This is a genomic window from Nocardiopsis mangrovi (assembly GCF_042653925.1).
Classification (GTDB): Bacteria; Actinomycetota; Actinomycetes; order Streptosporangiales; family Streptosporangiaceae; genus Nocardiopsis_B; species Nocardiopsis_B mangrovi.
Window position 1 is genome coordinate 1 of record NZ_JBHSFQ010000020.1, and the last position, 56,295, is coordinate 56,295.

Consider the following 56,295-nt stretch of genomic DNA (forward strand, 5'->3'; position numbering starts at 1 on the left):
CCGAAAGAGTGTCCACGGGGCCAAAACAAACTTTGGCTTAAAGAAAAACAAACACGCGCTGTTGAGTTCTCAAAAAACAACCGCTCATCCCGTACAAGCCCGAACCACCCACAAGGAGCGAATTCCCGAGGCTCTTCCGCAGAGGCGGAGCTTCCGTCCTGCTGTTGTGTCTCCACTTTATCAGGCTTTCCGGCCGCCCGCCAAACCGGCGATCAACCGCGAATTCCCGAAAAACACCCGGACAACGACCATTCCGATCATTCCGAGAAGCGAATTCAGCAACGGCATGAGTATGCCACACCGAGAACACCACTCGAAGACCAGAACGACCAACCGGATGCGGCCCCGCCCACCAGACGGTGTGCGGATCGGCCGAGAGAAGACCACCGCCCGGCCCGCAGGCCCACAAGCCCGCGCCAGGCGACTCGACCGACTATAGCGGCTGTCCCGCCGGTCGCCAACCTGAACGCGGAAGAAATTTCCGGCGACGCTCAGAGCCGGGGCCTGCCCGCGGAATCAGTGCAGGCCCACGGGCTACGTCCGCTACACCGCCGTACGGCGGCCGCCCGTCGTCTAGCCCTCATCGTCGAGAACGCGGCCGCTGCCCGTCCCCGGGGCGGCGTACAGCCACTCCACCTCCAGGTCGACCACCGCGATGCTCGCCGGCGGGAAGGAGATCAGTCCCGGATCGTCCATGAACGCCGACGCCAGGTCGGCCATGGTCGGGTTGTGGCCCACGAGCAGAAGGGTTCCCACCTCTGGGTCGACCGCATTGATGAGCCCGAAGACGGTGTCGAGATCGGCCGAGTAGGCCGACCCCTCGTACTCGACGGTCGGCCGCGTCGGCAGCTCGCCCAGCACCGCGTCCAGCGTCTCGCGGGTCCGTACGGCCGTGGAGCAGATGACGTGGTCGGGAACCAGTCCCCCCAGCGCCAGCCGCCCGCCCGCGTCGACCGCCTGCACGCGTCCGCCCTGTGTCAGGGTCCGGTCATGGTCCGGACCGGTGAACCCGTGTTCCGCACGTGCGTGCCGCAGGATGACGAGTCGCCGGCTCATGGCGACAGCACCGTTGCGACGACGGCCATGAGGGCCAGGGAGCCGAACATGACCCCCATGATGATGGCGAGCCCTTTCATTCCGGACACGGGACCGCGCTCCTCACTCGCTGTTCGTTGGCGTGGACGCTGCTCAGGTCAGCCTATGGTCTGCTCGGCGCACCCCGCCCCCGCCCCACCCCACCCGGTTCCACGGTCGTACGCCCCTCCCACCTGCCTCTTCCGTCCCGGCCACTCACCCTCCGACGCCACTCCTCCCCCGCGGACCGCAGCACTTCACGGGGGTCGCGTCCCGGCTATGGCCGCATGACACGGCGTGGCCGCCGGGTCCTGGGGGATCCGGCGGCCACGCGCGAGGCGACTGGGTGTGCCCGGGGGCACATCACGGGGTCAGTTCGTACCGCCCTCGCCCGCGTGCGCCTGCTCCTTGCGGCCGGCCGGCTCGGAGTCGTCGATGCCGGGCACGTCCGCGTTGTCGTCCGCCCCGGGCGTGCCGCCGGAGACCTGACCGGGTGCCGCGGCCGCCGTACCGGTCCCGGCGTCCGCACCGCCCGCTACCGGCGCCCCGGAGGCCGGACCGTCGGAGGAGCGGCGCTTGGACCAGACGATCGCTCCGGCGATGACGGCCACCGCCACCACCGTGATCCCCACGCGCAGGGCGATGTTGTCCGCATAGATCACCACGCTCGGCGCGATGATCAGCGCGACCAGGTTCATGACCTTGAGCAGCGGGTTGATGGCCGGCCCCGCGGTGTCCTTGAACGGGTCGCCGACCGTGTCGCCGATGACGGTGGCCTCGTGCGCCTCTGAGCCCTTGCCGCCGTGGTGGCCGTCCTCGACGAGCTTCTTCGCGTTGTCCCAGGCGCCGCCGGAGTTCGCGAGGAACACCGCCATGAGCGTCCCGGCGGCGATCGCCCCGCCGAGGAAGGCGCCCAAGGGGGCGTAGCCCAGCGCGAACCCGACCAGGATCGGGGTGAGCACGGCCAGGAGGCCGGGGGTCACCAGTTCGCGCAGGGAGTCGCGGGTGCAGATGTCGACGACCCGCGCGTACTCCGGCTTCTCGGTGCCGTCCATGATCCCGGGGCGGGTGCGGAACTGCTCGCGCACCTCCATGACGACCCGTCCGGCCGCGCGGCCGACCGCCATGATCGCCAGCCCGGAGAAGAGGAAGACGACCGCGGCGCCGAGGATGACGCCCACGAGCACGTTCGGCTGGTCGATGGAGAGGCTGAAGCCGCTCGCGGCGTCGCCCAGCGCCCCTTCCACCGAGGTGCGGAACGCGCCGAACAGGGCGGTGGCGGCGAGGACGGCCGTTGCGATGGCGATCCCCTTGGTGATCGCCTTGGTGGTGTTGCCGACCGCGTCGAGGCTGGTCAGCACCTCGGCGCCGGTTCCCTGGACGTCGCCGGACATCTCCGCGATCCCCTGAGCGTTGTCGGAGACCGGTCCGAAGGTGTCCATGGCGACGATGACGCCGACCGTCGTCAGCAGGCCGGTACCCGCCAGCGCCACCGCGAAGAGGCTGATGGTGACGGAGACGCCGCCGATGAGGAAGGCCGCGTACACGGCGCCGGCGATGAGCACCGCCGAGTAGACGGCCGATTCCAGCCCGACGGAGATGCCGGAGAGGATGACGGTCGCGGCCCCGGTCTCGGAGCTCTCGCCGATCTCACGGACCGGGCGCCGGTCGGTCTCGGTGAAGTAGCCGGTGAGCACCTGGATGGCGGCGGCCAGGACCAGGCCGACGAGCACCGCGCCGATCGCGATCACGGCGGGGTTGCCGTCCAGCGCGGCGGTCTGGTCGTCGACCCCGGTGAGTCCGGAGAAGCTCGACGGGAGGTAGACGTAGGCGGTGGCCGAGACCAGGACCGCGGAGATGATCGCGGAGATGAAGAAGCCGCGGTTGATCGCCGCCATGGCGCTCTTGTCGCGCGAGCGCGGCCGCACGACGAAGATGCCGATGATCGCGGTGAGGACGCCGATCATCGGGACCAGCAGCGGGAACACCAGTCCCTCGACGCCGAAGGCCACCCGGCCGAGGATCAGCGACGCCACGAGGACGACGGCGTAGGACTCGAAGAGGTCCGCTGCCATGCCGGCGCAGTCGCCGACGTTGTCGCCCACGTTGTCGGCGATGGTCGCCGCGTTGCGGGGGTCGTCCTCGGGGATGCCCTGCTCGACCTTGCCCACCAGGTCGGCGCCGACATCGGCCGCCTTGGTGAAGATGCCGCCGCCGACACGCATGAACATCGCGAGCAGGGCGGCGCCGAAGCCGAAGCCCTCCAGGACGAGGGGTGCCTCGCCGCGGTAGAGGAGGACGACGATGGCCGCGCCCGCGAGGCCGAGGCCGACCGTGAACATGCCGGCGACACCGCCGGTGCGGAAGGCGATCCGCATTGCGGCGTGTTCACCGCTTTCGCCGCCTTCACGGGCGGCGGCGGCGACGCGGACGTTTCCGCGCACCGCGAGCCACATCCCGATGAAGCCGGTGAGAGCGGAGAAGATCGCGCCGATCGCGAAAAACACCGACCTGCCGTAACGCACCGATTCGCTGTCGGCGGGGAGGAGCAGGAGCAGCAGGGGAATGGCGATGATGAAAATCGCGAGGGTGCGGAACTGGCGTTTGAGGTACGCCGCTGCGCCCTCTTGTACCGCGAGCGCGATGTTCTGCATTCGCTCGGTACCCTGACCCGCGGCGAGGACTTCACGCACCAGCCATCCGGCCACGGCGAGCGCCAGCAGCGCCACCGCCAAGACCACGACGACCAGCGTGAGATCCATGCCGTTCAGAGCCAGAGCCGGACCGCTTTCGGCGGCGAGGCTGAGCCCAGGCAAACCGTCCTCCTTGAGACGGGCACGTCCCGGCCCCGCGCTCGCGCACGCCGCCGTCCGGATTGGGCCGGAACAGGTAGCCCGACGGCACGCTGTGCAGGGTCATGCGGGGTGCCACCAACACATATTCAGCTTCCCGTGACCGGCGTTTCCGAAGGGCACGGTGTCGGGGATTCTACGCACCGCGACCGTGAAACGTGAGAGGAGGGCCTGAAGTTATGTGGCGCGCCGTGGATATGTGATCACACGGTGATCTCCAAAGTATGATATTTCAGTTTATACGGGACGGAATCCAGCATTTATCGCCAGACATTAATTAACGGGGCATTAGGGATGAACGGCTCAAAGAGGCATGAATAACGCAAGCGTGGAATGAGCGGTGCAGGAAGGAGGCCGCAGCGGAGCGAGAGTCCGGGCGCGAAGGTGTTCCCCCGTACCGCACAGCCAACCGGACGGCGGCGCCCTTCGCCAGCGGAACGGGGCAGATGTGTCCTAACGCACGGTCCTAGCGCACGCCACCGGGCGTGCCGCCGCCAGGGACCGACGGGTGCGTACCGCCGCGCCTCAACCTGAGGCCGGCGGTGTCGAGCGGCGCGTCGTCCCCGCGGTCCAGCGCGTCGGCGACGCCCCGGCCGAAGGCGGCGGCGCCCTGCGCGTCGACGCCCTCGGGAGCCCGGGGACCGTACTCCTCGACCCGGTCCGCCCCGCGGCGCAGCAGACGGGCGCCGCCGACGCGGTTGCCGCGCTGGGCGTGGGTGAGCCCGACGGCGACCTGGGCCAGCCCGCGCCACAGCTCCCGCTGCTCGTCGGGCGCGGACTTCCAGACGGCCTCCAGCACCTCGTGGGCGTGGAAGGCGTAGCCGTCGTCGAGGAACCGCTGTGCCGCGTCCAGGCCCTCCTGGGCGGTGAACACCGCGTCGTCGGGGACCCGGGGCACCCCGGGGGAGCCGTAGGGCAGGGGACGGCCGAGGCGGTCGCGGGGGCGCTGGTTCTGCGCCCGCCCGCTGGGGTCGCGGTCCCGTCCGCCCTCCTGCGTCGCGCCCATGCGCCACTCCGTTCCCGTCGTGGTTCCGGCCCCGGTTCCCGGTCCCGGTCGCCGTCCTGCCCGTGCCACCCGCCCGGCCTCAGGGGACTCCGCACGGGCACCGGGCGGCCCGCCGCCGGAGTCCGCCTCCGTGCGCCCCGCCGGGTCCGCGGGGTGCGCATGCCGTGCCGGTGGGCCGGCGTCCGGGCCCCGTCGGAGCGACGGCGGGTCCCAACACCCTCCCACCGCAAGCGGACGCCCTGGCGGTCAGGTGTCGGGCTCGGCGTCGGCGAGCCAGCCCGTGAGCGCCCGGTTGACCCGGTCCGGTTGTTCCTGGTGGGGAAAGTGTCCCGCACCGTCGATCAGGCGCCAGCGGTAGGGGGCGTCGACGAAGCGTCCGGAGCCGCGCGCGGTGCCCGGGAGCAGGAAAGGGTCGAGCGCCCCGTGCAGGTGCAGGGTCGGCACGGCGATGGGCCGCCGCATGCGCCGCATGTAGCGGTGGCCGTCCGGGCGCGCCTGCGACCGGAACAGCCACCGGTGGGCTTCGAGCGAGGCGTGCGCGACCCCCGGGACCTGGAAGGCGTCGCGGCAGCGGCGTTCGGTGACCGGGTCGGGCCATCCCGGCCGCGACCAGCCGCTCAGCATGGCGGCGACGGGCGCGGCGTCGTCGGCGAGCAGCCGGCGCTCGGGCAGCACGGGGAGCTGGAAGCCGTAGAAACGGCGGCTCGCCCAGCCCTGGCGCCCGGCGAGCATCGCGCCGCGCAGCCGCAGCGGGTGCGGCATCGACAGTACGGCCAGCCGCCGCACGGACTTGGGGTGGTAGGCGGCCATGGTCCAGCCGAGCAGGCCGCCGGTGGCGTGCCCGACGACCGCCGCGTTGGCCTCACCGAGCGCGCGGACCAGCCCGGCGGCGTCGGACGCCAGGGTGATGAGGTCGTAGCCGCGCGGCGGCTTGTCGCTGGCGCCGTAGCCGCGCAGGTCCACCGCTGCCACGCGGTACCCGGCGTCGACCAGCGGGGCGAACTGCCCGTGCCACGTCCACCAGAACTGCGGGAACCCGTGCAGCAGCAGAACGAGGGGTCCGTCGCCCGCTTCGGCCACGTGGAAGCGGGTGCCCGCGGCGGTCACGGTGCGGTGCGTCCACGGCCCGTCGATGAGGACCGCCGTCTCCCCGGTCACGCTCGGTCCGCCGATCAGGGCCCTCAGAAGTCCGCGGGGTGCTCGCGACGCAGCACGGCCATGGTGCGGGCCATGGTGACACCGGTGCGCGGCAGCCCCTGGATCTTCTTCAGCCTGCTGTTCCCGAGGAACACCAGCAGCCCGGCGAGCAGCACGTAGAGCACGGTGACGATGAGGAACGCGAGCCAGGCCGCGAGGCCGAGCGCCCACAGACCCAGGCCGAGGGTGATCGACGCGAGGACCAGCACCATGTGGGCCATGACCGCGGCGCCGATGAACATGACCGAGCCGCGGGCGATCTGGGCGGCGTCGCGCGCGATCTCCAGCTTGGCGAGTTCCAGTTCGAGGCGGATGAGCCGCGAGACGTTGCCGCCGGCGTCGGAGAAGAGCTCTCCGAGCGAGCGCTCAGCGGCGTCGAAGTCCTCGGACTCCGGTTCCTGGCCACCCGATCGGGTCTCGGGCATCGAGGCGGCTCCCTTCGCTGGGACGTGGGTCCTCCGCATCCTTGCACACATCCCCGCCCTGGCCGTATCCGCCGCGCGTGCGCGCCGGAATGGCGTCCGCAGGCGATGGGGGCGCGGACGCGCGGGCCGACGCGGGGTCCGGGCGGGGCGGGCGGCCGGGGCCGCCCCGCCCGCCCGGTCGCCGCTACTCGTCGCCCTTGGCGTCGGGCAGCTTGGCCGCGATGACGTCCATCACCGAGGAGTCGGTGAGCGTGGAGACGTCGCCCATGGTGCGGTTCTCGGCGACGTCGCGCAGGAGCCGGCGCATGATCTTGCCGGAGCGCGTCTTGGGCAGCTCGGGCACGACCAGGATCTGCCGCGGCTTGGCGATGGGGCCGAGCGATTCGCCCACGTGGGTGCGCAGTTCCTGAACGAGGCCGTCGCCGCCTTCGCCGGCCTCGCCGCGCAGGATCACGAATGACACGATGGCCTGCCCGGTGACGGGGTCGGTGGCGCCCACGACCGCCGCCTCGGCGACCTTGGGGTGGCTGACGAGAGCGGACTCCACTTCGGTGGTGGAGATGTTGTGCCCGGAGATGAGCATCACGTCGTCGACCCGACCGAGCAGCCAGATGTCGCCGTCCTCGTCGCGCTTGGCGCCGTCGCCGGGGAAGTAGAGGCCCTCGAAGCGCGACCAGTAGGTCTTCTTGTAGCGCTCCGGGTCGCCCCAGATTCCGCGGAGCATGGCGGGCCACGGCTCGCGGATCACGATGTATCCGCCGCCCCCGTTGGGTACGGACCTCGCCTCGTCGTCGATGACGTCGACGACGACGCCGGGCAGCGGCCGCATCGCGGCGCCGGGCTTGCCGGAGGAGACGCCGGGCAGCGGGGAGACCATGATCGCACCGGTCTCGGTCTGCCACCAGGTGTCGACAACGGGCGTGCGGTCACCGCCGATGTTCGTCCGGTACCACATGTACGCCTCGGGGTTGATGGGCTCGCCGACCGATCCCAGGACCCGCAGGCTGCTGAGGTCGAAGCGGGCGGGGATGTCCGCTCCCCACTTCATGAACGTGCGGATCGCGGTGGGCGCCATGTAGGCGATGGTGACCTTGTACTTCTCCACGATCTCCCAGAAGCGCCCCTGGTGGGGGGTGTCGGGGGTGCCCTCGTACATCACGGAGGTGGCGCCGTTGGAGAGCGGGCCGTAGACGATGTAGGAGTGGCCGGTCACCCAGCCGATGTCGGCGGCGGTCCAGAAGACGTCGGTGTCGGCCTTGAGGTCGAAGACGGCCCAGTGCGTGTAGGAGACCTGGGTGAGGTAGCCGCCGGTGGTGTGCAGGATGCCCTTGGGCTTGGCCGTCGTGCCGCTGGTGTACATGATGTACAGCGGGTGTTCGGCGTCGTGGGCCTCGGCGCTGTGGTCCGTGCTCTGGCGGTCCACGATGTCGTGCCACCAGACGTCGCGGCCCTCGGTCCACTCGACGTCCTGGCCGGTGCGGCGCACCACCAGGACGTGCTCGACCGCCGGCCGGTCGCGTACGGCGTCGTCGACCGCCGCCTTCAGCCCGCTGGCCTTGCCGCGCCGGTAGCCGCCGTCGGCGGTGATGACGACCTTGGCCTCACTGTCGTCGAGCCGGGTCCCCAGGGCCTCGACCGAGAAGCCGCCGAAGACCACCATGTGCACGGCACCGATGCGGGCGCAGGCGAGCATGGCGACAACGGTCTCGGGGATCATCGGCATGTAGACCGCGACCCGGTCGCCCTTGGCCACCCCGAGCTCCAGGAGGGCGTTCGACGCCTGGCACACCATGTCCTTGAGCTGGGCGTAGGTGATGGTGCGGGTATCGCCCGGTTCGCCCTCCCAGTGGAAGGCGACGCGGTCGCCGCGGCCGGCGTCGACATGGCGGTCGACACAGTTCACGGCGGCGTTGAGCCTGCCGCCGCCGAACCACTCGGCAAAGGGCGGATTCCAGTTCAGGACGCTGTCCCACGGGCGGTCCCAGTGCAGCCGGCGCGCCTGCTCCTCCCAGAAGGCGAGCCGGTCGTCGGCGGCGGCTTCGAGGTCGCCGGGCTTGACGTTCGCAGCGGCGGCGAGATCCGCGGGGGGCGGGAACCGCCGCGTTTCCTGAAGAAGGTTGGACAGCGTCTCGTGTCCCTGCTCCCGGGGAGTCTCAGCCACGGTTACTTCTCCTTGCTGTTCACGGTCCCACGATCTGAATATGTGGTGGAGACCACTCCATCAAGGAGGAGTGCCCGTTACAAGGGGGCAGACGGACGGCGCATGGGTTACCCGCGCGTAAGGTTCGAGGAGTGAACGCAGTGTCAGCCGATCCCCTTGAGCAGATCGCCCGGCTTCCCGGCGTCGACGCCTCCGTTCAGGAGACGCGCGCCGTCGTCGACCGCCTTCTGGGCCACCGTGTGCTGCGCCGGCGCAGCGCGGAGGTGTCCATGGAGTCCGCCCTGCGCGGGGCACGCGCATCCGCGGTCCTCGATGGCGCCGACGCCACCCTGGAACAGGTGCGCGCCGGTGAGGGCGACGATCCGCTGGTGAAGGGCGCGTTGCGGGTGTCGGGCGAGCTCGGCGTGCTCTCGGGCACGTGGCCCAAGGCCCCGCGCCAGGTCCTGGCGCGGCTGCACACGCTGGCCGCCGCCGACGGCGTCGACGCCGCGTCGCTGGGCCGTCCCCGGGCGCCGGGGGAGCCGGCCGCCGATCCACTCGGTGTGGGGCCCGCGCCCGGACCGGCCGAAGTGGCGGCCCGGCTCGACGGGCTGGACGCGCTGATGGCCACGCGCGCATCGGTACCCGCGCTCGTCGTGGGCGCCGTCGTGCACGGCGAACTGGCGGTGCTGCGCCCGTTCGGGTGGGGCGACGGCGTGGTGGCGCGGGCGGCGGAGCGGCTCACCCTCATCTCGCGGGGGCTCGACCCGAAGTCGCTGGTCCCGCTGGAAGTAGGACACGTCGAGCTGCGCGACGGGTACGGTCCCGCGCTGCGCGGCTACACCTCCGGTACGGCGGCGGGCGTCGCCGCATGGGTGATCCACTGCTGCGACGCCGTGGCGGCCGGCGCCCGCGATTCCCTGGCGACGTGTGAAGCACTGAAGCGCGGCTGACCCGCACCGCAGTGGCCCATGGCAGTTCGGCGGACGGCGGGGTTCGCTGCCACAGGGATCCCCGCGCCCGGCCTGCGACCTGCGCGGCATTCGTCTCAGTTGAATCACATTTAGCGCAGTTCTCCGCCATGCACCATGCGGTATTTGCGAAGTTCACCGGGAATGCGAACGGCGCCCGCGCCCGCCCGTCCGGGTCGAACACTGACGCCGCCGCGAGCACGTCCACCGGGCTATCAAGCGTGCGAATGATGTAGTCCGACCAGGTGGAGCCTGGTCTGGACGAGCCTCCCGCGGCTTGGTGGCGCGTGGGTTCCCGGTCTTCGTGCGGGTGGGGTCGACCTCTCCCTCACTCCTTTTCTACTCCGGGCGGCGGCGCCCTGAAACGGGGGCGCGGTCAAACTTTTCCCACGACCACGCAAAACCGGCATGGTAACCTACCGTGTCATATCTGTTACTTCCATGAGAACGGGGTCGCCCCGCCCTTCCCCCGCCGCCGGATACGCGGCCGGGCGGCATTCCCGGGTCTCCCTCGGTATCCCACACCGTGCGTCCGGCGCACCCCTCGCGCGTCCACGGCGATCCGGTCACCGCGACAGGCCCAGGAACCCTTCTCCAGCGGCCAACCCGACCTGATTGGAATACGGCGACCGGCTCTACCCCCCCGGGGCCGGACCGTACGACGGCCCCCGCTCACCCCCCGGCGGGGGCCGTCGCCCTTCCCTCACCCGGCCCGCGAACGGGGCAGCGCCGCGGGCGGGGGCGCCGTCCGGCCGTACACCGGCGCGGTCGAGGCCCCGATGCCCGATCCACTGCGAACGTCGCACTCCAAGAGCAGGGCACGATCGGCTCGACGTCGCGAGGCCCGTGCGATGCGACGTCCGGACCGGCGCTCGCCCTCCCGCCGGCGGCACGGTGCGGCGGGCCGGCCGTTCCCGCCCGGCAAGGAGCCCTTGCTCCCGCACCCGGCCACCCGCCGGCCGGCGACCTTCGCGTGATCCGCGCACCGACCGCGGAGGGCGCGCAGCCACAGGTCCGCGATGCGCGACCGGGCGCCCGCTGTGCCGTGCGATCCACCTCGACTTCGGCGACCGCCATAGCGACCGAACGCGATCGCCGTGGGATTCGGAGCGGACCCGGGCGTTCTCCGCGAGCATCCCGATCGCCGCCTGGTTCGCAGCGGTGTCCAGGCGGCGCCGGTCGCGCCGCATCAGGGCTCTGCGGATCGCGGTCGGCCACGTTCTCCAACGCCGCATCCGCTGTGCCGGTGTGCCCCCGGGGCGGCCACTCCCGCCGGATCAGGGGGAGGTGTCGACCCGGACGCCGGTGAGAAAGGGAGTGAACGCCGAGGCCGGGCTCCTTCGCCGAGGGCGATGATCCGGGGGGCTCGGCCTCGCCGCCGGCACCCGGAAGCCGCGCGTCGGTCTGCCCGCCGACCGCTTCTGCGCGCTCCACTCACCCCCGGGCCGGCCCGGGGGTGAGTGGAGCGCGCAGATCGCCGGATCGGGCGTGGAGGAGGCGGCCGGAGCGCCCCGATCGGGACGGCGGCGGGGCCCGCGACTCCGGTACGCGATCGCCGAGCCGCGTTATCCACAAGTCGCAAGGTCGACTTTCGCCCGCGCGCCCGGATGAGGGACGGTGGACGTGGGCCACCACCTCGCGTCGCACCTCCCGCGCCCCGCCGCCGCGCAGCACACGCCTCGAATCGGCACCAGGCACACCGCCGCGCCACGCCCCGCCGCACGCGGATTCCGCGGCACAGCGCGCTCACCCCGACCCGCTCACTTCCCCCGGCCCTCGTCCGTCATCGCAGCACCGGCTCGGCCCACACACACCGACGATCCCCCGCCCACCGCAGCGGCACCCACGCATCCCCCGAGCGCGACCACCGACCACTGCGGTGCCCCCTACGGTCGCTCCGGCCTGCACCACCTGCCCCGCGCGGCGCACGCCCGCACCGCGCATGAGCGCCGCCACACATCGCCGCCCGCCCGTTTGCGCGCAGCTCCGAGCGTCCGCCACTCCGCCACACACAAGGCCCAGCCCCATATACCCCGGCCCCGTCAGGGCCGCCCCACCACATACGGAGGCTCCATGGAGGCCCCGAATCCACCGCGTCCCCTCCTCGTCACCGACGACCCCGACCTCCTCGACGACCTGCTCCGGCTCACCGCTGCGGCGGCCGTCGAGCCGACCGTCGCCCACACGGCCCAGCACGCCGGTCGCGACTGGCCGCGCGCGTCCCTGGTCGTCGTGGGAGCCGATCTCCTGGGACGCGTGGCCGCGCTGGAGCCCGACCCGCACCCCTTCGTCGTCATCGTCGAACGCGACGACACCGAGGAACCCCGCGGCAGCGGTCCGAGACCCGACGCCGCGTCCCGCATCGGCGCCCGCGCCGTTCTGCGCCTACCGCGTGACGAACCCCGGCTCACGGACCTCTTCGCCGAATCCGCCGGCCCGCGCACGCCCCTGGCGCCGGTCGTATCGGTCGTCGGCGGTAGAGGCGGGGCCGGCGCGAGCACGCTGGCCATCGCCTTGGCCCTGGCCGGCCGGCGGTACGGGGCCGGCACAGCCCTGATCGACGCCGATCCCCTCGGCGGCGGACTCGACCTCCTGATCGGCGGCGAGCACGCCCGGGGCAACAGGTGGTCCGATCTCTCCGCGCGCGAAGGACGGATGAACTGGGCCGCGCTACGGACCTCGCTCCCCACCGTCCGCGACTGCGCGCTGCTCACCTGGGACCACGGCCCCGCCATCCCCATCCCCGCGCCCGCCATGCGATCCGTCCTGTCGTCGGCGGCACGCGGCGCCGAACTCGTCGTGGTCGATCTTCCCCGCACGATCGACCCCGCATCCGGCGAGGCGCTGCGCCGCAGCACCACGGCGCTGCTCGTCGTCCCGGCCGACCTGCACGCCGTCATGTCCGCGCACCGGCTCGTGCCGCAGCTGCGGCAGCACAACGGCGACCTCCGCATCGTCGTACGCGGTGCCTCCCCCGACCTCCCCGCCGAAACCGTGTCCCACGCCCTGGAGCTCCCGATGCTGGGCGAGCTGCCCACCGAACCCGGTCTTTCCCGGACCCTGGATCGCGGCGACCCGCCCGCCGGGCGCCGTTCCTCGCCCCTGGCCCGGTTCGCCGACGGCATCGTCGCAACCCTCCTGGACGGCTCCGGCAGGGCCGCGACCACACACGGCCGCGTCGGCGGCCCGGCCGCGGACTCCGGCGCCGCGCCGAAACGCCGCCGCCGCCGACGGGGCGCCCGGTCATGACCGCCGACCCTTCCCCTCCGGTTCCCGACCCCGCCCTGCTCGATGCGGTGCGCACCCGCCTCGCCCGCGAAGCGGCCGACCCGACTCCGGCCCGCGTCGCCGCCGCGCTCCGCGCCGAAGGCGGCGTCCTCGGCGACGCCGAGGTGCTCTCGTTCGTCCGCGTGCTGCGCGCCGACCTCGCCGGAGCAGGACCGTTGGACCCCCTGCTCGCCGACCCCGGCATCACCGACATCCTGGTGAACGGCCCCGGAGAGGTCTGGGTCGACGACGGCGGCGGCCTGCGCCGGGCCCCCGGCATCGTGTTCCCCGACCACGACTCCGTCCGGCGGCTCGCCCAGCGCCTGGCCGCGCAAGCGGGCCGTCGCCTCGACTCGGCCGCACCGTGGGTCGACGCCCGGCTACCCGGCGGCGCGCGCCTCCACGCCGTCCTGCCCCCGGTCGCGCCCGAAGGCGCCTGCATGTCACTCCGGCTCCCCCGGCGGACCGTGTTCTCCCTGGACGAACTGATCACCTCCGGCGCGGTGCCCGCCGCAGGCGCGCGCCTGCTCTCGGCGCTCATCGCCTCCCGCGCCGCGTTCCTGATCTGCGGAGGCACGGGCACCGGAAAAACGACCCTGTTGTCGGCGCTCCTCTCGCTCGCCGACCGCCGGGAACGGCTGGTCCTCGTCGAGGACTCCGCGGAGCTGATGCCCGACCATCCGCACGTGGTGCGCCTCCAGGCGCGCCCGCCCAACATCGAGGGCAGCGGAGAGGTCGGCATCCACCAGTTGGTCCGCCAGGCGCTGCGCATGCGCCCGGACCGGCTCGTGGTCGGCGAGGTTCGGGGGGCCGAAATCGTCACCCTTCTGTCGGCCCTGAACACCGGCCACGAAGGAGGGGCCGGCACGATCCACGCCAATGCCGCGACCGATGTACCGGCGCGTGTCGAAGCCCTGGGCTGCGCGGCGGGGCTCAGCCGCGAAGCCGTGCACAGCCAGTTCGCCGCCACCCGGGTGGTCATCGTCCACCTGCGCCGCGGCCCCGGCGCCAACCGCCGCGTCGCCGAGATCTGCGTCGTGCGTCGCGCGCCGACCGGCCTGGTCGAAGCCGTCCCGGCGGTGCGCTTCGGCGCCGACGGCACGGTCACCTGTCACGACGGCCTGCCCGCCCTCACCTCCCGCATCGGCCTCTCCCCACACCGCCCGGGGAACTCCGCCCCCTGCTGAAAAAGCCAGGCGACCGCCCGCCGTGCCCTCCTGCGTCGTGCGGCCGTGATCACCATCCCCCACCGATCCCGGCCGAGGACCGAGAGGAACACACGGTGAGGCCGCCTCGCGAACAACACCACACGGCCGGATTCCCGCCTGGCCCCGTCGGGCCCACCTCACGCCTCTCAGGCCCGCCCGGCCCCGCCACCACGCCGATCGTCGTGGGCCCCCTCATCGACCTCCACGTCCCGCACGCGGCGGCCCGCGCACCGTCCCATCTCAGGGACCGAGGCACCGCATCGCGCCGGTGTCGCCGGAATCCCGACCCACAGCCCCGCCTCGACCGCCCTCGACCCGGTCCACCGCCTGACGATTCATGGAGTCACCATGTCCGATCGCCCAGCGCCGGAGCGGATGGCCGCGCACCGCCGATCCGCCGCGTCACCGGTCCGGCCCCGGCCTCCTGGCCGAGCGCCGGTCACCGCCGATCCGCTGACCCGACCGTCTCCGTCACACTCCCCCGCCGTCGCTCATGGGCGAATCCTCATCCCCGACACCCCTTTTTCTCCGAACAGGCCGGGCCGGCTCCGGTTGAGCCGGTCCAGTGGCGATCGCCCGGCACCCGGGACGCGTTATGTTCGCCGCTCGCGGACTCGGCGAAGCCCGCGCCATCCGCGGAGCCCCTGCCGGCCGATGAGTTCCCGCCATCCGCAGGGCACAGGGCGGTGCGATCGTCGGACAGGGGCCTGGGCGGGGGAGCCGGCTTCGAAGGGGCGGTGGGACGGGTGACCGCATCGACCGGTCTCATCGATCCGCTGCTCCGCGCGGAGACGGGGTGGTGGCTGGTGTCCATCTGCGCCGCGGGAAGCGTGATCGTCCGCGCCCTGCCCTCGCCGACGCGTGTCCGGCTGCGCGGTGCTCTGGCCCGCGCCCCGGGCGGGCAGACCGGTACGCGCACCTTTTCAGGGACGGACACGCTCCCGGCCGCCGTGGCGGTCCTCGTCGCGTGGCTGCGCACGCACGTCGACGGTGTATCGGGCCGGGCCGCCAGGCGGCGGGAGCGCGCGGTCATCGACCTGTGCCGCGCCCTGGCCGCCGAACTCCGCGCGGGGCGCGCACCGCTGACCGCCGTCGAATCCGGGATCGACGCCCTCGACCCGCCCATCGCCGCTGAACTCGCACCCGTGGTGGCGGCGGCCCGGGGCGGACGCGATCCCGCCGGCGCTCTCCAGGAAGCATCGACGCGCCCCGGAGCGACCGGGCTCCGCTACCTGGGGGCGTGCTGGAGCGTGGCGGCCGGCACCGGCGCCGGGCTCGCCGACGTCGTCGACCGCCTGGCGGAGAACCTGTCGGACGAGGATGCCGCGCGGCAGGAGGTCCGGGCCCACCTATCGGGCCCGCGCACCACCGCGATCGTGCTGAGCGTGCTGCCCGTGCTCGGGCTGGCGATGTCCACGGCGTTGGGAACCGCCCCGCTCGCCTTCCTGTTCGGTACCCCGGCCGGCCTGCTGTGCCTCGGCGCCGGGATCGCCCTCGACGTGCTCGGCTTGTGGTGGACCCGGCGGATGGTCCGCCGAGCCATGGCCGCCTATGGGGCGGTGTAGCAGCGATGCCGGCACTGGAGGCCGGGGTGGCCGCGCTCGGGGTAGCGGCGGCGGTGCTGCTCACAGGCTCCTCCCGCGCCCCCGTGCGCACGAGGCTCCGCGCCCTGCCGCCCGGGGCGGAACGCGCCCGGAACCGGAACGGCCGCTCCCGAGGGGCCCTTCTCCGGGTGGTCCCGATCCTGCCCGCGCTGACCCTGGCGCTGATCGCCGGCCCCGTCGTGGGGATCCTCGTCGGGATACCGGTGGCGGGCGTGGTGTGGCGGCGGCTGGCACGCGACGTGTCGGGGCCGGGCGACCAGGAACGCGCGCGGATGGTGGCGGAGCTGCCCATGGCCGTGGATCTGCTGGCGGCCGGGCTGCGGGCGGGGTGCGCCATGCCCGACGCCCTGGCGGCGGTCACCAGGGCGACGCGCGGACCGCTGGGGGCGGTCCTGGGGGAGGTGGCCGACCACCTGCGGCTCGGTGCCGACCCCGGCACCGCATGGGGCCGGGTGGCGGGACCGCCGGACGTCACGGCGGTGGGGCGTGTCGTGGCCCGAGCAGCCGATACCGGCGCGCCGGTCGCCGACCTGCTCCACCGGCAGGCGGCGGAGATCCGCGCCGGCGCCCGGAATCGGGCGCTGGCGCGGTCCCAGCGGCTGGGGGTGCTCGTTGTGGTCCCGCTGGGGGTGTGCTTCCTCCCGGCGTTCGTGCTCATCGGGGTGGTGCCGCTCGCGGCAGGGCTCATCTCGGGCCTGATGACCCCCTGACCCGCCCTCCGGTGACCCGGCGGCGCCCGAGGTAGCGGGGCGGGAACCGGGGCCAGCCGACCGTGAGCCGCAGAGCGACCGTTGCGGCGGCGAGCAGGGCGAGCGTCCACGCGGCGAGTGTTCCGGCGAGCCGTCCCCCGGCGAGGGGGGACGGCTCGGCGGAGCCGTGTCCGAGACCGGCGATCGGCTGCGGCGCGGCCTGCGGGGGGCGTGCCGGGTCGGCGGGCGGTGCGGTGGTCGGCGGGTCGGTCACGTCCGCCGCCGCGGCCGGAGGGGTGTCGCCGGTGTCCGGTCCCCCCTGGTGAATGTCGCTGTCGGAGGGGGTCGGGTCGGCATGCGGAGGGTGGGGGCCTGCGGCATCGTCGCGCGTATCGGTGCGGTCGGTGCCTGCCATCGCGGAGGACGGCGGCGCCGCGTCCACCGGCGGGCCCTGCGCGCCGACCGCCGCGTCCGGAGTGTGGTCGGCCGCACCGCCGCCGGGCGGGGGTTCGGCCGGGCCGTTGGCGGCGGGAGGGTCGTGGATCACGGGGGCGCGATCGTGGTTGCGCTCCGGTAGCGAGGGCTCAGGAAGACCGGGGATGCCGGGCGGGACCAGGTCGGCGACGGCGTCCGCGTCGGGGACCGGAGGAGTCGGGGGCCACTCCCATGGGAGGAGGGGCCGGCGGCCGGCCGCACCGGACGGCACCGGCGGAAGGGCCCCGGCCGCGTCCTCCGACGGTTCGCCCGATGCGTCGGGGGAGCCGTGGGCGCCCGGGACGTCGAAGGCCGGCGGCGGCGAGGACGACGGGGACGGCGAGATGTCGACCGATGGGCTCGGCGCGAGCACGGGGTCCGGTCGCTCGCCATGTCCGTCACGGCCCAGGACGTCCAAGGAGTCGAGGCCGGGAACCGCCTCACCTCCCCGCTCGGGCATGGCGAACCCGCCACAGAACACGATGGCGGAGACGGCCATGGCCGTGGCCCGGGCACCGGAAACGTCGACACGCTTGGACACGGAGACCTCCAAAGATCGTCGGGGATGGCCCCGAGGGCCAGGGCGTCGGCGGATCACCGGCTCCGGCGGTGGACGGGGGCGATCAGCCCGACCCTCGGACCTCCGGTCTCCTGTGGCGACCGGGACCTGAGCCCGCTCGCACAACGGTGGCGGCGGTGGCGTCCGGCCACCGCTGGGCGGGGCCGGGAGACGACGGCACCGGGCCCCGGACCCGCTTCCGGTCGGCCGCGGCCGGTTCTGCCGGACCACCGGGGCGGGGTCCCCCGACCGGCGCCGCGCGTTCGTCGGAGTGCGCGACGTCATCCGGGAGCCTCGACGGGGCCGGCCGCCGCGCGGGCGGTCGTGGCGCCGGGCCAGGTGCGTGTGGGCGTGCTGACCTCGGCGTGCAGGATCAGGCCGCTGACGGTGCAGGACGTGAGCCGGGCGCCGTTGGCCGCGGCGACGTCGCGCGCCGCGGCGCAGGCGGGACGGGTCCCGCGGGCGGCCTCGCGTGCTCCGGCAACGGCGGCGAGGTCCGCGGCGGTGGCAGCGCGGTGGCGATCCACGCGGACACCCGCGACGACCACGACCGCTAGCGCGGTGCACCAGACGATGACGCACAGGAGGAGGGTCCAGACCGTCCCCGACCCGCGGTCCGTGGCCGCTTCGGCCGCTCCCGCGCGCGACGTCCTCTCGGACCGCCGTCCGGGCCCGGGCCCGGACGGGGACGCGCGGCGGAACCGGGACGCGCTGCGCGGCCGGAAGAGGCCGCGGGGAGAGGACGGGCCGCGGAGCCGGGGGCCGGCGGGTGGGAGGGATGCGGATCCGGGGGTCGGGGCCACCCGGTGGCCGTTGTCTGCATGCCCGGGCCGACGCGTCCCCGTTGCCGCTGCGGATCGGGCGGGCCTGGACGGCGGAACGCACCGCATGGCGGGCCTCCATTCACCTTGTGCGCCACACGGCGCCGAGTCGTGGGTGTGCGCGAAGGTCCCCGCTCGGGGTGCGACCAGGACGGACCGGCCGCACCGTGGATGCGTGGCCTCGCCGATCGGTGCTCCCGCGGTGGTCATGTGCCGGGTTCGAGCGGGGTGGCGGCTTCTCCCCCGACGACGATGGGGACGGTGAACGACGGACCGATCGGAACCCGTGTGGTCACGGTGACGCGGGCCATGCCGTCGCCCCGGGAGAGCCGGGCCTCGGCGGGTTCGGGCGCGACCCGGGCGATCAGCGACAGCACCTCGGTATCGGACTCCCCACGCGCCAACGCGCGGGCTCCGACCCTGGCGGAATCGACACACGCGAGGTGCGCCGCCGCCGCTTGGACGACCGCCAGCGCCACGGCGAGCACGAGCGCCAGCGACGGCAGCGCGACGGCGATCTCGGCGGTGACCCCGCCGCTGTCATCCGCCGACGCGCAGCGCATCGGTGACGATCTGCGTGAGGGTGTCGCGAACCTCGGCGCTGGTGAGGATGACGTACAGGACAGCGGCGAAGGCACATGCCGTGACGGTTCCGATGGCGTACTCCGCCGTCGACATGCCGCGATCCTGTGCGGCGCGGCTGGGGCGGCGGATGCGGGCGATGTGGCGGCGGACGGAGGAGGGGAGCAGGGGGACGGGCATGGCGACGACTCCAACAGGCCGGTGACCGGGCGCGCGGGGCGGTGTCCCGCGCTCTGAACCCAGGGTGAGCGTCGACGACCGCGCGGCGGAAGCGGAACTTCACAGCTGTGGATAACCGCCCCGGACCGACCGCGCACACACGACATCGCCCGCCCGGGGAAGGCGGCGACGGGAAACAACGGGCAGTCCGCACACTCCACCGCCCATCTCGTCCCGTCCCCGAAAAGCCGGATCGGGACGAGGTCGCCGCGGTGCCACCGCTCCACACGCACGCGCAGAGATCGGCTCGGTCACGCCCCCCGTCGGCGCGAGCACCGCCGAAACGGCGCTGTCGGCGTCGTTGGCGGCCGAGGAGTCCCTCGCGGTGGTGGTGACGCAAGGCGACGCCGCGCGGCGCAGGCGCTCACCGTTCGGGTACGGGTGGTACAGCCCGTGGCGACCATCCGGCAGGACACCGCACACGGTGCCCCCGGGTCACCCGGCCACCACGGCGAGCTCCGACCTTCACGACGACCCGTGGACCACCATCAGCGGACACGTCGCCTACACGGGAACGCTCACCACGGTTCGGCTGCCCGTCGGCTCCGGCTCCCGTGCATGGGTCGATGCCCTACCGATCGCCCGGGTGAATGGCTCGGGTCCGGAATCATCGGGCCCGCCCCGCTCACGGCCTCCGGTGGCGACGTCCGGCTCGCTCAGCTCGACCTCATGGAAACCGGCCATCCCCTGCCGCGGTAGGGGCGGACGGCGGCTACGGGACGGAGACGGGCACCGCGGTTCAACGGCTCCAGACCGACTACGGGCCACGGGTCGACGGTGTCCTCGGGCAAGAGTCCAGGGCATGGCTCGACCACCGGCCCAACGCGTCGAGGTACGCGACGCGCGCGGGCCGCCTCGGGTGGGAGGTTCCCATCTCGGCTGGTTGACAGGGTGGTCGGATGCCGCCCATGCGGCAGCGCCCACGCTCGCCGTGATGGTCGAGCGGGGGCATCCCGTCGTGCTCGCGCGGGGCGGAAAGCGCTCGGTCCGGCCCCGCCGATTCCCGCGCATTGGCACGACCACGGTCCATGGGCACTCGAAAACCGCTCGACTATGCGCATCTACCGTCGTATTCGGCTAACGAAAGTGACCAACATGGATGGAACGTGATCGGAGTTCAGCATGCGACGCACCGCGTCGATTCTCACCGCCTTCGCAGCAGCAGCCGCCCTGGCCACCGCCCCCACCCCCGCGCTCGCGGCCTCGGGATGGATCAGTCTCAACAACACGAGCTACGACAACCCCGATGACGATCGGTGCATTAACGCACCCGACGCTCCGGGACTCTCGGCGATCAACCAGCTCGACGTTCCCGTGCGCGTCTACGGGATCATCAACTGCCGCGGCCCCGCCTCGCAGCTCGACGCCGGTTCGTTCGGGTACTACGAAACCGGAGTCGCTGTCCGAATCGGCACCGGCGGTTAGCCGACTCATCACGGTCGGACGCTCCCCTCCATACCCTGACCGACATACCCACGGACCATCGGCCCCCAACGCTGCATACGCGCACTGCTGGGGGCCGCTCAACCACGCCCAGACGTCAGTGGGGGATGCCGTGATGATGCCGCGGGCGCCCTTGCGCAGCAGGTCCGCGGCGACGCAGGCGCCTACCGAATGCCGACGAGCGTGTGGGACGCACCGTCAAGCAATGCGATCAAATGCCGTGAAACGGTGGCTTCAACGGAAAAATCCGTCGTAGTGGAGACCGTCTGACTCCAGGAGACACTACGCGTGAATGGGTTGGGCGAGCAGTCGACGACGGCATTGCCGACCGCCTGAGATTTCCCTGGGGCAAAGGTCGTCCAGTACTAGCGAAGCGGATGAAGAGGACGGGTCGGTGGCCCATCTCGATACGTCCACTCTTCAGGGCGTGCGGCTATGGCGTACTCCGCCGTCGGCATCGCCGCGATCCTGCGCGGCGGGGCTCCGAGTCCGGACAACGGACACGTGCTCGGAGCGGGTGTTCCCATGGCGGCTGTCGGTCGCTCGTGAAGACGCGCTCCTGTACCGACACTGTGGGCGGCCATGGCCCGTTATCCACGGCCGCGCGTTGCCGCTTTCACCCTTGACGCACCCTACGTTTCACGGGAAACACTCACCGTGATCTTGGCTCCGCCGATCAGCGGCTCCGGAACCGCCGACCCCCCGGCTCTGGCCGGCCTCACCGGCCCGCGGCCGCCCCGACCCGCGACCATCCGGTCCACCGGGTTCGGGCCTCCGGCGTCGCCCCGGGCCCGGGAGGGTGCGTATCGCGCGGTCAGGCGGGGGTGCTCAGGAGGGCGTCGAGGAGTCTCAGCGCCCCCGACTTACTGAGGGGGTCGTTGCCGTTTCCGCACTTCGGGGACTGGATACAGGAGGGGCAGCCGTCGTGGCACTCGCAGTCGGCGATGGCCGCCCGGGTGGCGGTGAGCCAGGCGCGGGCCGCCGCGAAGCCGCGCTCGGCGAAACCCGCGCCGCCCTCGTGGCCGTCGTAGACGAAGATCGTCAATCGCCCGGTGTCGGCGTGCAGGGCCGTGGAGACCCCGCCGATGTCCCACCGGTCGCAGGTGGCGAACAGCGGCAGCAGGCCGATGGCGGCGTGCTCGGCCGCGTGGGCGGCGCCGCGCAGCTCCACATCGCCCGCGAGCAGGCGCTCGGCCTCCTCGGGCGCGAGCGTCCACCACACCGCCCGGGAGTTGAGTGTGCGCTCGGGCAGGTCGAGCGGTTGTTCGCCGAGCACGGCCCCCGTGCGGACGTCGCGCTTGAGGAAGGCGACCACCTGGCGGGTCACCTCGACCTCCCCGAAGTGGACGGTGGCCGCGGCGCCCCACGCGTGCTCCTTCAGGGTGCGCAGGATCTCGATCTCCGTGACGTCGCGCGCCCAGGTGCTGTATTCGGGCGCGGCACCGCACACCAGGGCCACCCCGGTGTCGAGGTCGAGCTCCTCGACCACATAGGTCAGCCCCTGGTGCAGGTACACCGCGCCGTCGTGCACGGTGCCGTGCGCCGCCGCCTCGTCGACGGTACCGAGGAGCTGCCCGCTGCCGGAGTCGACGATCTGCACGGGCGGCCCGCCGGCGCCGCGGATATCGGCAAGGTCGCTCGCCCGGTCGCGCCTCGTCCAGAACCAGCCGCGCGGCCGCTTCCGCAGCAGGCCGCGGTCGACCAGCCCGGCCAGGACGTCCTCGGTCGCGGGTCCGAACAGTTCCAGGTCGCCGGCCGTCAGAGGGATCTCCGCCGCGGCCGCGCACAGGTGCGGGCCGAGGACATAGGGGTTGCCGGGGTCGAGGACGGTGGCCTCGACCGGGCGCCCGAAGATCGCCTCCGGGTGGTGCACCAGGTAGGTGTCGAGCGGGTCGTCGCGGGCGATGAACACGGCCAGGGCGTCGTCGCCCGCACGGCCCGCCCGTCCGGCCTGCTGCCACAGGGACGCCAGGGTGCCGGGCCAGCCGGTGATCAGCACGGCGTCGAGGCCGGTGATGTCGACCCCGAGTTCGAGCGCGTTGGTGGTGGCCAGGCCGAGCAGGTCGCCGCTGCGCAGGGACGCCTCCAGGCCGCGCCGGTCGTGGGCCAGGTAGCCCGCGCGGTAGGCGGCGACCTTGGCGTCCAGGCGGCCTCCGGGGTGTCCTCGCGCGGGACCGCTGTGCTCCCCCGCCGGGTCCTCCTGCTCTCCCTGGCCTTGGGGACGCCCCTGCCCGGGGTCCCGGTACTCCCCGGCCGGATCCTCCTCTCGCCGGCCTTCCGGGCGTCCGCGCGCGGAGCCCCGGTGCTGCCCCGCGGCGTCCGCCTCCGTCCCGGCGCGCGCACCGAGGGCCACCGGGGCCCGTGCGTGCCCGCGTTCGCGCAGGGTGCGCTGGGCGGTCAGCGCGACCACCTCGGATGCCTGGCGTGAGCGCACGAAGGCCAGGGTGCGCACGCCCTCGGCCACCAGGTCGGCGAGTACGGACGCGGCCTCGGCGGTGGCCGTGCGGCGGACGGGGGCGCCGTTCTCGCCCTTCTCATCGGTCAGCTCGGGCTCGACCAGCGCGAAGCTGAGGGCGGCGCGGGGCGAGGTGTCGCGGCTGACCGCGTGCACCGGCAGCCCGGTGAGGCGGCGGGCGCTCTCCTCGGGGGTGCCGGTGGTGGCCGACGCGAGGATGAAGACGGGCTCGCTGCGGTAGCGGGCGCACACCCGCCGCAGGCGGCGCACGATCTGGGCGACGTGCGACCCGAACACCCCCCGGTAGCGGTGGGCCTCGTCGATCACGACGTAGCGCAGCCGGCGCAGGAAGCCGGCCCACGCCGCGTGCCGCCCCAGCACGGCGTGGTGCAGCATGTCGGGGTTGGTCAGGACGTAGTTGGCGTGGGCGCGGATCCACGCCCGTTCCTGCCCGGGGGTGTCGCCGTCGTAGGTGGCCGCGCGCACGCCGGGCAGGCCCAGGTCGGTGAGGGCCCGCAGCTGGTCGGCGGCGAGCGCCTTGGCCGGGGAGATGTAGAGCACGGTGCCGCCGTCCCCGATGGCCTCGGCACACGGGAGCAGGAAGGCGAGCGACTTTCCCGAAGCGGTACCGGTGGCTATGATCACGTTGCTACCGGAGCGCGCGAGGTTCGCGGCGTCGACCTGGTGGGACCATGGAGCCGTGATTCCCAGTGCTGACAACCGCTCACGAACCGGGGGCGGTGTCCAGGCTGGCCAGTCTTCACTTACCCCGTCGCCACGTGCCAGCCGCTCCACATGTGTCACCTGCGAGTTCCGGGTATTGTCACGCCACAGCCGTCGGAGTGTCGGCTCCCACTGATTCATTCCGGCACCCTCCTCGGCAGATTCCGCACGTCACAGGGATCGCGGACGTTGGACCGGTTTCAGTGTGACATCTGGGGGAACACACGCGCGGTGTCGTGGTTTTCTTGTGGTTACAGGAAGACGCCGTGCACACGCATGGTTGAATGCCGCACTGTGGGGTAACGCCCGGCAGAGATCACTCGCGGTTTATCGCGGTTCGGCGCTGGAGGACTAGTGGACTTGAAGCTTGATCACCACACCCAGGACGACACTGAGATCGTCGTGGTCGAAGGTGAGATCGACGTCTATACCGCGCCACGCCTGCGTGAGCTCCTGATCGATCTGGTCAACAAGGGCAACTTCCACCTCGTGGTCAACATGGAGAAGGTGGAGTTCCTCGACTCGACTGGTCTCGGCGTGCTCGTCGGCGGGTTGAAGCGCGTGCGTGCGCACGACGGCACGCTCGACCTGGTCTGCACCCAGGAGCGGATCCTGAAGATCTTCCGGATCACCGGCCTGACCAAGGTCTTCGGGATCTATGAGTCGGTGCAGGAAGCCATCGACAAGCGTAAGTCCAAGTAGCTGCGTAACGAGCGACCCATGGCACTCGTCCAGCTCACGATCAGTGCGCTGCCCGCCCACGTGCGCACGGCCCGCCTGATGGCCACGGCCGTGGCACGGCGTGCGGGCATCGCGGAATCCGCGCTCGATGAAATCCGGCTGGCGGTCGGAGAGGCGTGCTCGCGCGCTGTCGAGGCGCACCGCGCCCACTGTCCGGGGCAGCCGATCCGGCTCGACCTCATCGACAGCGCGGGCCCGCCCTCCGCACGCCGGGACACCCCCGCCGTGGCACCGCACAACGGGCATCCCGCCCACCGCTTCGAGGTCGTGGTCTCGGACCTCGCCCCGGCGAAAGAGCCGGGCGGCACGCCGCTGAACCACGATGCCGAGGGCGGCGGCGTGTACCTCGACGACCACACGCCGCCGGGCGGGGTCACCGGGCTCTCCCCCGATGTGGGGCTGGCCGTCATCGTCGGCCTGGCCGACGAGGTCAGCATCGAGCCCAACGAGAACGGCACCGTGGTCCGGATGAGCTGGCCGGTCGGGCAGACCGAGCCGGATCAGGACGACCGGCTCGTCGGCTGACCGCCTTCACGCACGGACATCGGGCGGCCCCCTGAGGGGGCCGCCCGAACGTGTCGAAGGGCCCTGTGGCGCGCTTCGGCCGAAGCGCTACCCTGTGCTGTCCGACCCTGCGCCGAACAGCCGGAGAACAGCCAGATGAACCGCTTCACCAGGACCGCGGCCAGCGCCGCCGCCGGCGCCGCTCTGCTCGCATCGGTGGCCTGCCAGGCCGGGGGCGGAGCGGAGCCGGAGCCCGGGCAGGGGTCCTCCCCCGCCGGTGAGGCGCTGCCCGAGATCGACATCGCCGGTGTCGAGGGCGCCACCCTGCGCACCAGCGAGGGCGACATCGAGGTGGTGCTGTTCCCCGACCGCGCCCCCGAGACCGTGCAGAACTTCGTGGGGCTCGCCGAGGGCGGGCGCGCCGAGAATCCGCGGACCGGCGAGGAGCGGTTCTACGACGGCACCGTCTTCCACCGCGTGATCCCCGACTTCATGGTCCAGGGCGGCGACCCCGAGGGCACCGGCATGGGCGGCCCCGGCTACGCGTTCGCCGACGAGATCGACCCCGAGCTGGCGTTCGACGCCCCCGGCAAGCTCGCCATGGCGAACTCCGGTCCCGACACCAACGGCTCGCAGTTCTTCATCACGTCGGCGCCCACACCGCACCTGGACGGCCTGCACACGATCTTCGGCGAGGTCGCCGAAGATTCCGACCTGGAGGTCATCGAGGCGATCTCCGCGGTCGAGACCGACTCCGCCGACCGCCCCGCCGAGGACATCGTGCTGGAGTCCGTCGAGATCCACCGCTCCGGCGACTGATCCGCGGATCCGGGCGGCTGCGGTCAGGAGGTGTCCGGGCCGACCCCGAACGTGCGCCCGGGGGCGGCGTGCTCCACGGCGCCCCCGAAGGCCGCCGCCGCCCGTTCGACCGCCGCGCCGGCCCGCAGCGGCGGCGCGACGTGGGTCAGGATGAGCCGGCGCACCCCTGCCTTCCGGGCCACCGCGCCGGCGTCCTCCGGGGTCATGTGCACCCGGGGCACACCGGCCGGCGGCGCGTCGCCGTCGGCCTCGCACAGCAGCGTGTCGGCCCCCGCGGCGAGGTCGTCCAGGGCGGGGCAGGGGGCGGTGTCCCCGGAGTACGCGAGCGACACCGCGCCGGCGTCCACGCGGACCCCGAACGCGGGGAAGCCGTGCTCGACCAGCCGGGAGCGCAGCCGCAGGCCCCCCACCGCGCACTCGTGGCCGTCGTGCAGCTCGTGCACGTCGAAGGCGCGCTCGACCGGGCCGGGCTCCGTGTTGGTGAGGTAGTGCCGGAGCCGGTCGGCGGTTCCGGGCGGCCCGAAGAGCGGAATAGGGGCGGCGGGGCGCAGGTCGGCGTACAGCAGTGCGTAGAACGCCGTCAGCAGGTCGCTGGAGTGGTCGGCGTGCAGGTGCGAGATCCAGATCGCGTCCAGCGCGTCGATCGCGGTGTGGCGTTGCAGCTCCGCGAGCGTGCCCGGGCCGGCGTCGAGCCACACCGTGGTGGTGCCGTGCCGCACGAGGTGGCCGGAGCAGGGGTCGTCGGGGCGCGGGTAGGGGGTCGCACTCCCCAGGACGGTCAGGCGCATCGGTGCGGCCCTTCGTTCGGCCGGTGGACCACCGGGCGGGTTCGGCGGGCGGGCGGTCGCCGCCCGCCCCGGCTCAGTCGCAGGCCTGGGTCGAGACCGGGGCCGTGGCCGTTATGCCGGTGGCGGCGTTCTCGGCGACCTCGTCGGCGGTGAGGATGTAGCCGGTCTCCTCCTCGTTGGTGGCCGCCGCGAAGACGACCCCGTAGACCGTACCGTCGGGGGAGATCAGCGGCCCACCGGAGTTGCCGGGGCGCACGACCGCCCGCACCTGGTAGATCTCCCGGCTGACCTGCTGGGAGTGGTAGAAGTCGGGGCCCTGCGCGGTCTGCTCGGCGCGGATGCGGGCGGGTACCGCCGTGAAGCCGTTGTTGCGCGGGAAGCCCGCCACGACGGCGTCGTCGCCCTTCTGCGCGTCGGGCTCGAACTCCAGGGGCGGCAGCTCCAGCCCCGTGACGTCGAGGACCGCGATGTCCTGCTGGGGGTCGTAGAGCACGACGGTCGCGGACACCTGCTGGCCGGACCGGGTGACGACGCGCAGGTCCTCGGTGACCCCCGCGACGACGTGCGCGTTGGTCATGACGCGGCCCTCGGAGTACACGAACCCGGTGCCCTCGACCCGCCGCTGGCACGACGGCGCTGTGCCGAGCACCTTCACCACGCTCTGGCTTGCCTCGCGCAGCCCCGCGGTGTTGAGGACGTCGGGGTCGGGCGGCTCGACCTCGGCGAGCTCGCCCGAGCCCAGGCCGCTGAACACCTGCGGGAAGGAGCTCTGGTCGACGATCCGGCGGAAGGTGGAGAACCATGTGTGCGCGGCGTCGGGCATGACGTCGTCGACCGCGCGCAGCACGCGGGAGTCGGCGACCTGGGTGTTGACGACGGGGATCGCGGAGTTGGCCACGGCGCTGCCCACCAGCCACCCCACGAGCAGCACCGACAGCCCGCTGACCACGGCACCGCCCAGGGCGTCGACGACGCGGGCGGAGTCCCACGTGACCCGGTTGCGCACCAGCGCCCCGAGGTAGGAGGTGACGAACTGCCCCAGGGCCGCCGAGAGGAAGACGATCGCGATCGCCAGGAGCGCCTGCCGCCCGGGGTCGGCGACCAGCGCCTGGATCACCGCCGGCGCGCCGAGCGCCGCGAGGACCCCGCCGCCGATGAACCCGGCGAAGCTCATGACCCCGACGATGAACCCCTGCCGGTAGCCGGACATCGCGAAGACCATCACCAGGACGATGAGGATCACGTCCAGCACGATGCCCTCCCTTAGATCACGTAGGCGTGTGGTTCCCGTTCGGCCCGTCCGGGGCCGGGGGACGACCGGCGGCCCGCGCCCCCGTTCCACCGTTCATGGGTAGCGCCTCCTCCGGCGCGGTGTCGAGCCAGGGGCGTTCCCATCCGCCCAGAACGAGCAGCCGGTCAAGTATGGCCGCGGTGAATCCCCACACCAGCATCCCGCCCACCCGGAACCCGGGACGGGCGGCTCCCCCGGGCTCGCGGACGCGGACCCGGTTGGCGGGGTCGGCGAGGTCGGCGACGGGGACGCGCACCACGCCGGCGACCTCGCCGGGGTCGGCGGGGTGGACATCGGACGGCGTGCGCCACCAGGCCAGGACGGGCTGGACGCGGAACCCGCTGCGGTTGATGTACAGCTCGGGCAGCCGGCCCAGCAGCTCGATGCCGGCGGGATCGGCGCCGGTCTCCTCCTGGGCCTCGCGCAGCGCGCAGTCCTCGGGGCCGTCGTCGGACGGCTCCATGGAACCGCCGGGGAACGCGGGCTGGCCGGAGTGCCGCCGCAGCCCGTTGTTGCGCTGGATGAGCAGGACGTCGGGCCCGCGCTCGCCCTCGCCGAAGAGGATGAGGACGGCCGATCTGCGACCGCCCTCCTCGGGCGGGCGCATCACGGCGGGAACGGGCATCCGCCGGGACGCGGCCGCCAGCGAGGCCAGCCATTCGGGGGTGCTGATCTCGGGCCCGGCGGGGGTGCGCAGCAGGCCCGGCGGGTCGGACGCGGAGGGCGCGGCCGCGCGGCCGTCGGGGTGGTCGGGCCGGGTGCGCGGGTCGGGGTCCCCGGTGCCGTTGCGGCCGGTCACCGGAACGGGCCGTTCCTGATCAGCTTGCGCGCCTGGTCCTGGTCGGTCGGCCCCTCGCCGAACGAGGGGCACCAGCGCGCGACGGCGCACGCCCCGCAGGCCGGCCGGCGCGCGTGGCACACGCGGCGGCCGTGCCAGATGAGCCGGTGCGACAGCGCGGTCCACTCCTTGGGCGGGAACAGCTCCCCGACCTCGTGCTCGACTTTCACGGGGTCGCTCGCGCCGGTCCAGCCCAGGCGCCGGGCCAGCCGGCCGAAGTGGGTGTCGACGGTGATCCCGGGCACCCCGAAGGCGTTGCCCAAGACGACGTTGGCGGTCTTGCGCCCCACGCCGGGCAGGCGGACGAGTTCGCGGAGGTCGCCGGGGACCTCGCCGCCGTGCCGGGCGCACAGCTCCTGGCCCAGGCCGATGATGCTGTTGGCCTTGGCACGGAAGAACCCGGTGGAGCGGATGGCGCCTTCGAGCTCGCCGCGGTCCGCCGCGGCGTAGTCGGCGGCAGTGGGATAACGTGCGAAGAGCCCGGGTGTGACCGCGTTGACCCGTTTGTCGGTGCACTGCGCCGACAGGATCGTGGCGACGAGGAGTTCCAGCGGGCCGGTGAAGTTCAGTTCGGCGCGCGCGTCCGGGTACAGCACGGCGAGTTCGCGGTTGATCCTGCGGGCGCGCCGCACCAGGGCGAGGCGTGACTCGCCGGTGGGCGCGCGGTCATCGCGATCGGCCGGGGCCGCGGATGCGGGAGAAGGGTCGCCAGGCACACCCAAAGAGTACGTAGTCCGGGACGTGTCCGGCGTCGCCCCTGGTTGGTCCGACTTCTCCCGTCTTCGGAGATGGTGACCGAATTAATGTGGGCTTTCGCCCGAGATCGGCGGGGACAGCACTGCCCAGGGGGATGATGCAACTAAGATCGGGGATGCTGCCGTCGGCCGTGACGGGCTGGTTGTCACCCGGGCGACAAGCCGAGATAACGACCTGGTTTCACACTGGGGTGCGATATACGTCACACTGTTGACGGTCAGGTTGCGAGGAGGAAGCGGTGGACGAGACCAACGAGGTGCTGCGGAAGGCCCCTCTTTTCGAGGCACTCGACGAAGAGGGCGCGGCCGCACTGCGCGCCTCGGTGAGCGAGGTCCGCCTCGGCCGGGGCCAGACCCTCTTCTCCGAAGGCGACGAGGGCGACCGGCTCTACGTCATCCTCAGCGGCAAGGTCAAGCTGACCCGCACCGCTGTGGACGGGCGCGAGAACCTGCTGAGCGTCCTCGGCCCGAGTGAGATGTTCGGCGAGCTTTCGCTGTTCGACCCGCGGCCGCGCACGGCGAGCGCCGTGGCCGTGACCGACGCCGTCCTGGCCGGTCTGGGCCACGACGACCTTCGGCCCTTCATCGCCGGCCAGCCCCAGGTGGCGCTGCAGCTGCTGAAGGCGCTCGCGACCCGCATGCGGCGCACCAACGACGTCATGTCGGACCTCGTGTTCACCGACGTCCCGGGCCGCGTGGCCAAGGCCCTGCTCGACCTCGCCGACCGGTTCGGCAAGGAGGGCGAGGACGGTCTGCACGTGCACCACGACCTCACCCAGGAGGAGCTGGCCCAGCTCGTCGGCGCCTCGCGCGAGACCGTCAACAAGGCGCTCGCCGAATTCGCCCTCCGCGGCTGGCTGCGCATCGAGGCCAAGGCGGTCGTGCTGCTCGACATCGAGCGGATGCGCCGGCGCGCACGCTGACCCGGTGGCACCACGCGCCCGGTCCTCGGCCCCGCCCGGTGGCCCCCGACGACGTTCGGGGGGAGCGCCGGATAGGGCCGATGGCCGGGTTTTTCGTGCGCCCGGCGCCGCCGTCCCCGGCCGCCCGCACCACCGCCGCCCGGCCCCGGGAGGCGGCGCCGGCGCCCCGCGCCGCCGGCGACCTCAGAACCGTTCCATGCCTCCCGCGCGGTCCGCGGAGCGCGTGACGGGGCCGTTCACCACCTGACCCGCGGCCGCCTCAGAGCTCCGCCCTCAGGTCCCCGAGTTCCGGCGGGATGTCGCCGCGCCCGGCCAGGTAGCGCAACTGCGCGCGGACCGACGCCTCGGCGGCGGGGACCACGGCATCGTCGATACCGGCGTAGACCCGCGCCACGATCTGCGCCGGCGTGTGGGCGCCCGCGCGCACGGCCTCGGTGACCTGCGCGAGCCGCAGCTCCCGGTGGCCGATGTACTCGTCGAGCTTGGCCAGCGGATCGGTGCAGATGGGGCCGTGCCCCGGCAGCAGGGCGCGGGCGTCGGTGACGGCCACGAGCTCGCGCAGCCGGCGCAGGGAGTCCATGTAGGCGCCCAGCCCGCCGTCGCCGGAGATCACCGTGGTTCCGCTGCCCAGCACGGTGTCGCCGGTCAGGATGACATCGTCGGCCGGCAGGTGGAAGCAGACCGAGTCGGCGGTGTGCCCCGGAGTGGCGACCACCCGCAGCTCCAGCCCGTCGGCGACGATCAGCTCGCCGTCGGCCAGCCCGCCGCTCCCGATGCGCAGTTCCGGATCGACGGCGCGCACGGGGGCGCCCGTCAGCTCGGAGAAATAGCGCGCGCCCTCGCTGTGGTCCCCGTGGTGGTGGGTGAGAAGCGCCATGAGGACCTGCGCGCCCTGCTCCTGCACCGTGCGCGCGACCCGTTCCAGGTGCCGCTCGTCGTGCGGACCGGGGTCGACCACGACGACGCCCCGCGAACCGGGCTCGCGCAGCACCCACGTGTTGGTCCCGTCGAGCGTCATGGGCCCGGGGTTGGGGCACAGCACGCAGCTCGCACGCAGTGTCCCTGAGCCGTCGATTCTCATCGGACGTCGTCTCCCTCACTGGAACGGCGCGGGGCCGGGGATGGTGATGGGGCCCCGCGGGGACGGGGCCGGAGCGCCCTCATAGGGGCGGGAGGCCGGCGTCGCCGGGCACCACGACCCGGGTCCGCCCGCCGACCCGCCGCAGCTCCGGGAGGATCGGCGCGATCCTGCGCTCCGCCGCCATGGCGGAGCCGGGGCTGCCGAACTCCGCCAGCTCCCGGCAGGTGGTCGCCGTGGGCGGGAGCATCGGCAGCGAGCCGTCGCGCCAGCCGTCGACGACGTCGGCGGGGCGCATCCACACAACGCGGTCGGCCTCGCCGCCGACGTCGCGGGTCTGCTGGCCGGCGGGCAGGACCGCGGCGAAGAACCTGGTGTCGAACCGCCGGGGCTCCCCGAGCGGCGTGATCCAGTGCGACCACGCCTTCAGCAGGTCCGTGCGCAGCACGAGGCCGCGCCGGTCGAGGAAGGCCGCGAAGGAGAGCGAACGGTCGATGAGCGCGCGGCGGTCGGCCTCCCAGTCGTCGCCGCGCGTATCGGCGACCACCTCGGCCGCCGAGCCGCCCGCCAGCAGGACGCCGGACTCCTCGAAGGTCTCGCGCACCGCCGCGCACACCAGGGATCTCGCCAGCGGCTCGGCGGCGCCCAGGACGGCCGCCCAGTCGCGCGGGGACGGACCGGCCCAGCGGACGCCGCGGTCGGCGTCGCGCCGGTCCACGCCGCCGCCGGGGAACGCGTAGGCGCCGGGTGCGAACGCCATGGTCCGCGCCCGGCGCAGCAGGTAGACCTCGATCCCGCCCGCGGCGGCGCCGGGCGGGGTCACGCACTCGCGCAGCAGGACGACGGTGGCCGCGTGGCGGGGCTCCACCTGGCCGGCATGCCCATCGGCCGCGTCGCCGGCCGGGGAATGTTCCGTTGTCATGGTCGTCCTCCAGTGGTCGCGGTGAACGAACGCTGCGCCACCCGGCTCCGCCGGGACCGCCTAGTCGACCTCGACGATCATCTCCACCTCGACGGGGACGTCGAGCGGCAGCGCCGCCACGCCCACGGCGCTGCGCGCGTGCACCCCGGCGTCGCCGAAGACCGCGCCGAGGAGGTCGCTGGCGCCGTTGATCACCTTCGGCTGGCCGGTGAAGGACGGGTCGCTGGCGACGAAACCGACGACCTTGACGACCCGGCGCACCCGGGACAGGTCGCCGATCTCGGCCCTGATCGCGGCGATCCCGTTCAGCGCGCACACCGCCGCCAGCTCGGCCGCCCGCTCCGGGGTGACCTCGGCGCCGACCTTGCCGGTCCCGGCCGGTTCTCCGTCGACCATGGGCACCTGGCCGGACACGTACACGTAGTCGCCGGTGCGGACGGTCGGTGTGTAGGACGCCACCGGCGGGACCAGATCGGGGATGGCCAGCCCCAGCCCGGCGATGCGCTCCTCGGGGGTCGCGGACGCCTCCGGCTCGCTCATGTGGCTACTTCTCCCGCTTCAGGTAGGCGACCAGCTGCTGGTTGCGGGGATCGCCGTCGACCGACGGCCCCGGGATCACGGAGACCAGCTCCCAGCCGTCCTCGCCCCAGTTGTCCAGGATCTGCTTCGTCGCGTGCGACAGCAGTGGCACCGTCGCGTACTCCCACTTCGTCATGGGCGCCACCTTACTCACCACATCACCCGTGCGGACCGCGGAGCCCGGCGGTTGAGACATAAACTCCGTGAGGTGAGTGCACGCGATCGCGATTGGGACGGCGTACGTCTCCATGTCGTCACCGGCAAGGGGGGCACCGGCAAGACGACCCTCGCCGCGGCCCTCGCACTGGCGCTGGCCGCCGGGGGGCACAAGGTGCTGCTGGTCGAGGTCGAGGGCCGCCAGGGCATCGCCCAGCTGTTCGACCAGCCCCCGCTGCCCTACGGCGAGCACGAGGTCGCCTCGGCCCCGGGCGGGGGGCGCGTGTACGCACTGGCCGTCGACGCCGAAGCGGCGCTCCTGGAGTATCTGGAGATGTTCTACGGCATCCGCCGCGCCGGGCAGGCGCTCACGAGGTTCGGGGCGGTCGATTTCGCCACGACCATCGCGCCGGGCGTGCGCGACGTCCTGCTCACCGGCAAGGCCACCGAGGCGGTCCGGCGCCGGGCCGGCGACCGCCGCCGGGGCGCCCGCGACGACCCGCGCGCGCCCCACGCCTACGACGCCGTGGTCATGGACGCCCCGCCGACCGGCCGCGTCGCGCAGTTCCTCAACGTCAACGCCGAGGTCGCCGGGCTGGCCCGGATGGGCCCCATCCGCAACCACGCGGACAAGGTCATGGAGACCATGCGCTCCCCGCGGACCGTTGTGCACTTCGTGACCCTGCTGGAGGAGATGCCCGCCCAGGAGACGATCGACGGGATCACCGAGATCCGCGAGGTCGGGCTCAACGTCGGCGCCGTCATGGTCAACCTCGTGCGCGAACGGTTCTTCGACGACGCCGCCCTGGCCGACGCGCTGGCCGGCACGCTCGACACCGATGCTCTCGCACACGGGCTCAAGGCCGCCCGCGTGGACCGGCCGGACGAGGCCGCACACGACCTCGCCGCCGAGATCACCGCCCACGCCCGCCGGGTACGCGTGGAGACCGCCATCCGGGAGCGGCTGGCGAGCGTCGAGCGCCCCCGCTACGAGCTGCCGATGCTGGGCGCGGGCGGCACCGACCGTGCGGACCTCGACACGCTCGCCGGCCTGCTCCGCGAACAGGGGGCTGCGTGACCACGACCGATGGCGGACCCCCTCCGCCCCCCGCGGAGCCGGGGACGCGCCTCGACCTCGGCGCCCTGCTGGCCGACCGGTCCACCAGGATCGTGGTGTGCTGCGGGTCGGGCGGCGTGGGCAAGACCACGACCGCCGCCGCCATGGGGGTGCTCGCCGCCGAGCGCGGCCGGCACGCCGTGGTGATCACGGTCGACCCCGCCCGCCGGCTCGCGCAGTCGATGGGCCTGACCGAGCTCGACAACACCCCGCGCCCGGTGGAGCTGCCCGCGGAGACCGGGCGGGCGGCGGCGGAACGCGGCGGCGCCCCGGGGTCCCTGCACGCCATGATGCTCGACATGAAGCGGACCTTCGACGAGACCGTCGAAGCGCACGCCGACCCCGAGCGGGCGCGGCAGATCCTGGCCAACCCCTTCTACCAGTCGCTGTCCACCAGCTTCTCCGGCACGCAGGAGTACATGGCCATGGAGAAGCTCGGCCAGCTCCGGCAGTCGGGCGAATGGGACCTGATCATCGTCGACACGCCGCCGAGCCGGTCGGCCCTCGACTTCCTCGACGCGCCCAAACGGCTGGGCAGGTTCCTCGACGGCCGGCTCGTCCGCTTCCTCAGCGCGCCCCCCGCCACCGGGGCGTTCCGCCTGCTGGGGGCGGGGGTGGGGATGGTCACCTCGATGATCGGCAAGATCGTCGGCGCCCAGGTGCTCAAGGACGTGCAGACGTTCATCACCGCGTTCGACGCGGTGTTCGGCGGCTTCCAGGAGCGCGCCGAACAGACCTTCCGGCTGCTACAGGCCCCCGGCACGGCGTTCATCGTGGTCGCCGTGCCCGAGAGCGACGCGCTGCGCGAGGCGTCGTACTTCATCGACCGGCTGCGCACCGACCGCATGCCGCTCGCCGGGCTGGTGCTCAACCGCGTGCACCCGCTGTCGGCCCGCGGACTGCCCGCCGAACAGGCGGAGGCCGCGGCGCGGTCACTGGCCGAGACCGCCGAGCACCCGCTGGCCGAGGCGGCACTGCGGCTGCACGCGGAGCGCGCCCGGGTGCGGGCGCGCGAGGCGCGCCTGCGCGACGGCCTCACCGCCGCCCACCCGCGGGTGCCGGTGGTGGACGTACCGGCGCGCCCCGAGGACGTCCACGACCTCGCCTCCCTGCGGGCGATCGGCCACGACCTGGCACCGTAGGGGGACGGCCGGCGGCCCCGGGGCGGGCCGGATGCGCGCCGTGGAGGCGCCCGCCGGGCCGGGCGCGGGGCCGGTCTCAGCAGACCGCCACGGATCCGTCGCCGGCGCCGGCGGGATCCGGGGCGTCCTCATACTCCCTGCGGGCGTTCTCCAGAAGGTCCCTCCACGAGACGACGTCAGGGCGCCGGCGCAGCAGCGCGCGCCGCTCGCGCTCGGTCATCCCGCCCCAGACCCCGAACTCGATCCGGTTGTCCAGCGCGTCGGCCAGGCATTCGGTGCGCACCGGACAGCCCCGGCAGATGAGTTTGGCCCTGTTCTGCGCGGCTCCCTGCACGAAGAGCGCGTCCGGATCGGCCTGGCGGCATACGGCGCGCGAGGTCCAGTCCGTGATCCACATGTGCCCCACTCCCAAGATCAGCATGTGTGTTCGTCCTTGCGCCGACGGGCGCGGGCGTCGGCATGGGGGAGGGCGGGCATCAAGAACGCGGGGGCTGTCAGCAGGGCCGGGCAGGGGCCGCAGCGCCATGGGGGCCGGCGTTTCGGCGCCTGGATCCCTCCTCACCATTGGGCACGAAACTACGGATCACCGCGCACGACCAACAGGCCCCATTGGGCTCATTTCCCATATAGCCCGCTGGGGCCATGGCCGCGTATCGCATCCGTCATCTTTCCCATACGCATCGTGACGATCCGCAGGCGGAGCCGTGTCGCTCGCCGGAGCGTTCACAATAGATGGGGGATAGCGGGGCCCCGTGTGTGCAGCCGTCAGAATTCCCCCGAAATCACGGTAAATCGCGCACCACGAGTCGGCCGACCGCACGTAGTCTGATGGGGTGGGTCAGGGGACATTGCTGCAAAAAATCAGTCAACTCCTAGGTGTCGGCATCGTGGCGGGCGTGCTCGTCGCCGCCCTCGCGCTGCCGGCCGTCGGCGGGCTCGGCATCACCGCGCGCAACGTCGCCACAGGGTTCCTCAACATGCCCAGTGAGCTGGAGACTCCACCGCCGCCGCAGAGATCGGAGATCTTGGACCGCGATGGCGAGGTCATCGCGGAGATCTACGACCAGAACCGCGAGCTGGTGGATCTCGACGACATGTCGCCGGTGATGCAGGAGGCCATCATCGCCATCGAGGACGCGCGCTTCTACGAGCACGGCGGCATCGACATCTCCGGCACGTTCCGCGCCGCGCTGCGCACACTCAGCGGCAGCACGCAGGGCGGGTCGTCGCTGACCCAGCAGTACGTCAAGAACGTGCTGGTGGAGAGCGCCACGACCCAGGCGGAGCAGGAGGAGGCGCGCGAGACCACGATCTCGCGGAAGGTGCGCGAACTCCGCTACGCCGTCACCCTCGAACAGCGCATGTCCAAGGACGAGATCCTCGAGGGCTACCTCAACATCGCCTACTTCGGCGACGGCGCGTACGGCGTCGAGTCCGCGGCCCGGCACTACTTCGGGATCGGGGCCGACGAGCTGAACCTGGAGCAGTCCGCCGCGCTGGCGGGCGCCGTCCGCTACCCCTACCTGTACAACCTGCGCCTCAACCCCGAGGACGGCACCGAGCGGCGCGACATCGTCCTGGACCGGATGGTCGACGTCGGCGCGGTGACCGCCGACGAGGCCGAGGAGGCCAAGGCCACCGAGCTGGAACTCGACGTCTCCAACCCCAGCAACGGCTGCATGCCCAGCGACCAGCCGTTCTTCTGCGACTACGTGGTCCAGGAGATCGAGAAGAACGACCAGTTCGGCGAGGACGAGACCGAGCGCGCCCGTTGGCTGCGGACCGCCGGCCTCCAGATCCACACGACGCTCGACGCCGACATGCAGTCCGCCGCCCAGGACGCCGTCGACAAGTGGGTGCCGCGCACCAACGAGTCGCGCAAGGTCGCCGCCGAGGTGCTGATCGAGCCGGGGACCGGGGAGATCCGGGGCATGGTCCAGAGCCGCAACTACGGCCCGGACGAGTCCAGGCTGGGCGAGACCTCCATCAACTTCGCCACCGACTCCGAACGCGGCGGCAGCACCGGGTTCCAGGCCGGATCGACGTTCAAGGCGTTCACCCTCGCCGCGGCGCTGGAACAGGGCCTCGGGTTCGGGACCTCGTTCAGCTCCGCCAACAGCACGACGGTCACCGGGCAGCGCAACTGCGACGGCGCCCCGCTGGCCCCGTGGCCGGTGAGCAACGCCGGCGACACCAAGGGCAGCGGCAGCAACAACATGATCTCCGGCACGAAGGGGTCGGTGAACACCTACTTCGCGCTGCTCCAGAAGCGCGTGGGGCTGTGCGACGTCATCGAGATGTCCGAGAAGCTCGGCGTGCACCGGGCCGACGGCGAGTCCTTCGACAACGAGCGGACCCAGGGGAACAACTCCTTCACCCTCGGCAGCGAGGAGGTCTCCCCGATGACCGTCGCCAACGCCTACGCGACCTTCGCCTCCGGCGGCGTCTACTGCGAGCCGCAGGCCATCACCAAGATCGAGGACCGGCAGTCCGGCCGGACCATCGAGATCGACAGCGAGTGCGAGCGCGCCATCGACGAGGACGTCGCGGCGGGCGTCAGCTACCTGTTGCAGCAGACCTTCCGGGGCGGCACCACCAACGGTCTGGGCATCGGGCGGCCGGCCGCCGCCAAGACCGGCACCACCGACGGCTCGGCCAGCGCCTGGCTCGCCGGGTACACCCCGAACCTCGCCAGCGCCGTGTTCGTGGGCGACCCCCGCGGGCCGCAGAACTACCCGCTGCGCAACGTCACGATCGGCGACCGCCACTACGGCGAGGTGTTCGGCGCGACCATCCCCGGCCCGATCTGGCAGGAGACCATGCGGGCCGCCGTGGCGGAGCTCGACGAGGAGGACTTCCCCGGGGCTCCGTCGCGGTTCGGCTCCACCTCGGGCTCACCGCGCGACAACGACACCCGGCCCGCGAGCAACGAGGCGGGGGTCCCCGACGTCATCGGGATGAGCCAGGACTCCGCGGTGAGCATGCTCGAAGAGGCCGGGTTCCGGGTGAGCGTGTCCGGAACGCGCGTGCGGTCGAGCGAGCCCGGCGACACCGTCGCCGCGGTCAACCCCGACCCCGGCACGCCGCTCGCCGAAGGTGCCACGGTCAACGTCTTCTTGAGCAACGGCACCGGATCGGACCGCACCACCAGCGTCCCCGACGACGGTGTCTGGCAGCCGCTGACCGGAACACCGGCCGAGACCGGGATGTACACCCCCGGACGCCGCGAGGAGTAGCGCCGGACACGGCACGGTGACAGCGCGGAGGGGCGGGCGATCGGATCGCCCGCCCCTCCGTCGTGTCCGCCGCCGCCCGGTGTCAGGTGGCGAGCTGCCGCTTGACCTCCGCGGCCACCCGGCCGCCCTCGGCGCGGCCGGCCACCTTCGGGTTGACGATCTTCATGACCTGGCCCATGGCGCGCGGCCCGCTCGCGCCCGACTCCGCGATCGCGTCGGCCACCAGCCGCGCGAGCTCGTCGTCGTCGAGCTGGGCGGGCAGATAGCCGGCGAGCACCTGCCCTTCGGCGCGCTCGGCTTCGGCCTGCTCCGGCCGGTCGCCCTGCTCGAAGGCGTCGGCCGCCTCGCGGCGCTTCTTCGCCTCGCGCGTGATCAGCGTGACGATGTCGTCGTCGCCGAGTTCGCGGACGGAGCTGCCGGCGACCTCCTCGTTGGAGATCGCGGTGAGCACCATGCGGAGGGTCCGCGTGCGCACGTCGTCGCGCGCCTTCATGGCGGCGGTGAGGTCGGCCTTCAGAAGGTCTTTGAGTTCGGGCATGGGAGAGATCATATGGTCGGCGGGCACCGCACACAGAGGGGTTTTCCCCGGAGACCGCCCCATGGCCGCCGAACGGCGCCGCGGCGCGGCGGCGGACGGACATTCCGGTGCACGGTATCTGACACCATCGTCGGAACGGGCGATCAACGAGGAGCGGTGGACACGATGGGCAGGGCACTGCGCACAGTGGGCCGGGCGGCCATGGTCACGGGTGCGATCGGCGTCGCCGGGCTGGGGTACGCGTCGGTCATCGAACGGAACTGGTTCCGGCTGCGCCGCTACGAGATCCCGCTGCTGCCGGCCGGCAGCAGGCGGCTGCGCGTGCTCCACCTCTCCGACGCCCACCTGACCCCCGGCCGGCGCATGCTCATCGACTGGATCCGGGGGCTCGACGCCTACGAGCCCGACCTGGTGGTCAACACCGGCGACTCCCTCGCCCACGCCGACTCCGTGGGCCCGTTCATCGACGCCCTGGGGCCGCTGCTCGACCGCCCCGGCGCGTTCGTCTACGGCTCCAACGACCTGTACTCCCCGCAGTTCAAGAACCCGGCCCGCTACCTGTGGCGCAGCAGCAAGAGCGACTACAAGAAGCGCACCGTGCCGGACCTGCCGTGGCGCACCCTGGGCGCGGCCATGACCGGGGCGGGCTGGCTCGACCTGAACAACCGCACGGGGTCGCTCAAGGCCGGCACGCTCGACGTCGCGGCCGCCGGAGTGCACGACTCCCACATCAGGCTGGACCGCTACGACGCCATCGCCGGTCCCGCCGATCCGACCGCGGACCTGCGGCTCGGGGTCATGCACTCGCCGGAGCCGGCCAACCTCGACCGCTTCGCCGCCGACGGCTACCAGCTGCTGCTGGCGGGGCACACCCACGGCGGGCAGATCTGCATGCCGTTCTACGGAACCCTCGTGACCAACTGCGGCATCGACCGCCGCCGGGCCTGGGGGCTGAGCCGGTACGAGGGCGCCTGGCTGCACGTGTCGGGCGGGCTGGGCACCTCGCCGTACGCACCGGTCCGCTTCTGCTGCCGGCCCGAGGCGTCCCTGATCGACCTGGTCGCCGCCGACACGGTGGCCGGCACCACCGCCGCCGGCCACGGGTAGCGCCGGTGCGCGGGTCCGGCGTGCGCCGGGCCCGCCGGTGCGCGGGCGGACCCTGGCACTCGCGCCCCCGTGGTGGCACACTGGAGCACACCCGGAAAGCGCTTCCCCATCTCGGCAAGGAGCCCCCCATGCCCCCGAGACGCTCCCCCCACCCGGCACGCCCCCTCGCCGCGCTCGCCGCCGTCGCGACCGCATCCGCCCTGGTCGCGACCTTTCCCGCGACCACAGCACCGGCCTTCGCCACGGCCGACCCCACCCTCGTCGTGGCGACCGACGGCGACGACGCCGACCCCGGCACCCTGGCGGAACCGCTCGCCACGGTGCAGCGCGCGGTCGACCTCGCCGGCCCCGGCGACGTGATCGCCGTCCGCGGCGGCACCTACGCCCTCACCGACGACAACATCACCATCGCCACCGACGGAACGCCCGACGCCCCCATCACCCTGACCGCCTACGACGGCGAGCGGGCGATCATCGACGGCGACGCCCTGCCCGCGAGCCACACGCCCGTCGGCGGGAGCATCCCGCGCGACGAGCGCGGCGCGATCCACCAGGAGGCATCGCACTGGCGGATCAACGGGCTGGAGATCATCAACGGGCCCTACGGGATCTACTGCAACGACTGCGACTCCAACGTGTTCTCCGGCCTGACCACCCGCGACAACTACGAGAGCGGGTTCCAGCTCCAGGGCGCGTCCTCCGGCAACCTCATCCTCGATCTCGACAGCCACGGCAACCGCGACCCCCGCAAGAACGGGGAGAGCGCCGACGGGCTGGCCATCAAGGAGGGCTCGGGGTCGGGCAACGTCGTGCGCGGTGCCCGGCTGTGGAACAACGTGGACGACGGCTTCGACGCCTGGCTGTTCGGGTCGCCCATCACCATCGAGGACACCATCGCCTACGGCAACGGGTACAACCGCTGGGACCTGCCGGACTTCTCCGGTGACGGCAACGGCTTCAAGCTCGGCGGCGGGAACCCGGCCCCGGCCGCCGCCCACACCGTCACCAACACCATCTCGTTCGGCAACGCCGCCGACGGCTACACCGACAACGGCAACCCCGGAGCGCTGCTCCTGACCCGCGGCACCGCCTACGACAACGCGGATGTCGGCTTCCAGGTCGACCGGTCCTCACCGGAGCTGGCGGCGAACCTCTCGGTCGGCAACGCGACCCCGGTGGACACCGGCGACGGCTCCACGGGGTCGGGGAACTCCTGGGACATCTCCGGCTCCTGGACCGACGCCGACCTGCTCGGCACCGACCCCGGCGTCGTGACCGGACCCCGGCCGGCCGACGGCGGCATCCCGTCATCGGACTTCCTCCGCCCGAAGGACCACCCGGACCTCGGCGCGACGTTCTGACCCCCGGGGCCCGCCCCGCCCGGTGCGAGACTGGGCATGTGTACCGCGAGACGACGTCGCCGGTCGCGGGCATGCCGCGGCTCACCAATAAGGACGAATCGGGATTTTTGTGATTACACAGCCACACTGTGTTCTTTCTTGGGGAGGTCTGCGCTGAGCATGGAGAGTGGCCGTCACGACGCCCGTGGTCATCGCGGGGACGCTGACGCGCCGAGGGCCTGCGGGTCCAAGGGGCCGGCAGATTGCCGGGCCCTGTGCGCGAAGGGATACCAGCCACCATGCAGAAGTCGACTGTCCGCCGGATCGTGTTCACGGCCATCGCCGCTCCTGCCCTGGCTTTCGGGGTGCCCGCTGTGGCCATGGCAGACGCCGGCTACGACCACGAGCTGACCAAGGCCGGCCCGAAGGGCGCGACGGCGTACCACGTGAGTTCCCACGCCAAGGACGGCCGCGTCGAGTACCACGAATCCTTCGAGCACGTCGGCCCGCACGGCGCCGTGTCGTCGAGTACCCACAGCAGCGCCGACTAGCGGCCTGCGCGAACGGCGGCGGCCGGCCCGTTCGGGCCGGCCGCCGCCGGCGTTCGTGCCTCCGCCGCCGGAGCCCCGCCGCGAGCGCCGCGCGACGGCCGCCCAGATCCGTGCGGTCGCCCACTCACACCCGTGCGGTCGCCCACTCACACCCGTGCGGTCGCCCGCTCATACCCGTGCGGTGATCCACCCGTGCCTGCGCGACGCCCGCTCACACCCGTGTGGTGATCCGCCGGCGCCTGTACGACGCCCGCTCAACCCGTGTGGTGGTCCACTCGTTCCGGTACGACGCCCGCTCACGCCTGTGCGGTGGTGCTCTTCTTGCTCAGCGGGTCGGCGATCTCTTCCAGGGCGCGGCGCGCCGCCTCGATGCCGATGGCCAGCTGGACGATCCCGCCGACGATCATCAGCGCGGCGCCGATGTAGTAGCCCGTGGCGACGAGGGAGAGTTCCCCGCTCTCCACGAGCCGCCCGAAGAGGGTCGGGCCGATGATGCCGCCGAGCGCGGTGCCGATCGCGTAGAACAGCGCGATGGCCTGCGGCCGGGTCTCCATGGGGAAGATCTCGCTGACCGTCAGGTAAGCGGCGCTGGCGCCCGCTGAGGCGACGAAGAACACCGCGCACCAGCAGATCGTGAGCGTGACGGCGGACAGCAGATCCTGCTGGAACAGCACACCGGTCACCGCGAGCAGCACCCCCGACCCGATGTAGGTCCCCGCGATCATGGGTCGGCGCCCCAGCGTGTCGAACAGCGGGCCGAGCAGGACCGGACCGAGGAAGTTGCCGAGCGCCAGCGGCACGACGTACAGCGGAGCGATGGAGGAGGGCACCTCGAAGAACGCGGTCAGGACGAGCGCCTGGGTGAAGAACACGGCGTTGTACAGGAACGCCTGCCCGGCGAACAGGGCGAGCCCGACGATCGTGCGCCGCGGGTAGGTGCGCACCAGGGTCCGCGCGACCTCCCGGAAGGTGGTGGTCTCCCGCTGCTCCAGGGTGAGGGAGCCCTGGACGGCGGGGAGCCGGTCGCGGTGGGTCTCCCGCTCCACCTCCTCCTCGATGGCCGAGACGATGCGTTCGGCCTCCTCTTGCCTGCCGTGGATGATCAGCCAGCGCGGGCTTTCCGGGACCAGCCGCCGCACCACGATGATGATCAGCCCGAACACCCCGCCGAAGGCGAAGAGGAGGCGCCAGCCCAGGTCCACGGCGACCAGATCGGGGTTGAGCAGGGGGTAGGCGAGCGCCGCGCCCACGGCGGCCCCGAGCCAGTAGGACCCGTTGATGAGGAGGGAGATGCGGCCGCGGAGCCGGGCGGGGATCATCTCGTCGATCGCGGAGTTGATCGCGGCGTACTCACCGCCGATACCGAACCCGGTGAAGAAGCGGCACAGGTAGAACCAGATGGCGTTGCCGGAGAACGCGGTAAGGACGGTGGCACCGAGGTAGACGCCCAGGGTGAGCAGGAAGATCTTGCGCCGGCCGTACTTCTCGGTGAGGTGTCCGAAGAACAGCGCTCCGACGCAGGCGCCCACGATGTAGACGGACGCGGCGATACCGACCTGGGCCTCGGTGATCCCCAGCCCGCTGCCGGGCTCGGTGAGCCGGGACCCGATCGAGCCGACGATCGTGACCTCAAGGCCATCGAGGATCCACACACTGCCGAGACCGATGAGGATCAGCCAGTGCCATCTGGCCCATGGCAGCCGATCCAGCCGGGCCGGGATCTTCGTCACGACGTCCATGTACTCTCACTGACCCCTAATACACCCCGCGTAACCCGAGACGGCACACCATGGTCGATTCCGCGCACGCGACTGGGACCGCCGTGACCATCGGTTTCCGCGCTCTTTCCGTTGCCCGCCCGCGACCCGCCGCCGGTCCGGCACCGCCGCCGGCCCGCTCACCCGGTGTCGTCGGCGAGCGCGCGCATCCGCTCCCGCGCGGCGGCGGCTCGGGGAGAGGTCCGCGGCAGCAGCGCGACCAGCGCCTCGTGCATCGCGAGGTCGTCACGGCCGAGGTCGGTCCGCACGAGGTTCCACAGCAACTCGCTGTCGCGCAGTTCCAGGGCGCTGCGCCGCAGCGTGGCCGCCAGTTCCTCGCGGAGGTCGCGGATCCCGGGTGCGTCGGAGCGCGGCAGCAGCACGCCCCGGTAGCAGGCCGCGGCGCCCCGGACGTCGTTCGCCGCCAGCAGGCGGCGGACCTCCAGGAAATCGGCGTCGGCGCGCACCGCGAGGCGGTAGGGGCGCGAGCCCCGGACCACCGCGCCGGCCAGCCGGCGCAGCCGGTGCATCTCGACGCGCACCGTGGCCGACCGGCCCGCCTCGCCGTAGAGGTCGACGGCCAACCGCTCGGCGGTGCGCCCTTCAGGCGAGACGGCCAGGAGCGCGAGCAGCTCGCACGCGCGCCGCCCGAGCGGGACGGCCTCGCCGTCGAGCGTCACGACGGGCCGCTCCCTCCCCAGGAACAGCAGGGACAGCGTGTGCCGCGGGGCCGGCGGGAGGGCCGGGGCCCGGCCGCCCACTGCGGTCCGCGCCGGCCGCCCCTCGCCGGAGGCGCGCAGCAGCCAGCCCCGGGAGAGGGGTTCGAGGGTCGCGGCGCGGCCGTCGGGCAGGCGGACGGCTCCGGCGCGGGACACGTCGACGCGTTCGGGGACGCCCTGCCGCGGCCCGCCCATGCGGTGGGTGGCGATGACGCGTCCGTTCGCGCTGAGCAGCGCCCCCGGCCGGGCGCCCAGTGCGCGGACGCGGTCGGCGTAGCGCTCGCGCAGCGCGGCGTCGCGGGCCATCATGCGCACGCGCAGATGGGCCTCCGCCAGGGCGGCGGCCGCCGCGACCAGGCCGACCAGGGCGGGGTGGAACGACGCCTCCAGGCCGCTGATGTCGAGCGTGCCCAGCAGCCGGCCGGTGTCGGGGTCGCGGATGGGGCTCGCCGCGCAGCTCCAGCCGTGGTAGGCGCGCACCAGGTGCTCGGCGGAGTAGATCTGGATCGGCTCCTGCGTGGCCAGCGCCGTGCCCATGGCGTTGGTGCCGATGGCGTTCTCGCTCCACTGGGTCCCCTCGGCGAGCAGGACGCGGTCGGCCGCCCGGCGCACCGCCGGGTGCCCGTCGCGCCAGAGGATGCGGCCGTCGGCATCGGTGACGATCAGGAGCTGGGCCGATGCGTCGACGGTGCCGGCGAGCGCGCCGCGCACGACCGGCACGACCTCGGCGAGCGGGTGCGCGGAGCGGACATCGCGGAGTTCGGCCCCCGAGTAGACGACCGGCGGCCCGCTGCGGTCGGGGTCGACGCTCGCCCGGAGCGAACGGTCCCAGGACGCCGACACCACCGCGCGCGGGCCCGGGAGCGGCCGCGGCGCAGCCGGGCCCGCGCCCAGCACGGCATCGTGCAGGCGCCGCAGATCGTGGTCGTGCACCGGCACCGAAGGTCACCACCGTCCGATGGTCGAGGCAGGCGGGCCGCGAGCGTCCCGTGGTCCTCTCTCCGGATGATGCGCGAGACCGCCCATTCGCGGCAAGGGGAGCAATCGGAACCCGCGGGGCGGAACCTCGCCGGAGGCATCGGGTGCAACGGTGGTGTAACGCACCCCCACGTACGGTGACGCGGCACACGGACACCGTCGGCCGGCCCTGGACACCGGCCTGTGAGGGGAGTTCCACCGTGACCGTCTACGCGAACCCGGGGGCCGCCGGGAGCATCATCGGATACGCGCCGCGCTACGACCACTTCATCGGCGGGGAGTACGTCCCGCCCGCCGAAGGCGGCTACTTCGAGAACCCCACCCCGATCACCGGGAACGTGTTCACCGAGGTCGCACGAGGAACGGCGGCGGACGTCGACCACGCCGTACGGGCGGCCCAAGGCGCCGCCCCCGCCTGGGGGGCGACCTCCCCGGCGGACCGGGCCCTCGTCCTCACCCGCATCGCCGACCGGATCGAGGAGAACACCGAACGCCTCGCCGTCGCGGAGAGCTGGGAGAACGGCAAGCCGGTGCGGGAGACGCTGGCCGCCGACCTCCCGCTGGCCGCCGACCACTTCCGCTACTTCGCGGGCGCGCTGCGCACCCAGGAGGGCCACACCTCGCAGCTCGACGAGGACACCGTCGCCTACCACTTCCGCGAGCCGCTGGGGGTGGTCGCGCAGATCATCCCGTGGAACTTCCCGCTGCTCATGGCCGTGTGGAAACTGGCGCCGGCGCTCGCCGCGGGCAATGCGGTGGTCCTCAAGCCGGCGGAGCAGACGCCCGCCTCCATCCACCTGCTCATCGGGCTCATCGCGGACCTGCTGCCCGCCGGCGTGCTCAACGTCGTCAACGGGTTCGGCGCCGAGGCCGGCCGGCCCCTCGCCCAGCACGGCGGCGTCCGCAAGGTCGCCTTCACCGGCGAGACCACCACGGGCCGGCTGATCATGCAGTACGCCAGCGAGAACCTCATCCCCGTCACGCTGGAGCTCGGCGGGAAGAGCCCGAACCTCTTCTTCGCCGACGTCGCGGCGGCCGACGACGCCTTCTACGACAAGGCGCTGGAAGGGTTCACGATGTTCGCGCTCAACTCGGGGGAGGTGTGCACCTGCCCGTCGCGCGCGCTCATCCAGTCGTCGATCTACGACGACTTCCTCGGCGCCGCCATCGAGCGGACGCGAAAGATCAGGGCCGGCAACCCGCTGGACACCGCCACCATGCTCGGCGCGCAGGCCAGCAACGACCAGCTGGAGAAGATCCTCGCCTACATCGACATCGGCAGGCAGGAGGGCGCCAAGGTGGCGCTGGGCGGGGAGCGGCTCGACCTCGGCGGCGACCTGGCCGGCGGCTACTACGTGCAGCCCACCGTCTTCGAGGGGCACAACAAGCTGCGGATCTTCCAGGAGGAGATCTTCGGCCCGGTGGTGTCGGTGACGCGCTTCGACGACTACGCCGACGCGATCAAGATCGCCAATGACACCCTCTACGGGCTGGGCGCGGGCGTGTGGTCGCGCGACGGCCGCACCGCCTACCGGGCCGGCCGCGACATCCAGGCGGGCCGGGTGTGGGTGAACAACTACCACGCCTACCCCGCCCACGCGGCGTTCGGCGGGTACAAGCAGTCGGGTATCGGGCGCGAGAACCACAAGATGATGCTCGACCACTACCAGCAGACCAAGAACCTGCTGGTCAGCTACTCCGACAGCGCCGCGGGGCTGTTCTAGCCATGGCGGATCCGCGACCGGGGGCCGGGCGGGTCTCGACGACCCCCGCCGCCGATGACCTGCTGCGCCGGCTCACCGGCCGGCACGGCCCCCTGATGTTCCACCAGTCGGGCGGATGCTGCGACGGCAGCTCCCCCATGTGCTACCCGGCGGGCGAGTTCCGGACGGGCGCCGCGGACGTCCGGCTCGGCGCCCTGTGGATCGACGGCCTGGCCGAGCCCGTGGAGATGTGGATGTCGCGATCCCAGTTCGCGTACTGGCGGCACACCCATCTCACCATCGACGTCGTGCCCGGCCGCGGGAGCGGTTTCTCGGTGGAGGCCCCCGAGGGGGTCCGCTTCCTCATCCGGTCCCGCCTGCTCACCGAGCCGGAGCTCGACGCCCTCGCCGAGCCTCCCGGTCCGGCGGGCGGCGGCGCGTGACGGACAGCGGGTGCCGGGCGAGGGTGCCGGGGGAGGCGCGCGGGGGCGCGGCCGACGCGGTCGCGCCCCTCAGGCGGTCGGCGGGCGCGGTCAGTGCATGAATCCGGCAATACCGCGGTCGGCCGCGACGGCGTCGCGCCACCACTTCGCGCACGACTCGATCGCCGCCAGCACCTCGCCGTCCAGGGCCTGCCGCTGCTCGGCGGTGCCCGCCTCCCACTGGGCCAGCGCGCGCCGGCACTGGTCGACGGTCCATTCACCGTAGGAGGGCAGGTGCTCGGGGCGCGGCAGCTCCGCGGGCAGGCTCCCGTAGGAGAACTCGGCGACCTCCACCGCGTCGATCCCGAGGGCGCTCAGCCCCTTGTCGACCGTCTCCAGCCAGTCGCCGCGGAACGGGGAGAAGTGGTTGTTGAAGCACGGCCGCCCGTGGAACTCGCACACCAGCTTGTAGGAGTAGCCGTACTGGAAGGCGTACTCCTCGTCGAACGGCCCGCCGTCGATGACCGCCCGCAGCGCGTCGTACCGGGTGGGCGCGCCCCGCTCGATCTCGAAGGAGAACTGCTGGTCGTCGGAGGCCATCCACCGTTTGAACCGGCCGCCGATCATGCGGCGCAGCTTCTCGTCACGCGACCCGATCGCGCCCCGCGCGAGTCCGAGGTCGATCACGTACACGCTCAGTCCGTAACTCATGCGGAGCACTGTAGGGCCCGCCGGCGACATCACCGCCCGCCGAGGTTCGCTCAGGTGAGGGCGCGCAACCGGTCGTCGAGCGCGGCAAGGTCGGCGACGAACCACACATGGCCGGCCGGCGACCGGTCCGACTCGTGGACGAGGGCGCGCAGGGCCCCGCTGGCGGCGGTGTGCCGGGAGATATCGCCGACGACGGCCAGGCGGATCCGGTAGTTGACGAATTTCTGCATGACCTCGCCCGCGAACCGGGTGCCCAGAGCGAAGAAGTCATCGTCGAACCGGCCCGCCGGCACGGCCACCACCTCGGCCCCGAGGAACGAGGCGCCGATCAGGTCCAGGGCGTCCTGCTCGGTGGCCACCCGCGGCCCGTCGGGGTCGCACATCAGCACCGGGACCCCCGCCCGCTGCTCGATGACGTCAGGCACCGCCGGCCTCCCGGTCGATCAGTCCGCTGTCGCCGTCGAGCACGTCGTCGAGCAGGCGCAGCAGGTCGGCCGTAACAGCGGGGCCGCCCAGGATCACGATCTTCATGCGGTTCCGTTCCTCGTCGTGGACGGTCTGGACGCGCACCGGGTGGTCGGGGTCGTGCGCGGAGTTCACCCCGGCCAGGACGAGCGTGCCCAGGCGGTCGGCGGCGACGCGGTCGATGCCGTCGATCTGCACGATGCTCGACACCTCGGCCGGAGCGGCACCGGAGGCCCCGGCGGGCTCCGACGGCGGCCGTCCGACCAGCGCCTCCAGGTCGCTGCGGGCGATCCGGTACTGCTTGCCGATCCGCACCGCCTTGAGCCGGCCGGAGCGGATGTAACCGCGCACCGTGCGCACGTGCAGGCCGAGTCGATCCGCCACTTGTTCGACGGAGTACATTTCTTCCCTCATCACACCCGAATATAGAGCATAAAGGGATTGATAAGGAAGTTTTCAGCACCACCTTCAGGGAAGATCAACGGGAAATCATTGCAATCAGTAGTCGTATTCTTACGTTTAGCTATGATTGTCGTCATGGCAATAACCCCGCTCATCGAACCTCAGGTGTGGCGCGAAGGCTCCACCCTGGCCCTGCGCGAACTCGCGCCCTCCGACGCCGGCGCACTCGAACCGATACTCGGCGACCCCGACGTCATGCGCCATATCGACCTCGGAACCCTGGACTCCGCGGGCGTGGCGGCCCTGCTCGCCCGGGCCCGGGCCGACCAGGCCGATCCGGCGCGGCGCGGGTACCGCCTCGGAATCGTCCAGCGCGGCGACGGCACCCTGGTCGGGACCATCGCCCTGGACGTCCAAGGGCTGTCCAACGCGCACAGCCACTCGATCATCCTGCGGCCCGGCATGGCGAACATGACAGCGGGCTTCGAGGCCGTCCACCTCATCCTGGGGGTGGCCTTCGAGCAGCTCGAACTGAGCCACGTCTGGTGTACGTGCTACGCGGACAACACCGTCGCCACGCGCCTCTTCCTGGCCACGGGCGGCGTGCTCCAAGCCGAGCACGCCAGGGGGTTCCACTTCTTCTCCATTCTCAAGGACCAGTGGCGCGACGTCTCATCGCTGACCCTGCGCGAGGCCCTCACCCTCCTCCGCCGCAACGGCGCGGTCTCCCCCGCTATCGCCGCCCGATCCGGCCGCCTCCGGCCCCAGAGCCCCGCCTGAACCCCGCGGCGGCGTCCGGCCGCTTCCGGCGCCCGCCGCTGCCCGCCACCGGCCGCCACGATGCCGGTGCCTCCGGGGCCGGCGTCGTGGCGGGCGCTTCCCGAAGGAGCGCCGGGCGGGTGCACGACACTTTGGGGCCGAGACCTCCGTCGTCGTCGCTCTCTCCTGCCCGCGCCCGCTCGCGGCGGTAGTCCCGTTGCGGCCGGATCCACCGCTCGGCGCAGGGGCTGCGCCGGGCTGGTACGCGGGGCGGACGCCACCCGCGGTGCTGAGGGCCCCGGCCCGCTCGACGCGCGCTCCCCCCAAAGACACGCGGAGCTGGGCCGGGACGTCGGCGTTCGCAAGGTGAGTAACGACCGCCACCAGATGCATGACCGCAGACGCGTCATGCGAAGCCCACGCGGTCCCCAAGGTGGTTCCAAGGTCACCCCAGGGGGCCGGCCGCTCGGCACGCCCCCGGTGCGAATCGGGCCGGCGCCGCGGCGCGGCCGCCGCCGGCTCCGGTTCGGCGAGGCCGCCATCCGGCGGCGGGACCGGATCTCGACCGTGCTCGCGGCTCCCCGGTCCGCCGCTCCGGCGTCCGTTCCGGGCCCCTCCGGGCCCCTGGACCGCATGCTCAGCCGGCTGCGGCGCCGAACCACTCCGGCAGCCGGCCGAGCAGGTCCTGCCGGTCGTCGCCGGCCCATGCCACATGGCCGTCCGGCCGCAGCAGCACCGAGGGCGCGTCCGGCTCCCCGGTGACGTCGACGACGTGGTCGACCCGATCCGCCCAGCCCGCCACCGTGAGGCGGCCGGTCCGGTCGAGCAGGAGTCCGCGGCCGCCGTGCATCAGCTCATAGAGGCGGCCCTCCTTCAGCCGCACGTCCCGCATCCGCCGGCCGAGGAGTTCGTGGCCCGCTCCGAGGTCGTAGCGGACCTCGACCGCGGTGATCATCCCGGTCACGTACCGGTTCACGTCCTCGAAGTCCATGAGCTCCGAGAACAGCTCCCGCAGCGCGGCCGCACCCGGATCGGTCCCCAGCAGCGCGATCTGCGCCTGGGTGTTGGCCAGGACCCGGGCGCCCACCGGGTGCCGTTCGGCGTGGTAGCCGTCCAGCAGCCCGTCCGGCGCCCAGCCGTTGACCGCGGCGGCCAGCTTCCAGCCGAGGTTGAACGCGTCCTGCACGCCGAGGTTGAGCCCCTGCCCGCCGGTCGGCGGGTGGATGTGCGCCGCGTCGCCGGCCAGCAGCACCCGGCCGACCCGGTAGCGCTCGGCCTGCCGGGTGGCGTCGCCGAACCGGGACAGCCAGCGCGGCGAGTGCACGCCGAAGTCGGTGCCCGCGGTGGCCCGCAGCCGCTGCTTGACCTCGTCGAGGGTCGGCGCGGCCGTGCGGTCCTCGGCCACGCCGTCGGCGGGCACGACGACGCGGTACACCACGCCGTCGCCGTCCTGCGCGGGGCCGACGCCGAACCGCAGCTGGGTCTTGCGGACCTCCGCGACGGTGGCGGCGATCGTCGCCGGATCCTCGGTCACCTCCATTTCGCCCAGCAGCGTCTCGACCTTGGCGGGCTCGCCGGGGAACCCGACACCGAGCAGCTTGCGCACCGTGCTGCGGCCGCCGTCGCAGCCGACGAGGTAGCGCGAGCGCAGATGCGTGCCGTCCGCCAGCTCGACCCGTACACCGTCGTCGTCCTGGCTCAGCCCGGCCACTTCGCAGCCCCGGCGGATCTCGGCCCCGAGTTCGAGGGCCCGCTCTTCGAGCAGCCGCTCGGTGACCGGCTGCGGCGTGGCGAGGCCGTACGGGTGGGCGGTGTCCAGCCGGTCCGGCCACGGCTTGACGATGCCGCCGAAGAGACCACCGACCTGGAACTTCTCACTGACCGCGAGGAACCGGTCCAGCAGGCCGCGCTGGTCCATGATCTCGACACTGCGCGCGTGCAGGCCCTGCCCCCGGGACTGCCGGGTCGGCTCGGTCAGCCTCTCCAGCACGACCGCCCGCACTCCGGCCAGCCGCAACTCGCCGGCCAGCATCAAGCCGGTCGGTCCGCCGCCGACCACGATCACATCAATCATCGAACGCCCATTCAACGAGTCGGATTTCAGCCGGCCGCCCCGCAGGACCCGGCGGCACGCATCCCCGGACATCGGCATCGCTCACCCGCGGCCGCGCCGCCAGTGCCGCGATGTTCCCCGTCCCCCGCGCCTATGCCCCTCTGCGCCGACAACGGCGGACACCCGTCGCGAATCCGTCGTTTCCGCAGGTTCCGGCCTTGGCCGCCTCATTGTGCGGCACGCCCGGGGTCTTGCCGCAAGCCCCCGGGTGCGCTATACGTTGGGAGTGGAAGGCGGTGTCCTTCCCCCTCCACGGTCCGCTGCTCCCGGCGGAACACCCTCCTCCACCCGGCGCGTGCCCGGAGTACATTGGCCGGATGCTCGCGCAGATCCTCCCCCTGGCCGGCGTCGTGATCGGCGCGCTCGCCTCGTATCTGGCGACCGCCATGGCCGAGCGGGCGCGCTTCCGCCGTTCCATGGCCATCCGCTGGGACGAACGGCGGATGGACGTCTACGTCGAATACACCTCGCACGTGAAGAAGATGCTCAAACTCGGCGAGAAGATCCTCCGCGACCCCGCCGACCCCGCCGGGCGGCAGGCCGACCTGGAGGCGCTCGAGGAGGAGCGCTCCGCCCGGTTCGAAGCGCTCGCCCTGCTCGCCGACCCCGCCACCACCGACGCCGCGCACACCGTCAACCGCCAGGTCGCCCGCCTCCTGCGCGCCACACGCGAGCCGGACCGCACCGAGCCGCCCGCCGCCGGGGGCCCCTCCCTCGGCGACGACGTCGTCGCCGCGCTCAACACCTTCCACGCCGCCGCCCGCCGCGGCCTGGGCGTATCGTCCGGCTCCCCGCTCTAGGGCATCCGCAAGCACCCCCGCCCAAGGCCGGCCGGGCGGCGTAACGGGGTCCGGGGCGTCGCACGGCCTGACCGGGCACCCCGCGGGACCGTGCGGTCACCCCTCCGCGACGGCGTCGGGGCGGAGGAGCCCCGTCAGCACGCGGGCCACAACGCGGTCGAAGAGCTCGTCCGCCGGTTCGTCGCCGGAGCCGGGGACCGCTCCGGCCAACGCGGCGGCGAGGTGGGGGTGGCGCCCCGAGCCGGCGGCGTGAACGAGGTACTCCGCCCGCGCCTGCTGCCACTGGGGCACCGTCCGCCCGGCGCGGCGCTCGGCGATCTCGGAGCGGACCAGGGCGGCCACCACGGCGTTGAGTACGCCGATGGCCTCGACCTTGGCGCGTGGAGTGACCGGCACGTCGGCGAGCGCGGCCAGTGCGTGCTCCAGGTACGCGGCCGTGTGCGGCCCCAGCGGGCTCCTCGACGCCAGCGCGTCGAGGAGCCACGGGTGAGCGAGGTGGAGGCGCCTGCTCCGGCGGGCCAGGGTCAGCATGTCGTCGAGCCACCGCCCGGATCCGATCCCGGCGTAGGAGATCTCGCCGCTGACCTGATCGATCATCAGTTCCAGCAGTTCCTCACGGGTGGTCACGTAGCGGTAGAGGGACGCGGAACCCGATCCGAGCGACCCTGCCACCGCCCGCATGGTCACAGCGGCGAGACCGTGCGTGTCGGCCAGGGCGATACCGGCCGCGGCGAGGCTCTCGCGGTCGAAGGCCGGAACGGGCCCCCGTCCTGAGCGCTCGGGGCGGAGCCAGATGCTGTGGGTGGGCTGCGTGTCCACACCTCTCCCTTTCTGCGAACGACGTATGCAGTACCTTATCGACGTACACATACTGGGAACACCGATCGCAGTAAAGGGGCATCTCCATGACCGAGACGCGGCCACCGCGGAGGTGGACGGCCACCCGGTATGCGCGCAACGGCGGCGTCGACGTGGCCTTCGACCGGTTGGCGGGCACGCGGGGAGAACCTTTGCTGCTGGTCATGGGCCTGGCCACCGCCCGGTTCTGGTGGCCGGCCGGACTGTGCGAGGCGTTCGCCGACGCCGGATTCGCCGTCGCCCGCTACGACCAGCGAGACGCCGGCGAGTCGACCCGCATGCCCGACACCGCCGAGGCCGGCCCGTTCCGGGCGCTGTTCGGCAGGCGCGGCGACGCCTACACCTCCGAGGACATGGCCGACGACGCCATCGCGGTGCTGGACGCGCTCGGCTGGAAGCGGGCACACGTCTTCGGCCACTCCCTGGGCGGGGTGATCGCCCAGCGGCTCGCCCTGAGGCACCCCGATCGCGTGCTCAGCGTGACGTCCTCGGCGGCACTGCCCAGTGACGCCTCGGGGCTCGGCGTGCTCCGGTACCTGCGGTTCCGCCTGCCGGTCGAACTCGCCCGCGCCAGGTTCCCCGAGGGGCGCGACGGCGATATCGAGGCATCGCTCGCCGTCCGGCGCGGTATCGCCTCCCCCCGCTACCCCTTCGACGAGGAGGCCGCCCGCGCCTGGGCCGAGGCCGAGGCGGACAGCGGCCCCCGTGACACCCGGGCCCAGAGCCGCCAGATCGGCGCCCAGTGGCACGGCCCCCGGCTGAGCGCGCTGCGTCGGCCGACACTGGTCCTGCACGGTGAGCAGGACCCGCTGCTGCGCGTCGGCGCCGCCCGCGCCACCGCCCGCGCCGTCCGCGGGGCCCGGCTGAGGACCTTCCCCGGCGTCGGCCACGACCTGCCCGCCGCCCTCTGGCCCACCATCGCCCGCGAGGTGCGGGAGCTGGCGGCATCGGCACCCGCACGCCCGGAACCGGGCCGCTGACCCGGCCGGGACGGCGGGGTTCGAACCCGTTCCCCTTCGTCCGAACGGCACTCGCGTGCCACTGCGAGGCTCGGCGTCGGAACGGCGGCCGGACGCCCGCCGGCGGGGGTCCCCCTCCCGTCCCGGAAGTCCGTCCGATCCCGCCGGTAACAATCGCGGTCCCCGCGACATAAGGGGGTGAGTCGAACGGAAGGGACCCGATGACGAAGGACGAGGACCCCGATGCGGACGCACGAGGCGAGTTCACCCGGTTCTTCGAACGACACTACGACGACGTCCGCCGCTACGCGTGGCGGCGCGTGGGCCCGGACCGGGCCGACGACGTCGCGGCGGACACCTTCGCGGTCGCGTGGCGACGCCGCGCGAAGGTTCCCGTGGATGATCCGCTGCCCTGGCTGTACGCCGTCGCGCGCAACACCGTCCTCGCACGCGGACGCGAGGAGCGACGGCGCGGCGAGGTGCTGAGCACGTTCGGCGGCGCATGGGAGGGCGCGTCGCCCGCGGGAGACGCGTCGCAGCAGGTCACCGAGCGGGAGGCCGCACTGTCGGTGCTGAGCCGGCTCAAACCGGGCGAACGCGAGCTCGTGATGCTCGTCGCGTGGGAGGGGCTCGACGTCCGCGCGGCAGCGCGGGTACTCGGCTGCACGGCGGCCACCGCCCGGGTCCGGCTGCACCGTGCCCGCAAGCGCATCACACGGCTGATGGAACGGGAATCGGCGACCGCCGTTTCCGGCAGGGGAGACATGATTCCAGCGGGGGGACTGCGATGAACACGGACGAGCGAACGGTGCGGGACCTGCTGGCCGCCCACGACCCGGCGGCCGGGGTACGGGCCGGCGCCGAGCAGCGGAACACGGCGCGGGTCGACGCACTCGCCCGGGCGCAGGACATCCGTGAGCCGCGCACGGTCCGCCGGACGGTCTGGCGGAAGGTCGCGCTCGGCGCCGCCGCCTGCACGGTGGCGGCGGCGGTGGTGGCCGTCGGCGGACTCGTGGGCCGGCCGACGGAGACCGCGTACGCCGGACCGCCGCCGGCCCCCCTGGCCGTTGAGGTGAACGACCTTCAGGACGCCCGCGCGGACCTGCTCGGCCTCGCGGAGCGGGCGGAGGAGCAGGACGCCCGCACGCCGGCGGGCGACATCTCCTACCTGCGCACGTCCACGTGGTCGCTCGTGCTGTCACACGACCTGGACACCGACCAGGCCGGCTGGGGCGTCCTCCCCGAGGAGCAGCAGGTGTGGCGCGACCCGGACGGCTCCGGCCTGGAGATCACCCGGACCGACGTGCCCGACCACCTCGCCGGCGACGAGCAGCCGGTGCTCGACCTGTTCGACGACGGCGAGGAGGAGTACGAGTGGGACACCGAAGGGTCCGACGGCCTCCGCTTCCTCTGGCAGCCCGGAACCCTGTCCACCAGCCCCGACACGCTGGCCGAGCAGCTGATCGCGGGCTCGGGCTGGTCCGACGGGGAGAACACCGCCGGCCTGTTCTACGC

Annotated in this window: 52 protein-coding genes (1 of these 52 only partly in view); 24 read left to right on the top strand and 28 right to left on the bottom strand. The window is 72.9% G+C overall.

Annotation, left to right across the window (positions count from 1 at the left end; all coding sequences use genetic code 11):
- Positions 1-573 precede the first annotated feature (573 nt).
- The 6 genes from ACFO4E_RS19175 to acs all read right to left on the bottom strand — a co-directional run bounded on the left by ACFO4E_RS19175 (position 574) and on the right by acs (position 8,715).
- Entirely contained in the window at positions 574-1,056 is a 483-nt protein-coding gene (locus ACFO4E_RS19175) for a SixA phosphatase family protein (protein ID WP_378576728.1), read from the bottom strand.
- Between the two features lie 389 nt (positions 1,057-1,445).
- Positions 1,446-3,836 carry a sodium-translocating pyrophosphatase gene (locus ACFO4E_RS19180; RefSeq protein WP_378576926.1) on the bottom strand — a complete coding sequence of 797 codons (2,391 nt, stop codon included), beginning with the start codon at positions 3,834-3,836 and terminating at the stop codon, positions 1,446-1,448.
- Positions 3,837-4,392: 556 nt separating this feature from the next.
- Positions 4,393-4,932 (bottom strand): DUF309 domain-containing protein, encoded by a 540-nt coding sequence (locus ACFO4E_RS19185; protein ID WP_378576730.1) that lies wholly within the window; start codon positions 4,930-4,932, stop codon positions 4,393-4,395.
- A 246-nt stretch (positions 4,933-5,178) separates the two neighbouring features.
- Positions 5,179-6,090, bottom strand: a complete 912-nt coding sequence (locus ACFO4E_RS19190; RefSeq protein WP_378576732.1) for an alpha/beta fold hydrolase — start codon at positions 6,088-6,090, stop codon at positions 5,179-5,181.
- Positions 6,091-6,113: 23 nt separating this feature from the next.
- A complete protein-coding gene (locus ACFO4E_RS19195; protein WP_378576734.1) occupies positions 6,114-6,554 on the bottom strand; it encodes a phage holin family protein in 441 nt (146 codons plus the stop codon).
- 184 nt (positions 6,555-6,738) lie between these two features.
- The gene (acs, locus tag ACFO4E_RS19200) at positions 6,739-8,715 is read right to left on the bottom strand and encodes an acetate--CoA ligase (RefSeq protein ID WP_378576736.1); all 1,977 of its coding nucleotides are present in this window, start codon (positions 8,713-8,715) and stop codon (positions 6,739-6,741) included.
- 131 nt (positions 8,716-8,846) lie between these two features.
- Between acs and ACFO4E_RS19205 the strand changes: the two genes are divergently transcribed.
- From ACFO4E_RS19205 to ACFO4E_RS19225, 5 genes are all read left to right on the top strand, one after another.
- Complete coding sequence (locus ACFO4E_RS19205; RefSeq protein WP_378576738.1) at positions 8,847-9,647, top strand: Fic family protein; 801 nt, start codon at positions 8,847-8,849, stop codon at positions 9,645-9,647.
- Positions 9,648-11,738: 2,091 nt separating this feature from the next.
- Positions 11,739-12,914: a septum site-determining protein Ssd gene (gene ssd, locus ACFO4E_RS19210; protein ID WP_378576740.1), complete on the top strand. Its 1,176-nt coding sequence runs from the start codon at positions 11,739-11,741 to the stop codon at positions 12,912-12,914.
- Positions 12,911-14,119 (top strand): TadA family conjugal transfer-associated ATPase, encoded by a 1,209-nt coding sequence (locus ACFO4E_RS19215; protein WP_378576742.1) that lies wholly within the window; start codon positions 12,911-12,913, stop codon positions 14,117-14,119. Before ssd ends, ACFO4E_RS19215 begins: the two co-directional genes overlap by 4 nt.
- 767 nt (positions 14,120-14,886) lie before the next feature.
- The gene (locus tag ACFO4E_RS19220) at positions 14,887-15,705 is read left to right on the top strand and encodes a type II secretion system F family protein (protein ID WP_378576744.1); all 819 of its coding nucleotides are present in this window, start codon (positions 14,887-14,889) and stop codon (positions 15,703-15,705) included.
- A 5-nt stretch (positions 15,706-15,710) separates the two neighbouring features.
- The gene (locus ACFO4E_RS19225) at positions 15,711-16,454 is read left to right on the top strand and encodes a type II secretion system F family protein (protein WP_378576746.1); all 744 of its coding nucleotides are present in this window, start codon (positions 15,711-15,713) and stop codon (positions 16,452-16,454) included.
- On the opposite strand, the gene ACFO4E_RS19230 is transcribed toward ACFO4E_RS19225, so the two are convergent.
- From ACFO4E_RS19230 to ACFO4E_RS19245, 4 genes are all read right to left on the bottom strand, one after another.
- Positions 16,429-17,448 (bottom strand): hypothetical protein, encoded by a 1,020-nt coding sequence (locus tag ACFO4E_RS19230; protein ID WP_378576747.1) that lies wholly within the window; start codon positions 17,446-17,448, stop codon positions 16,429-16,431. The genes ACFO4E_RS19225 and ACFO4E_RS19230 overlap by 26 nt on opposite strands.
- Positions 17,449-17,747: 299 nt before the next feature.
- Complete coding sequence (locus tag ACFO4E_RS19235; RefSeq protein ID WP_378576749.1) at positions 17,748-18,497, bottom strand: Rv3654c family TadE-like protein; 750 nt, start codon at positions 18,495-18,497, stop codon at positions 17,748-17,750.
- Positions 18,494-18,850 carry a TadE family type IV pilus minor pilin gene (locus ACFO4E_RS19240; protein WP_378576751.1) on the bottom strand — a complete coding sequence of 119 codons (357 nt, stop codon included), beginning with the start codon at positions 18,848-18,850 and terminating at the stop codon, positions 18,494-18,496. The genes ACFO4E_RS19235 and ACFO4E_RS19240 overlap by 4 nt, the downstream gene beginning before the upstream one ends.
- Entirely contained in the window at positions 18,828-19,049 is a 222-nt protein-coding gene (locus tag ACFO4E_RS19245; RefSeq protein WP_378576753.1) for a DUF4244 domain-containing protein, read from the bottom strand. The genes ACFO4E_RS19240 and ACFO4E_RS19245 overlap by 23 nt, the downstream gene beginning before the upstream one ends.
- A gap of 629 nt (positions 19,050-19,678) precedes the next feature.
- On the opposite strand from ACFO4E_RS19245, the gene ACFO4E_RS19250 reads away from it, so the two are divergent.
- Together ACFO4E_RS19250 and ACFO4E_RS19255 are read left to right on the top strand one after the other, a co-directional pair.
- Positions 19,679-19,975, top strand: coding sequence for a peptidoglycan-binding domain-containing protein (locus ACFO4E_RS19250; RefSeq protein ID WP_378576755.1), 297 nt, complete (start codon positions 19,679-19,681; stop codon positions 19,973-19,975).
- A 235-nt stretch (positions 19,976-20,210) separates the two neighbouring features.
- A complete protein-coding gene (locus ACFO4E_RS19255) occupies positions 20,211-20,513 on the top strand; it encodes a hypothetical protein (RefSeq protein WP_378576757.1) in 303 nt (100 codons plus the stop codon).
- A gap of 832 nt (positions 20,514-21,345) precedes the next feature.
- Here the strand turns inward: ACFO4E_RS19255 and ACFO4E_RS19260 are convergent.
- Positions 21,346-23,850: a DEAD/DEAH box helicase gene (locus ACFO4E_RS19260; RefSeq protein ID WP_378576759.1), complete on the bottom strand. Its 2,505-nt coding sequence runs from the start codon at positions 23,848-23,850 to the stop codon at positions 21,346-21,348.
- Between the two features lie 213 nt (positions 23,851-24,063).
- On the opposite strand from ACFO4E_RS19260, the gene ACFO4E_RS19265 reads away from it, so the two are divergent.
- The 3 genes from ACFO4E_RS19265 (at position 24,064) to ACFO4E_RS19275 (ending at position 25,773) form a co-directional block, all read left to right on the top strand.
- A complete protein-coding gene (locus ACFO4E_RS19265; RefSeq protein ID WP_378576761.1) occupies positions 24,064-24,411 on the top strand; it encodes an STAS domain-containing protein in 348 nt (115 codons plus the stop codon).
- A gap of 18 nt (positions 24,412-24,429) precedes the next feature.
- A complete protein-coding gene (locus ACFO4E_RS19270) occupies positions 24,430-24,975 on the top strand; it encodes an ATP-binding protein (RefSeq protein WP_378576763.1) in 546 nt (181 codons plus the stop codon).
- A gap of 135 nt (positions 24,976-25,110) precedes the next feature.
- Positions 25,111-25,773 (top strand): peptidylprolyl isomerase, encoded by a 663-nt coding sequence (locus ACFO4E_RS19275; RefSeq protein WP_378576765.1) that lies wholly within the window; start codon positions 25,111-25,113, stop codon positions 25,771-25,773.
- A 23-nt stretch (positions 25,774-25,796) separates the two neighbouring features.
- Here ACFO4E_RS19275 and ACFO4E_RS19280 read toward each other — a convergent pair whose 3' ends face one another.
- The 4 genes from ACFO4E_RS19280 to nth form a co-directional block, all read right to left on the bottom strand.
- Positions 25,797-26,561 carry an MBL fold metallo-hydrolase gene (locus tag ACFO4E_RS19280; RefSeq protein ID WP_378576767.1) on the bottom strand — a complete coding sequence of 255 codons (765 nt, stop codon included), beginning with the start codon at positions 26,559-26,561 and terminating at the stop codon, positions 25,797-25,799.
- A 73-nt stretch (positions 26,562-26,634) separates the two neighbouring features.
- The gene (locus tag ACFO4E_RS19285) at positions 26,635-27,813 is read right to left on the bottom strand and encodes a MarP family serine protease (RefSeq protein ID WP_378576769.1); all 1,179 of its coding nucleotides are present in this window, start codon (positions 27,811-27,813) and stop codon (positions 26,635-26,637) included.
- Between the two features lie 16 nt (positions 27,814-27,829).
- Positions 27,830-28,477 carry an NUDIX hydrolase gene (locus ACFO4E_RS19290; protein ID WP_378576928.1) on the bottom strand — a complete coding sequence of 216 codons (648 nt, stop codon included), beginning with the start codon at positions 28,475-28,477 and terminating at the stop codon, positions 27,830-27,832.
- Positions 28,478-28,647: 170 nt separating this feature from the next.
- Positions 28,648-29,406, bottom strand: a complete 759-nt coding sequence (nth, locus tag ACFO4E_RS19295) for an endonuclease III (RefSeq protein ID WP_378576771.1) — start codon at positions 29,404-29,406, stop codon at positions 28,648-28,650.
- Positions 29,407-29,684: 278 nt separating this feature from the next.
- On the opposite strand from nth, the gene ACFO4E_RS19300 reads away from it, so the two are divergent.
- On the top strand, positions 29,685-30,368 hold the full coding sequence (locus ACFO4E_RS19300; RefSeq protein WP_067974011.1) for a Crp/Fnr family transcriptional regulator: 684 nt from the start codon (positions 29,685-29,687) through the stop codon (positions 30,366-30,368).
- 259 nt (positions 30,369-30,627) lie between these two features.
- On the opposite strand, the gene ACFO4E_RS19305 is transcribed toward ACFO4E_RS19300, so the two are convergent.
- From ACFO4E_RS19305 to ACFO4E_RS19320, 4 genes are all read right to left on the bottom strand, one after another.
- Positions 30,628-31,449: an MBL fold metallo-hydrolase gene (locus ACFO4E_RS19305; RefSeq protein ID WP_378576773.1), complete on the bottom strand. Its 822-nt coding sequence runs from the start codon at positions 31,447-31,449 to the stop codon at positions 30,628-30,630.
- Between the two features lie 79 nt (positions 31,450-31,528).
- Entirely contained in the window at positions 31,529-32,368 is an 840-nt protein-coding gene (locus ACFO4E_RS19310; RefSeq protein WP_378576774.1) for an NUDIX hydrolase, read from the bottom strand.
- 60 nt (positions 32,369-32,428) lie between these two features.
- On the bottom strand, positions 32,429-32,908 hold the full coding sequence (locus tag ACFO4E_RS19315) for a RidA family protein (protein WP_378576776.1): 480 nt from the start codon (positions 32,906-32,908) through the stop codon (positions 32,429-32,431).
- A gap of 4 nt (positions 32,909-32,912) precedes the next feature.
- Positions 32,913-33,083 (bottom strand): DUF4177 domain-containing protein, encoded by a 171-nt coding sequence (locus ACFO4E_RS19320; RefSeq protein WP_133739902.1) that lies wholly within the window; start codon positions 33,081-33,083, stop codon positions 32,913-32,915.
- A gap of 72 nt (positions 33,084-33,155) precedes the next feature.
- On the opposite strand from ACFO4E_RS19320, the gene bagA reads away from it, so the two are divergent.
- Positions 33,156-34,181, top strand: a complete 1,026-nt coding sequence (gene bagA, locus ACFO4E_RS19325; protein WP_378576778.1) for an ATPase BagA — start codon at positions 33,156-33,158, stop codon at positions 34,179-34,181.
- Complete coding sequence (bagB, locus tag ACFO4E_RS19330) at positions 34,178-35,362, top strand: ArsA family ATPase (RefSeq protein ID WP_378576780.1); 1,185 nt, start codon at positions 34,178-34,180, stop codon at positions 35,360-35,362. The genes bagA and bagB overlap by 4 nt, the downstream gene beginning before the upstream one ends.
- A 76-nt stretch (positions 35,363-35,438) precedes the next feature.
- On the opposite strand, the gene ACFO4E_RS19335 is transcribed toward bagB, so the two are convergent.
- Complete coding sequence (locus tag ACFO4E_RS19335; protein ID WP_378576930.1) at positions 35,439-35,759, bottom strand: WhiB family transcriptional regulator; 321 nt, start codon at positions 35,757-35,759, stop codon at positions 35,439-35,441.
- 451 nt (positions 35,760-36,210) lie between these two features.
- Between ACFO4E_RS19335 and ACFO4E_RS19340 the strand changes: the two genes are divergently transcribed.
- The gene (locus ACFO4E_RS19340; RefSeq protein WP_378576932.1) at positions 36,211-38,598 is read left to right on the top strand and encodes a penicillin-binding protein; all 2,388 of its coding nucleotides are present in this window, start codon (positions 36,211-36,213) and stop codon (positions 38,596-38,598) included.
- 82 nt (positions 38,599-38,680) lie between these two features.
- Here the strand turns inward: ACFO4E_RS19340 and ACFO4E_RS19345 are convergent, their stop codons facing one another.
- Entirely contained in the window at positions 38,681-39,136 is a 456-nt protein-coding gene (locus ACFO4E_RS19345; protein WP_378576782.1) for a GatB/YqeY domain-containing protein, read from the bottom strand.
- Positions 39,137-39,301: 165 nt separating this feature from the next.
- Here ACFO4E_RS19345 and ACFO4E_RS19350 point away from each other — a divergent pair, with 165 nt between their 5' ends.
- From ACFO4E_RS19350 to ACFO4E_RS19360, 3 genes are all read left to right on the top strand, one after another.
- Positions 39,302-40,243: a metallophosphoesterase gene (locus tag ACFO4E_RS19350; protein ID WP_378576783.1), complete on the top strand. Its 942-nt coding sequence runs from the start codon at positions 39,302-39,304 to the stop codon at positions 40,241-40,243.
- Between the two features lie 128 nt (positions 40,244-40,371).
- Positions 40,372-41,604, top strand: a complete 1,233-nt coding sequence (locus tag ACFO4E_RS19355; protein WP_378576785.1) for a right-handed parallel beta-helix repeat-containing protein — start codon at positions 40,372-40,374, stop codon at positions 41,602-41,604.
- A 278-nt stretch (positions 41,605-41,882) separates the two neighbouring features.
- A complete protein-coding gene (locus ACFO4E_RS19360) occupies positions 41,883-42,134 on the top strand; it encodes a hypothetical protein (protein ID WP_378576787.1) in 252 nt (83 codons plus the stop codon).
- Between the two features lie 296 nt (positions 42,135-42,430).
- On the opposite strand, the gene ACFO4E_RS19365 is transcribed toward ACFO4E_RS19360, so the two are convergent.
- Complete coding sequence (locus tag ACFO4E_RS19365) at positions 42,431-43,873, bottom strand: MFS transporter (protein ID WP_378576789.1); 1,443 nt, start codon at positions 43,871-43,873, stop codon at positions 42,431-42,433.
- A gap of 158 nt (positions 43,874-44,031) precedes the next feature.
- On the bottom strand, positions 44,032-45,543 hold the full coding sequence (locus tag ACFO4E_RS19370) for a GAF domain-containing protein (RefSeq protein WP_378576791.1): 1,512 nt from the start codon (positions 45,541-45,543) through the stop codon (positions 44,032-44,034).
- A 245-nt stretch (positions 45,544-45,788) separates the two neighbouring features.
- Between ACFO4E_RS19370 and exaC the strand changes: the two genes are divergently transcribed.
- Entirely contained in the window at positions 45,789-47,312 is a 1,524-nt protein-coding gene (gene exaC, locus ACFO4E_RS19375) for an acetaldehyde dehydrogenase ExaC (protein ID WP_378576793.1), read from the top strand.
- 2 nt (positions 47,313-47,314) lie between these two features.
- Positions 47,315-47,734, top strand: a complete 420-nt coding sequence (locus tag ACFO4E_RS19380; protein WP_378576795.1) for a DUF779 domain-containing protein — start codon at positions 47,315-47,317, stop codon at positions 47,732-47,734.
- A gap of 90 nt (positions 47,735-47,824) precedes the next feature.
- On the opposite strand, the gene ACFO4E_RS19385 is transcribed toward ACFO4E_RS19380, so the two are convergent.
- From ACFO4E_RS19385 to ACFO4E_RS19395, 3 genes are read right to left on the bottom strand one after another with little or no spacing between them, the layout of a single operon-like run.
- The gene (locus tag ACFO4E_RS19385; protein WP_378576796.1) at positions 47,825-48,424 is read right to left on the bottom strand and encodes a DUF7691 family protein; all 600 of its coding nucleotides are present in this window, start codon (positions 48,422-48,424) and stop codon (positions 47,825-47,827) included.
- A gap of 50 nt (positions 48,425-48,474) precedes the next feature.
- A complete protein-coding gene (locus tag ACFO4E_RS19390; protein WP_378576798.1) occupies positions 48,475-48,849 on the bottom strand; it encodes a DUF4180 domain-containing protein in 375 nt (124 codons plus the stop codon).
- The gene (locus ACFO4E_RS19395; protein ID WP_378576800.1) at positions 48,842-49,303 is read right to left on the bottom strand and encodes a helix-turn-helix domain-containing protein; all 462 of its coding nucleotides are present in this window, start codon (positions 49,301-49,303) and stop codon (positions 48,842-48,844) included. Before ACFO4E_RS19395 ends, ACFO4E_RS19390 begins: the two co-directional genes overlap by 8 nt.
- Before the next feature lie 123 nt (positions 49,304-49,426).
- On the opposite strand from ACFO4E_RS19395, the gene ACFO4E_RS19400 reads away from it, so the two are divergent.
- Positions 49,427-50,071, top strand: a complete 645-nt coding sequence (locus ACFO4E_RS19400; protein WP_378576802.1) for a GNAT family N-acetyltransferase — start codon at positions 49,427-49,429, stop codon at positions 50,069-50,071.
- Between the two features lie 616 nt (positions 50,072-50,687).
- Here ACFO4E_RS19400 and rox read toward each other — a convergent pair.
- A complete protein-coding gene (rox, locus tag ACFO4E_RS19405) occupies positions 50,688-52,124 on the bottom strand; it encodes a rifampin monooxygenase (RefSeq protein WP_378576803.1) in 1,437 nt (478 codons plus the stop codon).
- Positions 52,125-52,480: 356 nt separating this feature from the next.
- Between rox and ACFO4E_RS19410 the strand changes: the two genes are divergently transcribed.
- Positions 52,481-52,963 carry a hypothetical protein gene (locus tag ACFO4E_RS19410; RefSeq protein ID WP_378576805.1) on the top strand — a complete coding sequence of 161 codons (483 nt, stop codon included), beginning with the start codon at positions 52,481-52,483 and terminating at the stop codon, positions 52,961-52,963.
- A 96-nt stretch (positions 52,964-53,059) separates the two neighbouring features.
- Here the strand turns inward: ACFO4E_RS19410 and ACFO4E_RS19415 are convergent, their stop codons facing one another.
- The gene (locus tag ACFO4E_RS19415; protein WP_378576807.1) at positions 53,060-53,782 is read right to left on the bottom strand and encodes a TetR/AcrR family transcriptional regulator C-terminal domain-containing protein; all 723 of its coding nucleotides are present in this window, start codon (positions 53,780-53,782) and stop codon (positions 53,060-53,062) included.
- An 86-nt stretch (positions 53,783-53,868) separates the two neighbouring features.
- Between ACFO4E_RS19415 and ACFO4E_RS19420 the strand changes: the two genes are divergently transcribed.
- The 3 genes from ACFO4E_RS19420 to ACFO4E_RS19430 all read left to right on the top strand — a co-directional run.
- Positions 53,869-54,801 carry an alpha/beta fold hydrolase gene (locus ACFO4E_RS19420; RefSeq protein ID WP_378576809.1) on the top strand — a complete coding sequence of 311 codons (933 nt, stop codon included), beginning with the start codon at positions 53,869-53,871 and terminating at the stop codon, positions 54,799-54,801.
- A 200-nt stretch (positions 54,802-55,001) separates the two neighbouring features.
- Positions 55,002-55,571: an RNA polymerase sigma factor gene (locus ACFO4E_RS19425; protein WP_378576811.1), complete on the top strand. Its 570-nt coding sequence runs from the start codon at positions 55,002-55,004 to the stop codon at positions 55,569-55,571.
- Positions 55,568-56,295, top strand: the 5' portion of a protein-coding gene (locus ACFO4E_RS19430) for a CU044_5270 family protein (RefSeq protein ID WP_378576813.1). Its footprint extends 337 nt past the window's final position; 728 of the gene's 1,065 nt are visible here — the first part of the coding sequence; the start codon lies at positions 55,568-55,570; its stop codon lies beyond the right edge, outside the window. The genes ACFO4E_RS19425 and ACFO4E_RS19430 overlap by 4 nt, the downstream gene beginning before the upstream one ends.

Excerpts from the sequence above, each read along its gene's own strand:
- ACFO4E_RS19280 (WP_378576767.1), bottom strand. The coding sequence starts at position 26,561 with ATGCGCCTGACCGTCCTGGGGAGTGCGACCCCCTACCCGCGCCCCGAC.
- ACFO4E_RS19310 (WP_378576774.1), bottom strand. The coding sequence starts at position 32,368 with ATGACAACGGAACATTCCCCGGCCGGCGACGCGGCCGATGGGCATGCC.
- ACFO4E_RS19400 (WP_378576802.1), top strand. The coding sequence starts at position 49,427 with ATGGCAATAACCCCGCTCATCGAACCTCAGGTGTGGCGCGAAGGCTCC.
- ACFO4E_RS19320 (WP_133739902.1), bottom strand. The coding sequence starts at position 33,083 with ATGACGAAGTGGGAGTACGCGACGGTGCCACTGCTGTCGCACGCGACG.
- ACFO4E_RS19185 (WP_378576730.1), bottom strand. The coding sequence starts at position 4,932 with ATGGGCGCGACGCAGGAGGGCGGACGGGACCGCGACCCCAGCGGGCGG.
- ssd (WP_378576740.1), top strand. The coding sequence starts at position 11,739 with ATGGAGGCCCCGAATCCACCGCGTCCCCTCCTCGTCACCGACGACCCC.
- ACFO4E_RS19425 (WP_378576811.1), top strand. The coding sequence starts at position 55,002 with ATGACGAAGGACGAGGACCCCGATGCGGACGCACGAGGCGAGTTCACC.
- ACFO4E_RS19360 (WP_378576787.1), top strand. The coding sequence starts at position 41,883 with ATGCAGAAGTCGACTGTCCGCCGGATCGTGTTCACGGCCATCGCCGCT.
- ACFO4E_RS19410 (WP_378576805.1), top strand. The coding sequence starts at position 52,481 with ATGCTCGCGCAGATCCTCCCCCTGGCCGGCGTCGTGATCGGCGCGCTC.
- rox (WP_378576803.1), bottom strand. The coding sequence starts at position 52,124 with ATGATTGATGTGATCGTGGTCGGCGGCGGACCGACCGGCTTGATGCTG.
- ACFO4E_RS19315 (WP_378576776.1), bottom strand. The coding sequence starts at position 32,908 with ATGAGCGAGCCGGAGGCGTCCGCGACCCCCGAGGAGCGCATCGCCGGG.
- ACFO4E_RS19275 (WP_378576765.1), top strand. The coding sequence starts at position 25,111 with ATGAACCGCTTCACCAGGACCGCGGCCAGCGCCGCCGCCGGCGCCGCT.
- ACFO4E_RS19420 (WP_378576809.1), top strand. The coding sequence starts at position 53,869 with ATGACCGAGACGCGGCCACCGCGGAGGTGGACGGCCACCCGGTATGCG.
- ACFO4E_RS19395 (WP_378576800.1), bottom strand. The coding sequence starts at position 49,303 with ATGAGGGAAGAAATGTACTCCGTCGAACAAGTGGCGGATCGACTCGGC.
- ACFO4E_RS19365 (WP_378576789.1), bottom strand. The coding sequence starts at position 43,873 with ATGGACGTCGTGACGAAGATCCCGGCCCGGCTGGATCGGCTGCCATGG.
- ACFO4E_RS19175 (WP_378576728.1), bottom strand. The coding sequence starts at position 1,056 with ATGAGCCGGCGACTCGTCATCCTGCGGCACGCACGTGCGGAACACGGG.
- ACFO4E_RS19335 (WP_378576930.1), bottom strand. The coding sequence starts at position 35,759 with ATGTGGATCACGGACTGGACCTCGCGCGCCGTATGCCGCCAGGCCGAT.
- ACFO4E_RS19245 (WP_378576753.1), bottom strand. The coding sequence starts at position 19,049 with ATGCCCGTCCCCCTGCTCCCCTCCTCCGTCCGCCGCCACATCGCCCGC.
- ACFO4E_RS19380 (WP_378576795.1), top strand. The coding sequence starts at position 47,315 with ATGGCGGATCCGCGACCGGGGGCCGGGCGGGTCTCGACGACCCCCGCC.
- ACFO4E_RS19345 (WP_378576782.1), bottom strand. The coding sequence starts at position 39,136 with ATGCCCGAACTCAAAGACCTTCTGAAGGCCGACCTCACCGCCGCCATG.
- ACFO4E_RS19355 (WP_378576785.1), top strand. The coding sequence starts at position 40,372 with ATGCCCCCGAGACGCTCCCCCCACCCGGCACGCCCCCTCGCCGCGCTC.
- ACFO4E_RS19260 (WP_378576759.1), bottom strand. The coding sequence starts at position 23,850 with ATGAATCAGTGGGAGCCGACACTCCGACGGCTGTGGCGTGACAATACC.
- ACFO4E_RS19250 (WP_378576755.1), top strand. The coding sequence starts at position 19,679 with ATGGCTCGGGTCCGGAATCATCGGGCCCGCCCCGCTCACGGCCTCCGG.
- ACFO4E_RS19385 (WP_378576796.1), bottom strand. The coding sequence starts at position 48,424 with ATGAGTTACGGACTGAGCGTGTACGTGATCGACCTCGGACTCGCGCGG.
- ACFO4E_RS19180 (WP_378576926.1), bottom strand. The coding sequence starts at position 3,836 with ATGGATCTCACGCTGGTCGTCGTGGTCTTGGCGGTGGCGCTGCTGGCG.
- ACFO4E_RS19195 (WP_378576734.1), bottom strand. The coding sequence starts at position 6,554 with ATGCCCGAGACCCGATCGGGTGGCCAGGAACCGGAGTCCGAGGACTTC.
- ACFO4E_RS19235 (WP_378576749.1), bottom strand. The coding sequence starts at position 18,497 with ATGACCACCGCGGGAGCACCGATCGGCGAGGCCACGCATCCACGGTGC.
- ACFO4E_RS19225 (WP_378576746.1), top strand. The coding sequence starts at position 15,711 with ATGCCGGCACTGGAGGCCGGGGTGGCCGCGCTCGGGGTAGCGGCGGCG.
- ACFO4E_RS19290 (WP_378576928.1), bottom strand. The coding sequence starts at position 28,477 with ATGCCCGTTCCCGCCGTGATGCGCCCGCCCGAGGAGGGCGGTCGCAGA.
- ACFO4E_RS19240 (WP_378576751.1), bottom strand. The coding sequence starts at position 18,850 with ATGCGCTGCGCGTCGGCGGATGACAGCGGCGGGGTCACCGCCGAGATC.
- ACFO4E_RS19305 (WP_378576773.1), bottom strand. The coding sequence starts at position 31,449 with ATGAGAATCGACGGCTCAGGGACACTGCGTGCGAGCTGCGTGCTGTGC.
- ACFO4E_RS19215 (WP_378576742.1), top strand. The coding sequence starts at position 12,911 with ATGACCGCCGACCCTTCCCCTCCGGTTCCCGACCCCGCCCTGCTCGAT.
- ACFO4E_RS19350 (WP_378576783.1), top strand. The coding sequence starts at position 39,302 with ATGGGCAGGGCACTGCGCACAGTGGGCCGGGCGGCCATGGTCACGGGT.
- ACFO4E_RS19270 (WP_378576763.1), top strand. The coding sequence starts at position 24,430 with ATGGCACTCGTCCAGCTCACGATCAGTGCGCTGCCCGCCCACGTGCGC.
- ACFO4E_RS19255 (WP_378576757.1), top strand. The coding sequence starts at position 20,211 with ATGCGACGCACCGCGTCGATTCTCACCGCCTTCGCAGCAGCAGCCGCC.